57 protein-coding genes, 1 pseudogene and 1 riboswitch (2 of these 59 running past the window's edge) are annotated in these 55,463 nt (G+C 68.3%); of the genes and pseudogenes, 34 read left to right on the top strand and 24 right to left on the bottom strand.

Going from position 1 to position 55,463, the window contains the following annotated elements; all coding sequences use genetic code 11:
* The 3 genes from typA to OM977_RS14345 all read left to right on the top strand — a co-directional run.
* On the top strand, positions 1-24 hold the end of the coding sequence (gene typA / locus OM977_RS14355; protein WP_264354597.1) for a translational GTPase TypA. Its footprint begins 1,905 nt before the window's first position; 24 of the gene's 1,929 nt are visible here — the last part of the coding sequence; its start codon lies off the left edge, out of view; the stop codon is at positions 22-24.
* Between the two features lie 100 nt (positions 25-124).
* Positions 125-436 carry a hypothetical protein gene (locus tag OM977_RS14350; RefSeq protein ID WP_264354596.1) on the top strand — a complete coding sequence of 104 codons (312 nt, stop codon included), beginning with the start codon at positions 125-127 and terminating at the stop codon, positions 434-436.
* Between the two features lie 488 nt (positions 437-924).
* A complete protein-coding gene (locus tag OM977_RS14345; protein ID WP_264354595.1) occupies positions 925-1,734 on the top strand; it encodes a type IV toxin-antitoxin system AbiEi family antitoxin domain-containing protein in 810 nt (269 codons plus the stop codon).
* A 452-nt stretch (positions 1,735-2,186) separates the two neighbouring features.
* Here the strand turns inward: OM977_RS14345 and OM977_RS14340 are convergent, their stop codons facing one another.
* Positions 2,187-2,429, bottom strand: coding sequence for a putative acetyltransferase (locus OM977_RS14340; RefSeq protein ID WP_264354594.1), 243 nt, complete (start codon positions 2,427-2,429; stop codon positions 2,187-2,189).
* Between the two features lie 166 nt (positions 2,430-2,595).
* Here OM977_RS14340 and fdxA point away from each other — a divergent pair, with 166 nt between their 5' ends.
* From fdxA to OM977_RS14325, 3 genes are all read left to right on the top strand, one after another.
* Positions 2,596-2,922, top strand: coding sequence for a ferredoxin (fdxA, locus tag OM977_RS14335; RefSeq protein ID WP_264354593.1), 327 nt, complete (start codon positions 2,596-2,598; stop codon positions 2,920-2,922).
* Between the two features lie 12 nt (positions 2,923-2,934).
* Positions 2,935-4,083 (top strand): succinyldiaminopimelate transaminase, encoded by a 1,149-nt coding sequence (dapC, locus tag OM977_RS14330; protein ID WP_270103038.1) that lies wholly within the window; start codon positions 2,935-2,937, stop codon positions 4,081-4,083.
* Positions 4,084-4,311: 228 nt separating this feature from the next.
* A complete protein-coding gene (locus OM977_RS14325; protein WP_264354592.1) occupies positions 4,312-5,595 on the top strand; it encodes a citrate synthase in 1,284 nt (427 codons plus the stop codon).
* A gap of 84 nt (positions 5,596-5,679) precedes the next feature.
* On the opposite strand, the gene galE is transcribed toward OM977_RS14325, so the two are convergent.
* Entirely contained in the window at positions 5,680-6,693 is a 1,014-nt protein-coding gene (galE, locus tag OM977_RS14320) for a UDP-glucose 4-epimerase GalE (RefSeq protein ID WP_264354591.1), read from the bottom strand.
* A gap of 102 nt (positions 6,694-6,795) precedes the next feature.
* Between galE and OM977_RS14315 the strand changes: the two genes are divergently transcribed.
* Both OM977_RS14315 and OM977_RS14310 read left to right on the top strand, forming a co-directional pair.
* A complete protein-coding gene (locus OM977_RS14315) occupies positions 6,796-7,449 on the top strand; it encodes a TetR/AcrR family transcriptional regulator (RefSeq protein WP_264354590.1) in 654 nt (217 codons plus the stop codon).
* A gap of 58 nt (positions 7,450-7,507) precedes the next feature.
* Positions 7,508-8,119: a hypothetical protein gene (locus tag OM977_RS14310; protein WP_264354589.1), complete on the top strand. Its 612-nt coding sequence runs from the start codon at positions 7,508-7,510 to the stop codon at positions 8,117-8,119.
* A 24-nt stretch (positions 8,120-8,143) separates the two neighbouring features.
* Here OM977_RS14310 and OM977_RS14305 read toward each other — a convergent pair whose 3' ends face one another.
* Both OM977_RS14305 and dapD read right to left on the bottom strand, forming a co-directional pair.
* A complete protein-coding gene (locus OM977_RS14305; RefSeq protein ID WP_442960656.1) occupies positions 8,144-8,995 on the bottom strand; it encodes a hypothetical protein in 852 nt (283 codons plus the stop codon).
* A gap of 81 nt (positions 8,996-9,076) precedes the next feature.
* A complete protein-coding gene (dapD, locus tag OM977_RS14300) occupies positions 9,077-10,087 on the bottom strand; it encodes a 2,3,4,5-tetrahydropyridine-2,6-dicarboxylate N-succinyltransferase (protein ID WP_264354588.1) in 1,011 nt (336 codons plus the stop codon).
* A 132-nt stretch (positions 10,088-10,219) separates the two neighbouring features.
* Between dapD and dapE the strand changes: the two genes are divergently transcribed.
* Positions 10,220-11,371, top strand: coding sequence for a succinyl-diaminopimelate desuccinylase (gene dapE, locus OM977_RS14295; protein ID WP_264354587.1), 1,152 nt, complete (start codon positions 10,220-10,222; stop codon positions 11,369-11,371).
* A 70-nt stretch (positions 11,372-11,441) separates the two neighbouring features.
* Here dapE and OM977_RS14290 read toward each other — a convergent pair whose 3' ends face one another.
* The 4 genes from OM977_RS14290 to OM977_RS14275 all read right to left on the bottom strand — a co-directional run bounded on the left by OM977_RS14290 (position 11,442) and on the right by OM977_RS14275 (position 14,728).
* Positions 11,442-12,284, bottom strand: a complete 843-nt coding sequence (locus tag OM977_RS14290) for an amino acid ABC transporter permease (RefSeq protein WP_264354586.1) — start codon at positions 12,282-12,284, stop codon at positions 11,442-11,444.
* Positions 12,281-12,931: an amino acid ABC transporter permease gene (locus OM977_RS14285; protein WP_264354585.1), complete on the bottom strand. Its 651-nt coding sequence runs from the start codon at positions 12,929-12,931 to the stop codon at positions 12,281-12,283. The genes OM977_RS14290 and OM977_RS14285 overlap by 4 nt, the downstream gene beginning before the upstream one ends.
* Positions 12,932-13,022: 91 nt before the next feature.
* Positions 13,023-13,910 (bottom strand): glutamate ABC transporter substrate-binding protein, encoded by an 888-nt coding sequence (locus OM977_RS14280; protein ID WP_264354584.1) that lies wholly within the window; start codon positions 13,908-13,910, stop codon positions 13,023-13,025.
* Between the two features lie 62 nt (positions 13,911-13,972).
* Positions 13,973-14,728, bottom strand: coding sequence for an amino acid ABC transporter ATP-binding protein (locus OM977_RS14275; RefSeq protein WP_264354583.1), 756 nt, complete (start codon positions 14,726-14,728; stop codon positions 13,973-13,975).
* 317 nt (positions 14,729-15,045) lie between these two features.
* On the opposite strand from OM977_RS14275, the gene OM977_RS14270 reads away from it, so the two are divergent.
* The 4 genes from OM977_RS14270 (at position 15,046) to OM977_RS14255 (ending at position 17,975) form a co-directional block, all read left to right on the top strand.
* A complete protein-coding gene (locus tag OM977_RS14270) occupies positions 15,046-15,798 on the top strand; it encodes a TIGR00730 family Rossman fold protein (protein ID WP_442960733.1) in 753 nt (250 codons plus the stop codon).
* A gap of 31 nt (positions 15,799-15,829) precedes the next feature.
* The gene (locus tag OM977_RS14265; protein ID WP_264354581.1) at positions 15,830-16,180 is read left to right on the top strand and encodes a DivIVA domain-containing protein; all 351 of its coding nucleotides are present in this window, start codon (positions 15,830-15,832) and stop codon (positions 16,178-16,180) included.
* A gap of 113 nt (positions 16,181-16,293) precedes the next feature.
* Positions 16,294-17,574, top strand: coding sequence for a hypothetical protein (locus OM977_RS14260; protein ID WP_264357431.1), 1,281 nt, complete (start codon positions 16,294-16,296; stop codon positions 17,572-17,574).
* Between the two features lie 233 nt (positions 17,575-17,807).
* Positions 17,808-17,975 (top strand): DUF3117 domain-containing protein, encoded by a 168-nt coding sequence (locus tag OM977_RS14255; RefSeq protein WP_264354580.1) that lies wholly within the window; start codon positions 17,808-17,810, stop codon positions 17,973-17,975.
* Between the two features lie 118 nt (positions 17,976-18,093).
* Here the strand turns inward: OM977_RS14255 and OM977_RS14250 are convergent, their stop codons facing one another.
* Positions 18,094-18,726, bottom strand: a complete 633-nt coding sequence (locus OM977_RS14250) for an O-methyltransferase (RefSeq protein WP_264354579.1) — start codon at positions 18,724-18,726, stop codon at positions 18,094-18,096.
* A 279-nt stretch (positions 18,727-19,005) separates the two neighbouring features.
* On the opposite strand from OM977_RS14250, the gene sigE reads away from it, so the two are divergent.
* The 3 genes from sigE to OM977_RS14235 all read left to right on the top strand — a co-directional run bounded on the left by sigE (position 19,006) and on the right by OM977_RS14235 (position 21,332).
* The gene (sigE, locus tag OM977_RS14245; protein ID WP_264354578.1) at positions 19,006-19,629 is read left to right on the top strand and encodes an RNA polymerase sigma factor SigE; all 624 of its coding nucleotides are present in this window, start codon (positions 19,006-19,008) and stop codon (positions 19,627-19,629) included.
* Positions 19,630-19,637: 8 nt separating this feature from the next.
* Positions 19,638-20,852, top strand: a complete 1,215-nt coding sequence (locus OM977_RS14240; RefSeq protein WP_264354577.1) for a hypothetical protein — start codon at positions 19,638-19,640, stop codon at positions 20,850-20,852.
* Between the two features lie 81 nt (positions 20,853-20,933).
* The gene (locus tag OM977_RS14235) at positions 20,934-21,332 is read left to right on the top strand and encodes a Sec-independent protein translocase TatB (protein ID WP_264354576.1); all 399 of its coding nucleotides are present in this window, start codon (positions 20,934-20,936) and stop codon (positions 21,330-21,332) included.
* On the opposite strand, the gene OM977_RS14230 is transcribed toward OM977_RS14235, so the two are convergent.
* The 3 genes and pseudogenes from OM977_RS14230 to OM977_RS14220 all read right to left on the bottom strand — a co-directional run bounded on the left by OM977_RS14230 (position 21,329) and on the right by OM977_RS14220 (position 24,625).
* Positions 21,329-22,495 (bottom strand): Mrp/NBP35 family ATP-binding protein, encoded by a 1,167-nt coding sequence (locus tag OM977_RS14230; protein ID WP_264354575.1) that lies wholly within the window; start codon positions 22,493-22,495, stop codon positions 21,329-21,331. The two genes, OM977_RS14235 and OM977_RS14230, sit on opposite strands and share 4 nt — an antisense overlap.
* Before the next feature lie 149 nt (positions 22,496-22,644).
* Positions 22,645-23,403: pseudogene (locus OM977_RS14225) on the bottom strand (DUF1003 domain-containing protein); the annotation flags it as partial.
* Positions 23,342-24,625: a magnesium transporter MgtE N-terminal domain-containing protein gene (locus OM977_RS14220; protein ID WP_264354573.1), complete on the bottom strand. Its 1,284-nt coding sequence runs from the start codon at positions 24,623-24,625 to the stop codon at positions 23,342-23,344. The gene OM977_RS14220 and the pseudogene OM977_RS14225, both read right to left, overlap by 62 nt.
* A 77-nt stretch (positions 24,626-24,702) precedes the next feature.
* Here OM977_RS14220 and OM977_RS14215 point away from each other — a divergent pair, with 77 nt between their 5' ends.
* On the top strand, positions 24,703-25,629 hold the full coding sequence (locus tag OM977_RS14215; RefSeq protein WP_264354572.1) for a general stress protein: 927 nt from the start codon (positions 24,703-24,705) through the stop codon (positions 25,627-25,629).
* Between the two features lie 96 nt (positions 25,630-25,725).
* Here OM977_RS14215 and OM977_RS14210 read toward each other — a convergent pair whose 3' ends face one another.
* Complete coding sequence (locus tag OM977_RS14210; protein ID WP_264354571.1) at positions 25,726-27,309, bottom strand: aminopeptidase P family protein; 1,584 nt, start codon at positions 27,307-27,309, stop codon at positions 25,726-25,728.
* Between the two features lie 71 nt (positions 27,310-27,380).
* On the opposite strand from OM977_RS14210, the gene OM977_RS14205 reads away from it, so the two are divergent.
* Positions 27,381-28,226 (top strand): PHP domain-containing protein, encoded by an 846-nt coding sequence (locus OM977_RS14205; RefSeq protein WP_264354570.1) that lies wholly within the window; start codon positions 27,381-27,383, stop codon positions 28,224-28,226.
* Between the two features lie 59 nt (positions 28,227-28,285).
* On the opposite strand, the gene OM977_RS14200 is transcribed toward OM977_RS14205, so the two are convergent.
* The 3 genes from OM977_RS14200 to OM977_RS14190 all read right to left on the bottom strand — a co-directional run bounded on the left by OM977_RS14200 (position 28,286) and on the right by OM977_RS14190 (position 32,691).
* Complete coding sequence (locus OM977_RS14200; RefSeq protein ID WP_264354569.1) at positions 28,286-29,158, bottom strand: DNA-methyltransferase; 873 nt, start codon at positions 29,156-29,158, stop codon at positions 28,286-28,288.
* Positions 29,159-29,166: 8 nt separating this feature from the next.
* A complete protein-coding gene (locus OM977_RS14195; protein ID WP_264354568.1) occupies positions 29,167-30,891 on the bottom strand; it encodes a DEAD/DEAH box helicase in 1,725 nt (574 codons plus the stop codon).
* 318 nt (positions 30,892-31,209) lie between these two features.
* Entirely contained in the window at positions 31,210-32,691 is a 1,482-nt protein-coding gene (locus tag OM977_RS14190; protein ID WP_264354567.1) for an RNB domain-containing ribonuclease, read from the bottom strand.
* Positions 32,692-32,732: 41 nt separating this feature from the next.
* Here OM977_RS14190 and OM977_RS14185 point away from each other — a divergent pair, with 41 nt between their 5' ends.
* Positions 32,733-33,404: a ferritin-like domain-containing protein gene (locus OM977_RS14185; protein ID WP_264354566.1), complete on the top strand. Its 672-nt coding sequence runs from the start codon at positions 32,733-32,735 to the stop codon at positions 33,402-33,404.
* A gap of 25 nt (positions 33,405-33,429) precedes the next feature.
* Here the strand turns inward: OM977_RS14185 and thiE are convergent, their stop codons facing one another.
* Positions 33,430-34,125, bottom strand: a complete 696-nt coding sequence (thiE, locus tag OM977_RS14180) for a thiamine phosphate synthase (RefSeq protein WP_264354565.1) — start codon at positions 34,123-34,125, stop codon at positions 33,430-33,432.
* Positions 34,126-34,150: 25 nt separating this feature from the next.
* A riboswitch (TPP riboswitch) is annotated at positions 34,151-34,288 on the top strand.
* Here thiE and thiO point away from each other — a divergent pair.
* The 4 genes from thiO (at position 34,282) to OM977_RS14160 (ending at position 37,465) form a co-directional block, all read left to right on the top strand.
* Positions 34,282-35,619 (top strand): glycine oxidase ThiO, encoded by a 1,338-nt coding sequence (thiO, locus tag OM977_RS14175; protein WP_264354564.1) that lies wholly within the window; start codon positions 34,282-34,284, stop codon positions 35,617-35,619. It overlaps the preceding riboswitch by 7 nt.
* A complete protein-coding gene (thiS, locus tag OM977_RS14170; RefSeq protein WP_264354563.1) occupies positions 35,616-35,852 on the top strand; it encodes a sulfur carrier protein ThiS in 237 nt (78 codons plus the stop codon). Before thiO ends, thiS begins: the two co-directional genes overlap by 4 nt.
* A gap of 5 nt (positions 35,853-35,857) precedes the next feature.
* Complete coding sequence (locus OM977_RS14165; RefSeq protein WP_264354562.1) at positions 35,858-36,676, top strand: thiazole synthase; 819 nt, start codon at positions 35,858-35,860, stop codon at positions 36,674-36,676.
* Positions 36,677-36,724: 48 nt separating this feature from the next.
* Complete coding sequence (locus OM977_RS14160) at positions 36,725-37,465, top strand: 4a-hydroxytetrahydrobiopterin dehydratase (protein ID WP_264354561.1); 741 nt, start codon at positions 36,725-36,727, stop codon at positions 37,463-37,465.
* Here OM977_RS14160 and OM977_RS14155 read toward each other — a convergent pair.
* The 3 genes from OM977_RS14155 to OM977_RS14145 are packed head-to-tail and all read right to left on the bottom strand — an operon-like array spanning position 37,443 to position 38,693.
* Positions 37,443-37,745: a hypothetical protein gene (locus OM977_RS14155; protein WP_264354560.1), complete on the bottom strand. Its 303-nt coding sequence runs from the start codon at positions 37,743-37,745 to the stop codon at positions 37,443-37,445. The two genes, OM977_RS14160 and OM977_RS14155, sit on opposite strands and share 23 nt — an antisense overlap.
* Before the next feature lie 3 nt (positions 37,746-37,748).
* Positions 37,749-37,973 carry a DUF3107 domain-containing protein gene (locus OM977_RS14150; RefSeq protein WP_264354559.1) on the bottom strand — a complete coding sequence of 75 codons (225 nt, stop codon included), beginning with the start codon at positions 37,971-37,973 and terminating at the stop codon, positions 37,749-37,751.
* A gap of 51 nt (positions 37,974-38,024) precedes the next feature.
* Positions 38,025-38,693, bottom strand: coding sequence for a TetR/AcrR family transcriptional regulator (locus OM977_RS14145; RefSeq protein WP_264354558.1), 669 nt, complete (start codon positions 38,691-38,693; stop codon positions 38,025-38,027).
* Positions 38,694-38,882: 189 nt separating this feature from the next.
* On the opposite strand from OM977_RS14145, the gene moeB reads away from it, so the two are divergent.
* Positions 38,883-40,013 carry a molybdopterin-synthase adenylyltransferase MoeB gene (moeB, locus tag OM977_RS14140; protein ID WP_264354557.1) on the top strand — a complete coding sequence of 377 codons (1,131 nt, stop codon included), beginning with the start codon at positions 38,883-38,885 and terminating at the stop codon, positions 40,011-40,013.
* A gap of 22 nt (positions 40,014-40,035) precedes the next feature.
* Here the strand turns inward: moeB and OM977_RS14135 are convergent, their stop codons facing one another.
* Positions 40,036-41,382: a glutamyl-tRNA reductase gene (locus OM977_RS14135; protein WP_264354556.1), complete on the bottom strand. Its 1,347-nt coding sequence runs from the start codon at positions 41,380-41,382 to the stop codon at positions 40,036-40,038.
* A 158-nt stretch (positions 41,383-41,540) separates the two neighbouring features.
* Between OM977_RS14135 and hemE the strand changes: the two genes are divergently transcribed.
* The 10 genes from hemE to hemL all read left to right on the top strand — a co-directional run bounded on the left by hemE (position 41,541) and on the right by hemL (position 52,654).
* Positions 41,541-42,710, top strand: a complete 1,170-nt coding sequence (gene hemE / locus OM977_RS14130; protein ID WP_264354555.1) for a uroporphyrinogen decarboxylase — start codon at positions 41,541-41,543, stop codon at positions 42,708-42,710.
* A 4-nt stretch (positions 42,711-42,714) separates the two neighbouring features.
* Positions 42,715-44,184, top strand: a complete 1,470-nt coding sequence (gene hemG, locus OM977_RS14125) for a protoporphyrinogen oxidase (protein ID WP_264354554.1) — start codon at positions 42,715-42,717, stop codon at positions 44,182-44,184.
* A 110-nt stretch (positions 44,185-44,294) separates the two neighbouring features.
* Positions 44,295-45,089, top strand: a complete 795-nt coding sequence (locus OM977_RS14120) for a hypothetical protein (RefSeq protein ID WP_264354553.1) — start codon at positions 44,295-44,297, stop codon at positions 45,087-45,089.
* Between the two features lie 115 nt (positions 45,090-45,204).
* The gene (gene hemQ / locus OM977_RS14115) at positions 45,205-45,930 is read left to right on the top strand and encodes a hydrogen peroxide-dependent heme synthase (protein WP_264354552.1); all 726 of its coding nucleotides are present in this window, start codon (positions 45,205-45,207) and stop codon (positions 45,928-45,930) included.
* Positions 45,927-47,222, top strand: coding sequence for a ferrochelatase (locus OM977_RS14110; protein ID WP_264354551.1), 1,296 nt, complete (start codon positions 45,927-45,929; stop codon positions 47,220-47,222). Before hemQ ends, OM977_RS14110 begins: the two co-directional genes overlap by 4 nt.
* Positions 47,219-48,217 (top strand): hydroxymethylbilane synthase, encoded by a 999-nt coding sequence (hemC, locus tag OM977_RS14105; protein ID WP_264354550.1) that lies wholly within the window; start codon positions 47,219-47,221, stop codon positions 48,215-48,217. The genes OM977_RS14110 and hemC overlap by 4 nt, the downstream gene beginning before the upstream one ends.
* Positions 48,218-48,236: 19 nt before the next feature.
* The gene (locus tag OM977_RS14100; RefSeq protein ID WP_264354549.1) at positions 48,237-49,181 is read left to right on the top strand and encodes a uroporphyrinogen-III synthase; all 945 of its coding nucleotides are present in this window, start codon (positions 48,237-48,239) and stop codon (positions 49,179-49,181) included.
* Complete coding sequence (hemB, locus tag OM977_RS14095) at positions 49,178-50,158, top strand: porphobilinogen synthase (protein ID WP_264354548.1); 981 nt, start codon at positions 49,178-49,180, stop codon at positions 50,156-50,158. The genes OM977_RS14100 and hemB overlap by 4 nt, the downstream gene beginning before the upstream one ends.
* Positions 50,158-51,288 carry an LLM class flavin-dependent oxidoreductase gene (locus OM977_RS14090; protein ID WP_264354547.1) on the top strand — a complete coding sequence of 377 codons (1,131 nt, stop codon included), beginning with the start codon at positions 50,158-50,160 and terminating at the stop codon, positions 51,286-51,288. Before hemB ends, OM977_RS14090 begins: the two co-directional genes overlap by 1 nt.
* Before the next feature lie 34 nt (positions 51,289-51,322).
* Entirely contained in the window at positions 51,323-52,654 is a 1,332-nt protein-coding gene (gene hemL / locus OM977_RS14085) for a glutamate-1-semialdehyde 2,1-aminomutase (RefSeq protein ID WP_264354546.1), read from the top strand.
* A gap of 114 nt (positions 52,655-52,768) precedes the next feature.
* Here the strand turns inward: hemL and OM977_RS14080 are convergent, their stop codons facing one another.
* The 3 genes from OM977_RS14080 to OM977_RS14070 all read right to left on the bottom strand — a co-directional run.
* Complete coding sequence (locus OM977_RS14080; RefSeq protein WP_264354545.1) at positions 52,769-53,611, bottom strand: MetQ/NlpA family ABC transporter substrate-binding protein; 843 nt, start codon at positions 53,609-53,611, stop codon at positions 52,769-52,771.
* A gap of 156 nt (positions 53,612-53,767) precedes the next feature.
* Positions 53,768-54,439: a methionine ABC transporter permease gene (locus OM977_RS14075; protein WP_264354544.1), complete on the bottom strand. Its 672-nt coding sequence runs from the start codon at positions 54,437-54,439 to the stop codon at positions 53,768-53,770.
* Positions 54,436-55,463 carry the 3' portion of a methionine ABC transporter ATP-binding protein gene (locus OM977_RS14070; RefSeq protein WP_264354543.1) on the bottom strand. It continues 76 nt past the right edge of the window, so only the last 1,028 of its 1,104 coding nucleotides appear in the window; its start codon lies beyond the right edge, outside the window; the stop codon is at positions 54,436-54,438. Before OM977_RS14070 ends, OM977_RS14075 begins: the two co-directional genes overlap by 4 nt.

The following is a 55,463-nucleotide window of genomic DNA, read 5'->3' as shown; positions in this document are numbered from 1 at the left end:
AACCGGGCCCGCGCCAAGGCCTAGTCGCGGCTTCCTAGCCCCGGCAACGGATAACACGTGAATACGAGAGCTGCCGGTACGGCAGGCGGTCTGACCGCCGCCGTGCCGGCAGCTCTTTGTTGCCGTGGCAGGCACCGCCCTGCACCGGCAGGGTCTGGTGCTTGCCGGCGTAGACGTCCCCTGGGGTGCCGTTGCCGCGCTTGTGCTGCTCGGTTCGGCCCAGCTGTGGCTCGGGGCCGCTTTCCGTTCCGTCGTCCCGACGGCCGTCTGCGGCGTCCTTTGCTACGCCCTCACCGGCTGGTGGTCCACCGTGGAAAACGGCAAGCGACTGGTCATCGCGGACACCCCGGGCAACCTCTGGATATTCGGCACCGCGGCGGTCACTCTCGGCATGCTTGCCTGGTGCCGGAGGTACCGCCGCCCCGACCCGGCGTAGCGTCTCGCGCCTCGCGTCGGTGCTGCGGTCCCCGCGGGACATGCTCATTTTTCGCGGCGTCTCGGTGGGATATGCTCATTTTTCGCGGCGTCTCGGTGGGACATGCCCATTTTTCGCGGCCAGGCGTGGGCATAATGCCACTATGTCCAGTGCCCGCGCCGGCCACGGGACATGCTCTGTGCTGACGACCGGACGTGCCCGCTCCTGACCATGACACATGCTCATTTTTGTGCCATTCGGTGGGACTTGCTCATTCTTCGCGGCGTCTCGGTGGGACATGCTCATTTTTCGCGGCCACGGGTCGACAAAATGCCACTATGTCCATTGCCCACGCCGGCCACGGGACCTGCTCTGTGCCAACAACCGGACGTGCCGGCTTCTGACCAAGGGACATGCTCATTTTTGTGCCGTTCGGTGGGGCATGCGCTTGTGCACATAGCCGAATAGGCCACTTTGCCAAGCGGCGTCCGCGGCACCAACATGTCCACATGGTCAAGATCATCGAAGTGCTTTCTAACTACGACGGCGTTGCACGCGCCAAACACCTCGCTGCTGCCGGAGTCTCCGACTTCCAGCTCAAGGCTGCCTTGGCCAGCGGAGCCGTTTCCCGGGTAGCCCGGGGCGTTTACGCCGTCCCCGGCGCCGACGAGCAGCTCATCTCCATCCGCTCGTTGCCCGCCGAGCCGGCATGCGTCACAAAGGCGCAGCATCAAGGTCTGTGGGTGCTGGAACCGCCGCAACACCCGCATGTCGCGCTGACCCACAGCCGCAACTACCCCGGCTTCGTCTGCCACCGGTCCGCCGTGCCGCCCACGCTGCTGGACACTGTGGTCCAAAGCCTGCGCTGCCTGCCGGAACTCGACGGCCTCGTCATTGCGGAATCCGCCGTCGTCTTGAAGGGCGTGCCGATGTCGGCGCTGCGGCAACGGTTATCGGGCCGCAACGATGCGCGGGAACGGCAGATCGTCGCCGGCATCGTCCCGCAGTCCCAATCCGTCATCGAATGTATGGCAAGGTACCTGCTCCGCAAGGCCGGGTTCCACGTTGAGTCACAGGTCAACGTTCCCGGCTTGGGCCATCTGGATTTGATGGTGGACGGCAGGCTCGGCATCGAAACTGACGGGGCCGGATTCCATATGGACAGGGCGAGCTTCGAAGAAGACCGGAGGCGGTGGAACATGACAACCCGGCGCGGCATCCCGACCCTGGTCGTAAGCTATCCCTTGCTCCGCAACCGGCCCGATGAGTTCATCGAAATGGTCCGCGCCGCGCTGAACAAGCTTCCCTCCGCAGCCTAGGGCTAAACGCGCTCTCCAACTTTCCTGGGCTGGACACTTCCGCAGTATGCACGATTTGGACACTGGCGGCATGCCCGATGTTCACGACAAAGAATGGACATGTCCCGCGCTGCCGCCCTTCACCAATGAGCATGTCCCGTGGTCCCACCCACCAGTGGACATAGTGCCAATATGTCCATTGGTGCACGCCGGGGGAGGGCATGTCCGCTGGTCGCGCCAGGGTGGTGCACGCCGGGGGAGGGCATGTCCGCTGGTCGCGCCAGGGTGGTGCACGCCAGGGGAGGGCCTGCCCACTGGTCGCGCCAGGGGGGTCACGCCGGGGGAGGGCATGTCCACTGGTCGGGCCAGGACTGGTCAGCCCAGGGGAGGGCATGTCCACTGGTCAGGTCACACCTCCACAGGCCAGGGCACGTCAGGCCGCGCGAAGCCGCGCCAGAACGGGGCCTGGAGAATCAGGGCTGCCTTGGGCCGCGGCGTGGCGGTGCGGGCGGGACTTCCTTCGCGGCCACCACGAGGGCCAGCGGAATGTCCACGTCCAGGCGCCGGGTGCGGACGGTGCACACACCCTCGCCGAGTCCCACCAGCTCGCCCAGCGCGTCGGTCAGGCCGCCCTCGATCCGGTACCTGACAACGACGCGGGTGCCAAGCGGGGCACCGGAAAGGAATTGCTGCGGCGGGGGCATGGGCGAACTCACTACTTCATACTAGGACCAGTTCACGCACCCGCCCGGGCCTCTGTGACGCCCGGCTAGGTTCGCGGGAACCCGCTGGGAGATAATAGGCTCAGAAGTCAGCAGCCGGCGCTCAGGCCGGGAGCAACATCCGGCCGGTCGCCGGACCCAACGTGGAGAGGCCAGGGACGTGACGTACGTAATCGCGCAGCCGTGTGTAGATGTCAAGGACAAGGCATGTATTGAAGAATGCCCCGTCGATTGCATCTACGAAGGTGAGCGTTCGCTGTACATCCACCCGGACGAATGCGTGGACTGCGGTGCTTGCGAGCCGGTCTGCCCCGTGGAGGCTATCTACTACGAGGACGACACCCCGGAGGAGTGGGCCGACTACTACAAGGCCAACGTCGAGTTCTTCGACGACCTGGGTTCCCCGGGCGGGGCCGCCAAGATCGGCAACACCCACACGGACCACCCCATGATCGCCGCACTGCCGCTGCAGAACCAAGAGAGCTAGGGCGGCGCTTCGGTGACATCCGCGCTGCGCAGTTTCGGCCTCAGCCTGCCCGACTACCCGTGGGAGGCGATGGCACCGTACCACGCCAGGGCAGCCGAACACCCCGGGGGAGTTGCCAACCTCTCCATCGGAACCCCGGTTGATCCGACGCCGGAGGTCGTGCAGGAAGCCCTCCGGGCCGCGGCCAACGCGCCCGGCTACCCGACGGTCCACGGCACCCCGGCACTCCGGGAGGCCATCGCGGCCTGGTTCGAGCGGCGCCGCGGCGTGCCCGGCCTGGACCCGCAAAACGTCATGCCCACCGTGGGCTCCAAGGAACTCGTGGCCTGGTTGCCGTTCCTGCTGGGACTGAAACCGGGCGACGTCGTCGTCCGGCCCACGGTCGCGTACCCCACCTATGACATCGGGGCGACTTTCGCCGGTGCGGAGCACATCGCCGCGGACGACCTGGACGAACTCGACGCCGCGACCCGGGCCCGCGTGCGCCTGGTCTGGGTCAATTCCCCGGGCAACCCCACCGGCAGCGTGCGGGACACCGCATCTCTCCAGCGCATCGTGGCGCAGGCCCGCGATCTCGGGGCCGTGGTCGCATCCGACGAATGCTACGCCGAACTCGGCTGGGGTGAATGGGATATCCAGCGCGGCGGCTCCCCGGTGCCCAGCATCCTCGATCCCAAGGTTGCCGACGGTTCCCATGAAGGCCTGCTCGCGGTCTACTCCCTGAGCAAGCAGTCCAACCTCGCCGGATACCGTGCCGCGTTCGTGGCCGGCGACCCCGAAATCATGGCGAACCTGGTCAACAGCCGCAAACACGCCGGCATGATTGTGCCCTATCCGGTCCAGGAGGCCATGCGCGTGGCCCTCGGCGACGACGCCCACGTCCAGGCCCAGAAGGACCTGTACCGCGGCCGCCGTGACCGGATCGTGCCAGCCCTGCAGGGTTTCGGACTGGCGATCCAGGAATCCCGGGCCGGGCTCTACCTGTGGGCCACCGCGGGGGAGGACACCTGGCGCACGGTGAGCCGTCTCGCGGACCGGGGGATCGTCGTCGGCCCCGGCGTCTTCTACGGCGACGCCGGCAACGGGTTCATCCGGGTGGCGCTGACGGCTACGGATGAACGGATCGATGCCGCCGCCGCACGGCTGGCCACGGGACCGTAACAATGCTGTGACACGTGCCACAACTAACGCACTTTCGGCCGTTCCGGGACGCCCCGGATTAGTGCCGACCGCGAACTGAAGGTACTTTTTAACTGACTATCAATGGTGGCTTTCCACAAGAAGGCAGCGCGGCCGTTGGAATCCGTCTCCGAACGGGCTCCGTGGGCGGCTTCACCAGAAGTTGGACCAGCTTTCTACAGAGGCCCCGACGCCTCATGAGGAGACTCCATGACTGAGACCACCAGCGCAACCCTGCGCCACGCCGGAGGCGAGCTCGAACTCCCGCGCATCAAGGTTGTAGAAGGAAACGAAGGCTACGACGTTTCCAAGCTGCTGAAGCAGACCGGCGCCGTTGCCTTCGACCCCGGCTTCATGAACACCGCGGCCACGACGTCCGCCATCACGTACATCGACGGTGACGCGGGCATCCTGCGCTACCGCGGGTACCCGATCGAGCAGCTTGCCCAGCACTCCAGTTTCCTGGAGGTTTCCTACCTGCTGATCTACGGCAACCTGCCGACCCCCACGGAGCTGGAAGCGTTCGACCAGCGGATCCGCCACCACACCCTGCTGCACGAAGAGCTCAAGGGCTTCTTCAGCGGTTTCCCGCGGGACGCCCACCCGATGCCGGTGCTGTCCTCGGCCGTGTCGGCTCTGTCGACCTTCTACCAGGACTCGCTGGATCCGTTCAACGCCGAGCAGGTCGAGGTCTCGACCTACCGGCTGCTGGCCAAGATGCCGGTCATCGCCGCCTACGCCCTGAAGAAGAGCGTCGGCCAGCCCATGCTGTACCCGGACAACTCCCACAACCTCGTGGAGAACTTCCTGCGGCTGAGCTTCGGACTCCCGGCCGAGCAGTACGAGGTGGACCCGGTCGTCGCGAAGGCGCTGGACCTGCTGCTCATCCTGCACGCGGACCACGAGCAGAACTGCTCCACGTCCACGGTCCGGCTGGTGGGTTCCTCCAACGCCAACCTCTTCGCCTCCGTGTCCGCGGGCATCAACGCCCTCTTCGGTCCCGCCCACGGCGGCGCCAACGAGGCTGTGCTGAAGATGCTGCGCCAGATCCAGGCCGACGGCACCAAGCCCGAGGATTACATGGAGAAGGTCAAGAACAAGGAAGACGGCGTCCGCCTCATGGGCTTCGGACACCGCGTCTACAAGAACTACGATCCGCGCGCCAAGATCGTCAAGGCCACGGCGCACGAGATCCTCAGCAAGCTCGGCGGCAATGACGAACTGCTGGACATCGCCATGCGGCTGGAGGAGAAGGCACTGAATGATGACTACTTCATCCAGCGCAAGCTCTACCCCAACGTGGACTTCTACACCGGCCTGATCTACAAGGCCATGGGCTTCCCGGAGAAGATGTTCACCGTGCTGTTCGCGATCGGCCGCCTGCCGGGCTGGATCGCCCAGTGGCGCGAAATGATCAGCGACCCCAACACCAAGATCGGCCGCCCGCGGCAGCTTTACATCGGTGAGCCGGAGCGCAACTACCCCTCGGTGTAGTGCACTGATCCACAGCAGTACGACGCCGGCCGCGCACCTCAGTTGAGGAGCGCGGCCGGCGTCGTACTGCCCACGGTGGAAAGGTCAGGCGTTGTAGCCCTGGGGGTTGTTTTTCTGCCAGCGCCAGTGGTCCTCGCACATCTGGTCCACCGTCTTGGTGGTGGACCAGCCCAGGTCGGCCAGGGCGGAGGAGGCGTCGGCCCAGAAGGCGGGCAGGTCGCCGGCGCGGCGGGCGGCGATCTCGTAGGGGATTGGTTTGCCTGCGGCCTTCTCAAAGGAGCGCAGGACCTCCAGCACGGAGGAGCCGTGGCCGGAGCCGAGGTTCCAGCGGCGCACGCCGGGCCGGCCGGTGATGTGGTTCAGGGCCGCGACGTGGCCCTCGGCGAGGTCGACGACGTGGATGTAGTCGCGCTGGCAGGTCCCGTCCGGGGTGTCGTAGTCCCCGCCGAAGACCATCAGCTTCTCGCGGCGGCCGACGGCGACCTGGGCGATGAAGGGGACGAGGTTGTTGGGGATGCCCTGCGGGTCCTCGCCGATCCGGCCGGAGGGGTGCGCGCCGACCGGGTTGAAATAGCGCAGCAGGGCGATGTGCCAGCGCTCGTCCGCGGCGCCGAGGTCGGCGAGGATGTCCTCGATCTGTTCCTTGGTCCGGCCGTAGGGGTTGTTCGCGCCGATCTCCATCTTCTCCAGGTACGGGCTGGGGTTGTGCTCACCGTAGACGGTGGCGGAGGAGCTGAAGACGATCGAGCGGACGTCGTGCCGGTCCATTACGCGGAGGAGGTTCAGGGTTCCGGTGAGGTTGTTGTGGTAGTACCGCAGGGGTTCCCGGACGGACTCGCCGACCGCCTTGAGGCCGGCGAAGTGGATCACGGCGTCGATCGCGTGCTCGGCAAAGACGGCGTCGACGGCGGCCTCGTCCACCAGGTCCACGCGGTGGAACACGGCCGCCGTGCCGCTCAGCTCCGCGACCCGGCGCAGGGCTTCCTCGCTGGAGTTCACCAGGTTGTCAACGACCACTACCTCATGGCCGGCTTCCTGCAGGGACAGCACAGTGTGCGAACCGATGTAGCCGGTGCCGCCAGTAACCAGAATTCTCATGCGTTCTAGGCTATCCCACCACAAGCCCGCCCCGCGGAGGCAAGCCCGGTCGTGACGGTGCGCCCCGCCGCCGTGCGGGCACATCCGTGCTAAAAAAGACTAATGCCCAAATTTGTCGACGCCGCTTTGCGGCGCCAGGAAGTGGTCGAAGCGGTCTTCCGCATCATTGCAGCAGACGGACTCGAACGGGCGTCACTCCGGGAAGTCGCCGACGAGGCGGAACTCGCCGTCGGCTCGGTCCGGCACTACTTCAACAGCAGCGATGAACTGCTCGCCCACTCCTTCGGCGTTGTCGTGGACCGGGTGGTGGAACGTCTGACGGCAGCCGACGAACGGCTGGACAAGGTGCCGCCGGGCACCGCGGACCATCATGAAGCCGTGTTAACCCTGCTGGGCGAGCTCCTGCCGCTGGATGAGGAGCGGGCCGTCGACGCGTGCGTCTGGATGGCTTTCAAGAATGCCGCCAGGACGAGGCCGTTCCTGGCCGCGGAGGCCGACCGCAGCCACCGGGCCGTGGCCGCGATCATGGGCCGGCTCGTGATGGAGCTTTCTCCCGGTGCCGGCATCGGTGCCGAACAGCCCGACGCCTCCGCCCCGGACCAGCAGAGGCTCGTCACCGAAGCCGAGAGGCTGCTGGCGACCCTGGACGGGCTCACCATGCACGCGCTCCTGCAACCCGAATGGATGACGGCGCAGATGTGCAGGGACGTGCTGGAAGCCCATCTGGCGGGCCTCGTCGGCCCTTTGCGCCATTAACCTGCGTTAGCTTGAGGAATACACTGGGATAGTACGTCTTGCCAAGGGAGGCAATTGGATGCAGGACACCGGCGGACCTGGCTGGCGGATCACCATGGACACTTCGGGTCCTATGCTCATTGCCCTGTATATTCGTGACGCAGCCGGTCTCGACGGCATCGGGCACCCCGCCCTCTGCCACGTGGCACCAAAGATCCGCCCCTCGGACCACGCCCACCTCATTGCCGAAGTCGGCGGCTCCAGCGCCCTGCGGACCGAGTGGGAGGCGTGGTGGGAGCAGCTGCTCAAGGCGCACCCCGATATGTCCCCCGAACTGGGGCCGCCTGGGTTCCGTGCCTTCAGTAATTCCCCGGCCCTGCGGCGGGTGCTGCAGGCGCACTTCGGGGCCGCGTTGTCCTGGGCCAGGGAACGCCGCAGTGAGTATGTCGCGCTCGAGGCGCAGCGGGAAGCCGGCGGCAGCGTGCAGGTGCTGACCGACATGGTGGACGACCGGCTGCTGGAGGTCGGCCGCGCCGCAAATCCCTTCGACCTGACCATCATCGAGCTTCCGCTGGCCGAGCAGAGGGCGTGGTACCTGGAGCCGGACAAGATCTTCATGAGCCGCGACCTGCTGTCCGATCAGGACCTGTTTCGCAGCTACGTCCAGCCCGTCGTCGACCTGCTGGCCTGAGGTCGCCCCGGCACCAGCGGCCGGCTACTTCTGCGGAGCCTCCGCGACGGTGATCCCGACCTGCCCCGCGGGCGCGTCCGAGGCCTGCCATCCATCGTGGGCCGTCCGGGTCCAGCTCCGTCCGTCTGTACTGACCTCCGTGATGGAGAGCGCCTTGGCGTTGGAGACTGCCCAGTGCGCCACCGCCCAGGCCAGCGGTCCCTCGGCCTCGATCCGCAGGGAACGTCCCCCGGCGGAGGCCGGCACATCGCCGAAGGAGTCGGACAGGCGTTCCTGTACCGCGGCCGGGTCACCGGCGGCTGCGGGTGCACGCAACGTGCAGTCCAGGCCGCCGGCGGTCTGCCCGGTCAACGCGGACGCGAAGGCGCGGGCCATCACCTCGTGCTGGGCGTACGCTCCGGGAAACGCGGAGCGCTGCACCCGCTGCGCGGCGTCGGTAATCTCCAGCGACTGGTAGCCGGAGACTTTCACGAGGGCGTTGTAGAAGGCGTTGCTGGCGTACACGGGATCCATCACCTGCTCCGTGGTGCCCCACCCCTGCGAGGGGCGCTGCTGGAACAGCCCCCTGGAGTCCGGGCCGGCCTGGTCCCCGTGGCCGATGTTCCGCAGCTTGGATTCCTGCATGGCCGTGGCCAGCGCGATGCTGGCGGCCCGGGCCGGGAGCCCCCGGCGGACGGCGACGGCGGAGATCAGCGCGGCGTTCGCAGCCTGGTCGGTGGCCAGCTCGGCACTTCCCGATCCCACCGCCGTGCAGCGTTCACTGACCAAGGTTTCGGACCGCTGCAGGAACGCCACCGCCGTGTAGATCGCGCCGGCGACCATGGCAAGGGTCAGCAGCAGCACAACCCGACGCCGCCAACTGCCTCTGCGTGCCACGAAACTACTCCCTTGGACCCCTGCCGGGCCGGTCACTTCTTCTGCGGGCTCTTCGAACGCCTTGCGTCCTCCGGCTCTACCCTAGTTCGCGTGCAGGGCCTCGTTGAGGGCGACGGTCTGGCCCTTGCGGGGGAGGACCTCCACTTCGCCGGTGGAGGAGTTGCGGCGGAACAGCAGGTTGGGGACGCCTGAGAGTTCGACCGCCTTGACGATCCGGCTGGTATCCTCGCCGTCGGCGTCCTTGGACCCGACGAGCCGGACCCGGGTACCGGCAGTGACATACAGCCCGGCCTCGACGACGGAGTCGTCGCCGATGCTGATGCCCACGCCGGAGTTGGCGCCCAGCAGGACACGCTCGCCCAGGGAGATCTTTTCCTTGCCGCCGCCGGAGAGGGTTCCCATGATCGAGGCGCCGCCGCCGACGTCGGACCCGTCACCGGTGACCACACCGGCCGAGATGCGGCCTTCAACCATGGAGGTGCCCAGGGTTCCGGCGTTGAAGTTCACAAAACCCTCGTGCATGACCGTGGTCCCCTCGGCCAGGTGGGCACCGAGCCGGACCCGGTCCGCGTCGGCAATCCGGACGCCGGAGGGAATGACGTAGTCGACCATCCGCGGGAATTTGTCCACGCCGTACACCGTCACGGCACCGCGCTTGCGCAGGCGGGCACGGGTCAACTCGAAGTCCTCCACGGCGGCCGGGCCGAAGTTGGTCCACACCACGTTGGGGAGTTTGCCGAAGATGCCGTCAAGATTAATGCTGTTCGGCTGGACGAGCCGGTGGGAAAGCAGGTGAAGGCGCAAATAGGCGTCTGCCGTGTCCGCCGGAGCCGCGTCGAGGTGGATCTGCACGAAGACAAGCTGCTGCTCGGTGCCGCGGTCCGGATCGCTGCCGTTGGCCGCGATGTCGCTCAGGCTCTGGTCCGCGTTGGCGACGTCGCGGAGTCGCTCCGCCGCGACGCCAAGGGCCGGCGCCGGAAACCACACATCCAGCACGGTGGCTTCACCGTTGCGGGTGGAAACGGTGGCGACACCGTAGCCATAGGCGGAACGGACGTCGGCGGGCACAGCAGAAGAAGCGGTCTCAGTCATGTCCCAAGTCTATAGAGGGCGCCCGCGGTCGCTGAAACTCAAGACGCGCCGGTGACTGGGACCGGCAGCCAGGGGGCAGGCCGAACCTGACCACTACGGGCCGGCGTGGAGGGCAGCGGATAAAGTGGAACGGTGACTGCCCAGGAATCCACTGCCCCCGCCGCCCGCCCCCACACCCCCGTCCGCCTTGACCTCCGTCAGGACGTCGCGCTGCTCACCGCGGCATTGCTGGACATCGACAGCGTGTCCGGCAACGAAACGGTGCTGGCGGACGCCGTGGAGCATGCCCTCCGTGCCCTTCCGCAGCTGGAGCTGGTGCGGGACGGCGACTCCATCATCGCCCGGACCAACCTCGGCCGCGCCGAGCGCGTGATCCTGGCCGGGCACCTTGACACCGTTCCGCTGCCGACCACCGAGGGGTCCCTCGGCACCGTGCCGTCCTACTGGCCCTCGGGCGCCCCCGGCGAGGGCGTCCTCTACGGCCGGGGCGCCACCGACATGAAGGGCGGCGTCGCGGTGCAGCTTGCCCTCGCCGCGAGCCTGTTCGACGGCGGCGCGGAACCCGCCAGGGACGTCACCTTCGTCTTCTACGACCACGAGGAAGTCGAGGCAGTCAAGAGCGGACTCGGCCGGCTGGTCCGGAACCACGGCGGCCTGCTGGGCGGGGACTTTGCAATCCTGCTTGAGCCCACCGATGGAACGGTGGAGGGCGGCTGCAACGGCACCAGCCGCTTCGAGGCGAGCACCCGCGGGGAAGCGGCCCACTCCGCCCGCGCCTGGATGGGCAGCAACGCGATCCACGCCGCCGCACCGATCCTGGCCCGGTTGGCCGCCTACGAGCCGCGGACCATCAACGTGGACGGGCTCGACTACCGGGAAAGCCTCAACGCGGTGAAGATCAACGGCGGAACCGCGGGCAACGTCATTCCGGACCGCTGCGTCGTCGAAATCAACTACCGGTTCGCCCCGGACAAAACCCCGGATGACGCGGAAAAGCATGTGCGGGAACTGCTCGAAGGGTTCGACGTCGTCCGCACCGACAGCGCCGCCGGTGCGCGTCCGGGTTTGAAGCACCCCGCCGCCGCGTCCTTTGTGGCCGCCGTGGGGGCCGAACCCAAGCCGAAATACGGCTGGACCGACGTCGCCCGCTTCAGCGAACTGGGCATCCCCGCGGTGAACTTCGGCCCCGGGGACCCGCTGCTGGCCCACAAGGACAATGAGCACGTGGAGGCGGACGCCGTACGCGAATGCCTGCGCGCGCTGCGGAGCTGGCTGTCGGCCTAGCCGGCCAAAAAGAATGGCCCGGATCCTGGTGGATCCGGGCCATTCCCCGTTCAGGGCTGCGTCGCCGAGGTCAGGGTTTCGCTGCGGCGGCTTCCACCGCAGGTTCGGCCTTGGCCACGCCGCCGGCGGCCTTCTTGGATCCCCGGCGCTCGATCCACACGGCAATGCGGGAAACGCAGAGGTTAATCGCAATGTAGATGGCGGCCGCCACGAAGAAGATCGGGAACAAATACTGGGTGCCCAGGAAGTCGGCCATGACCTGCACCGCCCGGAGCAGCTCACCGTAGGCAACGATGTAGCCGAGCGAGGTGTCCTTCAGGAGGACCACGAGCTGGGCCACCAGGGAGGGCATCATCCGGCGGACAGCCTGGGGAAGTTCGATGATCATGCGGGACTGAAAGCTGGTCAGGCCGATCGTCAGGCCCGCTTCGCGCTGGCCCTTGGGCAGCGACTGGATGCCCGCGCGGATGATTTCGGCGAACACGGCGGCGTTGTACAGGACCAGGCCGGCCACTACGGCGAGGAACTGGTTGGTGCCGAAGACCAGCAGGACGAAGAGCATCATCAGGACAACCGGCATGCCGCGCAGGAACTCCAGCACGACCCGAATGGGAATGCGGATGGCGGGCACATCGGAGATCCGCAGGAGGCAGAGCAGCAGGCCCAGGGGGAAGGCGATGACGGCCGCGACGGCGGCGGCACTGAGGGTGGCGCCGATGCCGTTGCCGATCAGGGACCAGACATCCGCGCGGGTGAAGATGGCCCAGCGGCGTCCTTCGAAGATGCCTTGCTGGGCCAGCGTGCTGATGATCCACGCCAGCAGGCCTGCGATGAGCAGGGAGCCAACCACGGACCCGATCAGGGAAACCCGGCGGGCCTTGGGACCCGGGACGTCGTAGAGGACTGAGCTCATCGGGCGATCGCCACCTTTCGTTCGACTGTGCTGGCCAGGATGCCGAGCGGGACGGTGATCAGCAGGTAGAAGAAGGCAACGCCCAGCAGGACTGCCATGACCTGGTCGCCGTTGGCGTTGGCGAGCTGCCGGCCGTAGCCGAACAGCTCAAGGACGAAGAAGGCGCCGGCAACCGAGGAGTTCTTGACGAGGGCAATCAGGATGTTGATCAGGGGCGGAATGACGGTCCGAAGGGCCTGCGGGAGGATGATCAGCGACAGTACCTGGCTGAACTTCATCCCGATGCTGCGGGCGGCTTCGGCCTGGCCCACCGGGACGCTGTTGACGCCGGAACGGACGGCTTCGGCGATGAAGGCTGCGGTGTACGCGCTCAATGCGATGATGGCTGCAACCTCGAACTGCTCGAACTTCACCCCGAGGCGGGGCAGCACGATCGCCGCAAAGAAGAAGGCAATGGTAAGCGGCGTGTTCCTCAGGATTTCGACGTAGGTCATGCTGAAGCCGCGGAGGGCTGCAACGGGAGAGACCCTGGCGGCGGCGAGCAATGTCCCCAGCATCAGGGCGATCACTCCGGACACGGCAGACAGGAAAAGGGTTCGGAGAAAGCCGTTCCAGTAGAGTGGCAGGCTTTCGATGACGGCGTCCATAGGATCCTTCGGCTGGGTGTCGTGGACTGGAGCGTAAAGGGGAGCGGCGGTTGCCGGAGCCGCGCGGACTCCGGCAACCGCCTTGCGTTACTTAGTAGCGGTTGATGGCAGGGAGTTCCGGGGCGGTCTTGATGACAGCGCCGGCGGTAGCTTCCCAGGCCTTCTTGTAGGACCCGTCCTTGGCGAATTCTTCGAGCTGGTCGTTGATCCAGTTACGGAACGCGGTGTCGTCCTTCTTCAGGCCGATGCCGTAGGGCTCCTTGGTGAAGGTTTCGTCCGAAGCCAGCTTGAAGGCGTCCGGTTCCTTGTCGACAAATCCGGCCAGGATCACGTTGTCCGTGGTGATGGCCTCAACCTGCTTGTTGCGGAGCGGTTCGAGGCAGGCCGAGTAGGTGGCGGCCGGAACGAGCTCTGCTCCGTACTTCTCCACGATCGTGGCGGCCGGGGTGGAGCCGGTGACGGAGCAGACCTTCTTTCCCTTGACGTCCTCGGGCTTGGTGATCGCGGTGTTGTCCTTGTTGACCATCAGTGCCTGGCCTGCCTCGTAGTACGGGCCGGCGAAGCTGACAACCTGCTTGCGCTTGTCGTTGATGGTGTACGTGGCGATGACCAGGTCAACCTTGCCCTGCTCAATGAACGGTTCGCGGTTGGCCGAAACGGTCTCGGACCATTCGATCTTGTCGGCGGCAATTCCGAGCTTGGCGGCGATGAGCTTGCCCATCTCGACGTCGAAGCCAACCGGCTTTCCGTCCAGGCCCACCTGGCCGAACAGCGGCTGGTCGTACTTGGTGCCGATCTTGATGGTTCCTGCGGAGGAGAGTTTCGCCATGGTGCTTCCAGCAGCGAACGTCGGCTTCTCGGCAACGGTGGGGTTGCTGGTGGTGCCGGTACCGCTGCCGCCACATGCGCTGAGGGTCAGCGCCAGGGCTGCGGATGCTGCTACCAGGAGGGATTTCCTCCGGGTCAAAAATGCCTTCATGACATTCCTTTCATTGGGCGGCCGCCTGTGACGGCCTGGGTGCGAACTCTGAGGGTGTCAGGTCAGTGAGTCAGGAGCTTGGACAGGAAATCCTTGGCCCGGCTGCTCTGGGGGTTGGTGAAGAACTCCTCGGGCTTCGCGTCCTCGACGATCTGGCCGTCGGCCATGAAGACCACCCGGTCCGCGGCCTTCCGGGCAAAGCCCATCTCGTGGGTGACCACGATCATGGTCATGCCCTCCTTGGCCAGTTGGATCATGACGTCCAGGACCTCGTTGATCATTTCCGGGTCCAGCGCGGACGTGGGCTCATCGAAGAGCATGACCTTCGGTTTCATGGCAAGGGCGCGGGCAATGGCGACACGCTGCTGCTGGCCGCCGGACAGCTGGGCGGGCAGCTTGGGGGCCTGATGGCCCACGCCGACCCGCTCCAGCAGTGCCATGGCTTCCTTGTCCGCCTCGGTCTTCGACATTCCCTTGACCTTGATGGGCCCGAGAGTGACGTTCTCAAGGATGGTCTTGTGCGCGAAGAGGTTGAAAGACTGGAAGACCATACCGACGTCGGCCCGCAACTTGGCCAGCTCCTTGCCTTCTTCGGGCAGCACCTTGCCGTCGATCTGGATCACGCCGTCGTCGATGGTCTCGAGCCGGTTGATGGCTCGGCAGAGCGTCGATTTCCCGGACCCGGACGGCCCGATGACGACAACAACCTCGCCCTTGCGGACGTGCAGGTTGATGTCCTTCAGGACGTGCAACTGGCCGTAGTGCTTGTTCACGGCATTCAGGGAGACGAGCGCGTCGCCGGGCACTTGAGTAGTCATAAGAAGAATCTAGCGAACATCACAGCATTATGACCGCAATCACTCCTAGTTCGTGCAGATCGTGATTCAAGAGATACCTGCAGGTCAGAGTCCCCGCGCCGGGCCCCTTTCCGGGACTGCGCGGTCCGCCGGGCCGGCCGGCACTACAGGGGAACGCAAGGAATTCCGGCTAACCTGTGGGCATGAGTACCGATCCGAAGCAGAGCCCAGGCCAAGACCCCAGCGGAAAGCGCCCGCCCGAAAGGCGTGACGCGCCGGCCAACGGCATCCGACACAAAGGCCCGCTGGAGCTGCGGCGCAAGCAGGCCAAGGTCACGATGTCCGATCAGACTCTGCTCGACACCAAGGGCCCCGGGCAGTTCGTGCACACCGACCCGTGGCGCGTGCTGCGGATTCAGAGTGAATTCGTCGAGGGGTTCGGCGCCCTGGCGGACCTTGGCTCCGCCGTCAGCGTCTTCGGTTCGGCCCGGACCGTCCCGGGCAGCGCGTATTACGAGCTTGGCGTCGAGGTGGGCCGGAAGCTGGCGGAAGCGGGCCTTGCCGTGATCACCGGCGGCGGACCGGGATCCATGGAGGCCGCGAACAAGGGTGCCGTGCAGGGGAACGGTGTGTCGGTGGGCCTCGGCATCGAGCTGCCCTTTGAACAGGGCATGAACCAGTGGGTTGACCTGGGCATCAACTTCCGTTATTTCTTTGCCCGCAAAACTATGTTCGTGAAGTACGCCCAGGGCTTCATTGTGCTGCCGGGCGGCCTGGGGACCCTCGACGAGCTCTTCGAGGCCATGGTCCTGGTCCAGACCCGCAAGGTGACCTCGTTCCCGATCGTGCTCGTCGGTACCGCGTTCTGGAGCCCGTTGGTGGAGTGGATCGAGAGCACCCTGGTCGCCGAGGGCATGGTGTCGGAGGAGGATCTTGACCTGATCCACGTCGTGGATGATCCGGCGCTCGCGGTGGAGCTGGTGGTGGAAGGGGCGGCGCGGCACCGTAACCCGAACGGCGGCGGTCCGGTCAACGGCAACGGTGAGAACAACAGCGGGCGCGCACGCGGGCCCGAGCGGCCGGCTGAATAGCCGGGCGCCCGGCTTCTGGCACGATGGAGTGGTGAGCTTTTTCCTGATTTTCCTGGCGATCATGCTGATCGGCGTCGCGGTCCTGCTGGGCACCGGCGTCGCGTCGAAGGTCTTCCGCCGCGGCGGGGCAGACGTGCGGCCGTTCGACGACGGCTTCGACGAGCCGGTGGCGTCCCTGCCCCCGGTGCTCCTCCCGGAGGACCCTGAGCCGTCCGACGTCGACCATCTCCGATTCGCTGTCGGGCTGCGGGGCTACCGGATGGACCAAGTGGACCAGGTGCTGGACGAACTGCGGGACCAGCTTGCGGCCAAGGACAGGAAGATCGCGGACCTCGGGGCGGAAGCGGAACGCTTGCGCCACGCCGCAGGGCAGGGCCGGTGAACGACCCGGGGAACCTGCCGGTCAACGCTCCGGCGGACCCGGAACAGCCCTCCGCGGCGGCCGCTCCGGAGGCCCGCACTCCAGCGGCCGGATCGGCGGTCCGGGCCTCCCACATCCCGGCGTCAGACATCCGGGCCCGCCTGGCTTCCGCCGGCGGACACGTCTCCCGGTGGCCGTGGTGGATCCAGGTGGCCGGGCTGTACCTGGCCGCCCGGCTGGTAAGTGCCTGGATCTTCATGGCCGCCGCCCTGCACCAGGGCGTCAATCCTTGGTTCCCCGCCAGGCCCGACTACTGGTCGTTCGTCAATATCTGGGACGCCCGCTGGTACGGGGAAGTCCTGCAGAACGGCTATCCGGAGGTCCTGCCGACGGACGGAACGGGGGCGGTGCAGGAAAACGCCTGGGCGTTTTACGCCCTGTTTCCCACGCTGGGCAGGGTCCTGGCCGGCGTGACCGGGATGCAGCCCGCCTTTGCCCTGACGCTGATTGCGTCTGTCTGCGGCCTCGGCGCGGCGCTGGTGGTCTACAGCCTGTTCAGCCTCAAAGCCACCCACGGCACGGCACTGTGGGGGACGGTGTTCTTCTCCACGTTTCCCGTCTCGGAGGTCCTGCAGGTGCCCTACGCCGAGTCGCTGAATCTCCTGCTGCTCGCCACGGCGCTGCTGCTCGTGGTGCAGCGCCGGTACCTGGCGGCGATGCCCGTCGTCGTGCTGATGTGCCTCTCCCGCCCCACCGGGGTGCCGTTCGCGGCGATGGCGGGGCTGCTGCTGCTCTACCGCCTCTGGCAACGCCGCGCTGCTGGAGGTCAGCCTGCAAGCGATGCGGAGGACGGCCGCGGCTCCCGGTTTCCCGCCACACTGTGGACCACGGCTCCGCACACCAATTCCGAACTCTGGTCTTTGGCCGGACTGACCGCGGTCAGCGGGATCGGGGCCCTGCTGTGGCCCGCGATTGCCTGGGCCGTCACGGGCGACCTGCAGGCCTACACCAAGACCGAAACCGTATGGCGGGGTCATGACCTCGTGCCCTTCAAACCGTGGTTCGACACCGGCATCATGCTCTTCGGACCCACGCTTGGAGTCCTGGCGCCCTTCGTTTTCGTTACGCTCTTCGTCGTGTTCATGATGTCCCGGCCCGTGGCCGCTTTGGGGACCGAGTTGCGGCTGTGGTGCTGCTGCTACATGGGTTACCTGCTGGTCTTTCTGCACCCCCAGACCAGCACCTTCCGGATGCTGCTGCCGCTCTTTCCGCTGGCCCTCAGCGCCGCGCTGGTCTCACGGTCCCGTGCCTACCGCGGCACGGTGGTCCTGATGTTCCTGCTGCTTCAGATTGTCTGGATCGTCTGGCTGTGGGCCTGGGCCCCGCTGCCCGGCGGCGGTGACTATCCGCCGTGACGCATAGCACCTTTTCTGCCGTGCCGGTCCGGTTCCGCATGGCGGGAAGAAAAGTCCAACGATTAGCTACAGGCGCGCAGTTACGCGATAATGGATGCTAAGCAAGGGCAAGAAGCAAACTGAGTTTATGGCCATGATGGCTTCCATCACGGCCGCCGGGCGGCTTGATTGACTAAGCGGACGCAGCCCGGCCGGGCTGGTAAGTCACTGGACTAATGGAGGGGATATTCCTTATGGCGGCTATGAAACCACGCACCGGCGACGGCCCGATGGAAGTGACCAAAGAGGGACGGAGCCTGATCATGCGGGTCCCGCTCGAAGGTGGGGGGCGGCTCGTCGTTGAGCTGAATTCCGCCGAAGCAACAAACCTGAAGGACTGCCTCGTCGGCGCTACCGAGTAGCTTCCGCAGACAGCTCCACAGCAGAATTCAAGAGGGCGGGACGCGCAGTCGGTTGACTGCAGGTCCCGCCCTCTTGCTGTCTGCTCGGCCGCGGCGGAAAAGGCCGCGGCGGGCCGGGCTACTTCTTGACGGCGATCAGGAGGCCGTCGCCGGTGGGCAACATGGCCGACTCGAGCCGGTCGTCGTCGCGGATCGTCTTGCCCACCTGCCGGAGCACCGCGGTGGTGGCGTCGCGCGCCGCGGGGTTGGCGACGCGGTCCTTGTCCAGGGCATCGTTGAGCACCAGCAGGCCGCCACGTTTGAGCAGCCGGATGGCCTGTTCGACGTAGCCCGGGTAGTTCGGCTTGTCCGCGTCGATGAACACCAGGTCGTAGGCGCTGTCGGTCAGCCGGGGAAGGACGTCGCCGGCCCGGCCGGAAATCGTCCGGGTCCGGTTCGCCGGGCTGCCGGCCTCCTGGAAGGCTTCGCGGGCCGCCTTCAGGTGCTCGACGTCGACGTCGATGGTGGTCAGAACGGCGTGCGGGCCCAGGCCGCGGAGGATGCACACACCCGAGACGCCGGCGCCGGTTCCGATCTCCACCGCGGTCTGCGCCTTCGACGCGGCGGCCAGCACCGTCAGGACCGCGCCTACACCGGGACCGATGGGCGTGACGCCGAGTTCGAAGGACCGTTCGCGCGCGTGAATCAGGACCTCATCCTCGGCAGGCAGATCTTCTGCATAGGACCAGCTCGTGGATTTATCGGCGCTCATGGATGTTCGCTTTCTGGGCGGCAGGGGGAGTGTTCTCTACAGCCTACTGTGTCGGGCCGGGCGCGGCCGGGAGGCGCCTCCGCCGTGGCCGGGACGTCGGCCCAAAGCGCCGTTTCCGCCGTGGGCGGAAGAGCTCCCGACGTCAGGAAATTCCCAGCTTGCTTTGAAATGATGGGTATCCGCTCATCCGCGTGGTGATCGGCGCCGAATGAAGGGTGCAGGAGCTTGCACCGCAAGCACCATCCACGGCGTAAGTGCCATCCACGAGGGGAGCGGACGATGTCGAGTCAGACAGTAGTCCCTGCAGCTGATGAGTCCAGGCCCGCCACGGACAGCGAGTGGGTCCGGCCGACGTGGGAGGAAGTGGTGACTAACCACTCCGCCAAGGTCTACCGGCTTGCGTACCGGCTCACCGGCAACAAGTACGATGCCGAGGACCTCACCCAGGAGGTGTTCGTCCGGGTCTTCCGCTCGCTCGAAAACTTCAAGCCCGGGACCCTGGACGGGTGGCTGCACCGGATTACCACGAACCTCTTCCTGGACCAGGCCCGCCGCAAGAGCCGGATCCGCTTCGACGCGCTGGCCGAGGACGCCGAGTCCCGGCTGCCCGGCCGCGAACCAGGCCCGGAGCAAAGCTTTGAATTCAACAACCTGGATCTCGACGTGCAGGCCGCCCTCGAGGAACTGCCCCCGGACTTCCGGGCCGCCGTCGTGCTGTGCGACCTGGAAGGGCTCTCCTACGACGAGGTGGCCGTTGCCCTGGGCGTCAAGCTCGGAACGGTGCGCTCCCGGATTCACCGTGGCCGCACCATGCTCCGGGAAAAGCTTGCCCACCGCGACCCACGCCCGAAGCAGGCTCTCGCGCCGCGGCTCAAGATGCCCCGCATCGCCGGCCTCCTCTGAACAGGTCGATGAAGCTGCTGAACCGACTGCTACGGGGTTTGCCGTGCAGCTACCCCGGGCGGACCGGCCGCCGGGGCCGCAGCAACGGCGCCGGCCTGGCCGCCGGGGCCGACGCCTGGCACCGGAAGCACCGCGAGGCGTGCGAGGAGTGCCGGCTGCGGGAGCGCAGGGAGCGGCAGTACCTGGAACGTCTGCGCGGTGCCGCCGTCCCCGCTGCCAGTGATGACCTGACCGCCCGGCTGCTGGCCCGAACCGAGGAACTGGCACGCGAGGCCCGGCCCGCCGCTGGGCAACCCGGCGGGGACCCGCCGTCCTTGCGGCCCGGAACGCTTCCGGGCAGCACGCAGCAGTGGGCGGCCGGCAGCGGCGGGCGTCCGCGGACGCGGGTTGCGGCCCTGGCAGCCGGGAGCGCCGCCGCCGCCGTGGCCCTGATGACCGGGTCCGCATACCTGATGGGCGGAAGCCCGGCCCCGCTGGCCGCCGGCGACGTCTCGTCCGCGTTCCTGCAGAAGGACTTGCGCCTCTCCGCGGTGGGCGGGACGCCCGACGCCGGGACCGCCTCCGGCTGGGGCCTGACCGATGAACCGGACGTCACGCCGGCCGGAGCGCTCACCGCTGGGCAGCTCACGGCCCTGCGGGCCCAGGGCTGGATTTGTCCGGAGCTCCGCGAGCTGGGCTTCCACCTCGTCTGGGCACGCGGCGGTGTGGTGGCCGGTGATGCCATGGTGGAACTGCGGCTTACCGACGGACGGCACTTCACCACGGTGCTCGAGCAGCACGCCCGCCCGCCCGCCCAGCACGGCCGATCAGGGCTCCGGCAAACCGCCGCTGCGCCGCCAGTTAATGTGCTCACCGGCCACCCTGCGGCTGCGGACGGTTTCACCGCCGCCGGCGCGGCGGGCTTGTCCCTGCCGCCAGGGAGTCCGACTGAACCGCCACCGGTGGAGGGCAGCGGCCGGCTCTGGGTCAATGCGGCGGCGCCGTTCCGTGCCATCTACCAAGGGTCGGCCGGCACCTTCACGTACGTCTCGGATCAGGCCGCCGACGAGGCCGGCAAGGGACTGGCCGTCCTGGTCCGGACCTCCGCCGCGCAGCGGGCGGAACCACAGGCGGCCGACGGAACAGCCCCGGACGAAACCGCCCGGAACGAAGCCTCCCCGGACGGCATCAGGGCGCGGATCGAGCGGGGCCTGGGCAGGATCCTGGAACTGCTGGCCCCATGACGGGCGGACCGACCGGCTGCCGGAGTGCTGTTGGCGTCCCCGAATCGTCGCCGCTCCGATGGAGAGGGTAATCTTCCTAAAGTGCTTGGAATCAACGGACCGGAGTTTCTACTTCTGCTGATCATCGGACTTCTGGTGATCGGTCCCAGCCGGCTGCCTGAATACACCCAGAAACTTGCCAATATCGTCAAGGAAGTCCGGCGGATGGCCTCCGGCGCGCGGGAGCAGATCAAGGAAGAAGTCGGCATCGACATCGATGATGTCGACTGGAAGAAGTACGATCCGCGGCAGTACGATCCGCGCCGGATTATTCGGGAAGCCCTGCTCGACGACGATACGAAGCCTGTGAGCGCCGGAGCGCCGGCTGCGGTTTCAGCGGTCACTGGCGCCGCGGTGTCCGCCCCGGAGCACCGTCCGGTCCGTGTGGTCGAGCGCTTGCCCGAAGGGGAGCCTGCACCTTTCGACGCTGAGGCCACCTAGCGCGGCTGCAGCCCGAGGGACATCCCCTTGAGCCCGCGGGGAACCGAGGCGAGCCTGCCTGCGATCTCCAGCAGGGCCGCGGCTGCAGGCGTCTCCGGACGCCCGAGCACCAGCGGAACGCCCGCGTCGCCGCCCTCGCGCAGCAGGATGTCCAGTGGAATCTGACCCAGCAGCGGTACGTCCGTTCCCACCGTGGCGGATAGCCGCTCGGCGAGCACCGCTCCTCCGCCGCTGCCGAACAGTTCCATCCGGCCGCCGTCGGGCATCTCCAGATAGGACATGTTCTCCACCACGCCGGCCACTGATTGGCCGGTCTGGGTGGCGATGGCGCCGGCCCGTTCCGCCACGTCAGCGGCAGCGGCCTGCGGAGTGGTCACGACGAGGATCTGGGCCTTGGGCAGCAGTTGGGCCACGGAGATTGCGATGTCGCCGGTGCCCGGCGGCAGATCCAGGAACAGCGCGTCGAGGTCCCCGAAGTAGACGTCCGTGAGGAACTGCTCGAGGGCGCGATGCAACATCGGTCCCCGCCAGGCGACCGGTTGGTTCCCGGTGACAAACATGCCGATGGAGATCACCTTGACCCCATAGGCAACCGGCGGCAGGATCATGTCATCCACCCGGGTGGGGGACTGGGTGATGCCCATCAGCGCCGGAACGGAGAAGCCGTACACGTCCGCGTCGACGATTCCGACGCGCAGTCCCTGGGCTGCCAGAGCGCACGCCAGGTTGACCGTCACGGACGATTTCCCGACTCCGCCCTTGCCGCTCGCCACGGCGTAGACCTTGGTGAGGGAACCGGGCTGGTTGAAGGGGATGCCGCGCTGGCCTCCCGGCCCGCGCAACTGCTCCTTCAGCGCGTCGCGCTGCTGCTGTGTCATGACCTTCAGCTCGACCTCGACGGCGGAGACCCCCGGCACCGCGGAGAGCGCTGCTTCGCAGTCAGCGGTGATGGTACCTCGCAGCGGGCAACCTGCAATGGTCAGGAGCACGGCAATCCGCACCCGGCCGCCGTCGGAAATTTGCACGGAGTCCACCATGCCCAGTTCGGTGATGGGGCGGCGCAGTTCCGGGTCGATCACGGTGGCGAGGGCGGCATGCACGGACCTGTCCAGCGGCGAGCCCGGGGAGTAGTCGAGCGGGGTGCTGCCCGGCGTGGTGCTCATGGGGTGGATGCTCAGCTCTCGGGGAAGGTGCGGGGGGCGGGCGGGGCGGCGTTGTCCGGAGTGGTCCCGGGCCGCGCCTCGAACCGGGAGTCGACCGGGGTGTCCAGGCTGCCGGGACTGTCCGGGCTGCCGGCACTGTCCGGGCCGCCGGGGCTGTCCGGGCCGTCCGGCGCGGCGGTGCGCTTGCGGGCGTCGTGGACCCGGGGGATTTGCTGCGTCCGGGGGCTGCGCTGCTTGTCGCGCCGTTCCTTCAGCTTCTCCTTAACTTTGTCGCGCGGGGTTTCATGCGCCCCGGCCGACGGGTCATGGGTGCGCAGTTCCTCCTGTGCCTCCAGCATGTCCTCCAGCAGGCTGCGCAACTCCGTCCGGACGTAGTCGCGGGTGGCAACTTCGCGCAGCGCGATCCTGAGCGAGGCAAGTTCCCGGGTCAGGTACTCGGTGTCCGAGAGGTTGCGTTCCGCGCGCTGCCGGTCCTGCTGGAGTGACACGCGGTCGCGGTCATCCTGGCGGTTCTGCGCCAGCAGCAGCAGCGGAGCGGCGTAGGAGGCCTGCAGCGAAAGCATCAGGGTCAGCAGGGTGAAGCCGAGGTCGCGGGAGTCGAACTGCCAAGCCAAGGGAGCCCAGGTGTTCCAGACCAGCCAGACGACGACGAACACCGTCATGTACACCAGGAACTGCGGCGTGCCCATGAACCGGGCAAAACCCTCGGTGGTTTGGCCGAAGGCGTCCGGGTTCGGCGAGAACTTGGGCAGGATCCGCTGCCGCCCGCTCAGGGGCGTGTCGAGACTGCCCTTGCCGGTGGCCTTGCTGCCCGGGCGGTTGCCGGGGCCCCGCGGTGTGCCGATTTCAGCCAATGCGGCCTCCCAGTTTCCTGATCGGGGCGTCGTCGTCGTGGGCGCGCCAGTCATCGGGCAACAGGTGATCCAGCACGTCATCAACCGTGACCGCCCCGACAAGCCGTCCGTCGCTGTTGACCACGGGAAGCGAGTTGAGGTTGTAGGTGGCCAAGGTGCGGGCCACCTCACTGATGTGGGCCTGGTCCGAGACCGGTTCCAGGGTCTTGTCCACCAGGTTGCCCAGCGGTTCGGGCGGGGGGAAGCGCAGCAGTTGCTGGATATGCACGACGCCGAGGAAACGTCCGGTCGGCGTCTCCAGCGGGGGGCGCGCGATGAAGATCGAGGACGCCAGCGCGGGGGAGAGTTCCTCACGCCGGACGTGGGCGAGGGCTTCCGCCACGGTTGCCTCCGGCGGCAGGATGACCGGCACGGGGGTCATCAGGCCACCGGCGGTGTCCTCGTCATATTCGAGCAGGCGGCGGACGTCTTCCGCGCCTTCGGGTTCCATCAGCTGGAGCAGCTCTTCGGCCTGGGCGCTGGGGAGCTCGGCGAGGAGGTCGGCGGCGTCGTCCGGGTCCATTTCCTCCAGCACGTCGGCGGCGCGGTTGACGTCGAGGGCGGAGAGGATCTCCACCTGGTCCCCTTCCGGCATCTCCTGCAGGACGTCGGCCAGGCGTTCGTCCTGCAGCTCGCTGGCGACCTCGAAGCGGCGCTTGTCGCTCATCTCCTGGAGGGCCTCGGCGAAGTCGGCAGGCTTCAGGTCCTCATGCGTGGCGACGAACTGCGTGGCCGCCTGCGGCTCGGTCCGGGCGCCCTGCTGTGCGTCAGCCCAGTCGATGATCATGGTCTCGTTGCGCCGCAGCCTGCTCAGCGGCGAGAGGGAGTGGCCGCGGCGGACGAAGAGCTTGCTGACAAACCAGTCGCCGGAACGGTGCCGGTCCATCGCGATGTCCTCGATCGTGGCGTCCCCGCTGCCGTCGGCGAGGGTCACGCGGCGGTCGAACATTTCGGCGACCACGAGCGTCTCCGCGCCGCGCTGTTCAAAGCGGCGGAGGTTCACAAGTCCGGTGCAGATGATCTGGGTCTGGTCGATCGAGGTGATCCGGGTCATCGGAACAAATACGCGCTTCTTGCCGGGGACCTCCACGACGATGCCGACGACGTGCGGGGCGCCCCGGTTGCCGCGAGAGAGCACGACGACGTCACGCAGCCGGCCCAGACGGTCGCCAAGCGGGTCAAAGACGTCGAGTCCGAGGAGGCGCGCAACAAACACCCGCGTAAGATTTGTGCTCACTTGTACAGGCTACCGAGTCTGCTCTCTTTTAGCTGAATTTACAGGCGCACCCCAGCCGGATAGGTAAGAATGGGGATATGTCAAACATTTTTGGTGCTCCCAGGGCTGGCGCCCCCACCGGCCCGGACGAGGCCCGCACTGTCCCCAAGGGCGACACTGTCGGTTCCTACACTTCCTACCTGGATGCCCAAAAGGCGGTGGACTACCTGGCGGACCAGCAGTTCCCGGTGCAGATGGTCTCGATTGTGGGCAATGACCTCAAGATGGTGGAACGGGTCACCGGCCGGCTCAGCTACCCGCGCGTGGCCCTCTCCGGGGCGCTGAGCGGCATGTGGTTCGGCCTCTTCGTCGGCGTCATGCTGTCCTTCTTCTCCCCGACCGGGGGCTACTTCTCGATCATCACGTCGGTGCTGATGGGCGCCGCGTTCTTCATGCTCTTCGGCATCGTTACCTACGCGATGCAGCGCGGAAAGCGCGACTTTACGTCAACCAGCCAGGTCGTGGCGACCAGCTATGACGTCGTCGTGTCCTTCGAGGCCGCCAACGAGGCGCGCCGGCTGCTCCACCAGCTGCCGATGACCCAGCGTGAGGCCGCCGCGCCGGCCGGCTACGCGCAGCAGGACTACCAGCACCAGCCGTACCAGCAGGCCGGCCAGCAGGCCCCCCAGCAACCGGGACCCCAGCAGCAGGGCCAGGCCCAGCCGGCCCAGCCGGGCCAAGGGCCGCAGGGGCAGGGGCCGCAGCGCCCCGCAGGCTGGAACGATCCGTATGGCCAGCGCAGCGCGGACGCCGGCACGGGCGGAGCGCACCCGGCTGAACCCGCCCGGCAGCCCGAGGCCGGCCAGGCTGTCCCGGGCCAGCCCGCCGAGCCGGCTCCCCAGGGCGAGGCGGAGCCGGCACGCCCGGCGGCGGTCCGCTACCCGGACCTGCCCGATGGCCGGCCGCAGTACGGCGTGCGGGTCACCCCCAAGCATGAACCCGGCCAGGACGGTTCCAAGCCGTAGCCGCCGGCCGCCTCCCGGCAGGCAGAGAGCCCCGTCCCGGATATTTCCGGGACGGGGCTCTCTGCGCTCCCGTGGTCGCGCGAACGGCGGCGAAGGCTACGGCTGCTGGCCTTCGGCTTCCTGGTAGATCCCGGCCATCCAGGACTCGACGTCGCCGGCCTTGCGCGGCAGGGCGGCGCTGAGGTTGACGGGCCCGGCGGGGGTCATCAGGACGTCGTCCTCGATGCGGACGCCGATGCCGCGGTATTCCTCGGGAATGCCCAGATCCTCGTTCTTGAAGTAGAGGCCGGGCTCAATCGTGAACACCATGCCGGGCGTGAGAACACCGTCCAGGTACAGTTCACGCTTCGCCTGGGCGCAGTCGTGCACGTCCAGCCCCAGATGGTGGCTGGTGCCGTGGGGCATCCAGCGCCGGTGCTGCTGGCCGTCGGGGCTGATGGCTTCCTCCACGGACACCGGCAGCAGGCCCCATTCGGCGAGCCGCTCCGCCAGCACGGCGGAGGCCGCGCTGTGGATGTCACGGAACTTCGCGCCGGGCTGCGCGGCGGCAAAGCCTGCGTCGGCGGCGTCGAGCACGGCCTCATAGACCTTCCGCTGGATCGCGGAGAAGGTGCCGTTGGCAGGCAGCGTGCGGGTGATGTCCGCGGTGTAGAGCGATTCGGCCTCGACGCCGGCGTCCAGCAGCAGCAATTCGCCGGCCGTGACCTTGCCGGTGTTCCGGGTCCAGTGCAGCACCGTGGCGTTGTTGCCGGAGGCGGCGATCGTGTCGTAACCGAGCTCGTTGCCTTCCTCCCGGGCGCGGGCGAAGAACACGCCTTCGACGACGCGTTCGCCGCGCTGGTGGGTCAGCGCCCGCGGCAGGGCCTTGACCACGTCCGTGAAGCCCTCCACCGTGGCGGCCACGGCGAGCTTGAGCTGCCCGACTTCCCACTCGTCCTTGAGCAGGCGAAGCTCGGAGAGCGCTTCGGTGAGCTTCTCGTCCAGGCCATCGAAGACGCCGAGGTCCAGGTTCTCCGGATCCTTGGCCGTGTTGTACCGGGCCGTATCCACGAGGGCGTCGATGTTTTCGTCCACCTTGCGCACCAGCCGCACCGAAATGCCGCCGATTTCCGGGGCGCCGACGTTCTTGGTGATGGCGAGTTCCAGTTCGCTGAGGTCAGCGGTCGCCAGGCCGAGACGGGCCTTGAACTCGGCCAGCGTCGGGCGGGTACCGATCCAGAATTCGCCGGAGCGGGAATCGGCGTAGAACTGTTCCGTGTCGCGGCCGGCGAGCGGGCGGAAGTAGAGCGTTGCGTGGTGGTGGCCGCCGTCGTCGCCCTTGCCTTCCCCCGCGGGTTCCAGGACGAGGACCGCGTCCGGCTCATGGTCCAGGCCCAGCCCGGTCAGGTGCGCGAAGGCGGAATGCGGGCGGAAGCGGTAGTCGCAGTCGTTCGAGCGGACCTTCAACGGACCGGCGGGGAGGACCAGGCGTTCACCCTTGAACAGCTCCGAGATGGCCCGGCGGCGGTCCGCCGCATGGCCGGCTACGGCGTCCCTTTCGGGAGTCTGCTGCGGGGACGGAGCCCAGTTGCTGGCCATGAAAGCCTTGAAAGCGTCGGAAGTGGGCCGCTGCGAGCGGTTGTTCACGCGCTCTTCGAGGGGCTGGGAAGCGGAGACAGGGGTGTTATCGGCATCGTTCACCGTCCCATAGTCTCACCAGCGGCGCGGCTTAGGCCAACAGGCTCCCGGGACCCATCTACTAGGCTGGTGGGGTGAGGATAGACCTGCATGCGCACTCGAATGTTTCCGACGGCACCCAGGCCCCGGCCGACGTGATGGCGTCCGCCGCCGAGGCCGGGATCGACGTGGTGGCCCTGACGGACCACGACTCCACTGACGGCTGGGCGGAGGCCGCGCTGGCCGCGCGGGACAACGGCGTCGCGCTGGTTCCCGGGATGGAGATTTCCTGCCGGACCTCCGAGGGCATCAGCGTCCACCTGCTCAGCTATCTGCACGACCCGGAGCACCCCGGGCTGCTGGAGGAAATCACCAAGGCCAAGGATGCGCGCTATACGCGGGCCGAGCGGATGGTCAGCCTGCTTGCCGAGGACTACCCGCTGACGTGGGACGACGTCATCCACCACGTCGCGCCCGGGGCCACCCTGGGGCGGCCGCACATCGCCGACGCGCTCGTGGCCGCCGGGGTCGTCGAGGACAGGACCGAGGCCTTCAGTTCGATCCTTACTTCGCGCTCGCGCTACTACGTGCAGCATTACGCGCCCGATCCCGCACTCGCCGTCGAACTGGTCCGCGCCGCCGGCGGGGTCCCGGTGTTTGCCCATCCGGTGGCGTCCGCCCGCGGACGGATCGTGGGGGACCGGACCTACCACGAGATGATTGACGCTGGCCTGGCCGGGCTGGAGATCTACCACCGGGACAATCCCGAAGAGGGCAGGGAGTTCCTGCGCAAGTTGGCGCAGAGGCACGGCCTGCTGGTGACCGGGTCCTCCGACTACCACGGTGCCGGGAAGCCGAACCTGCTGGGCGAGAACGTGACCTCGCCGGAGGTCTTCGCGCGGATCGAGGAACTGGGCACCGGATCCGCGGTGGTTCGCTGAAGCTCCCCTCCCCAAACAGGTGGCGGCAGGGGCCGGCCAGAAAGGCCCCCTGCTGCGAGCTAGTTGGGCGGGAAGGCGGCGAACTCAGCGTGGGCGGAGAGGCGCTTGGCCATGACATCGATGGCCGGCTGGTTCTGGTCCACGCAGACGAACCTGCGGTCCAGCTTCGCGGCGACGGCCCCGAGCGTCCCGGAGCCGGCGAAGAAGTCGAGGCACCAGTCGCCGGGCCGGCTTGATGCGGCCACCACACGCCGGATCAGGCCCTCGGGCTTCTGGGTCGGATACCCGGTCTTCTCCTTGCCGGTCGGCGACACGATCGTGTGCCACCAGACGTCGGTAGGCAGCTTGCCGAGTTCCCGTTTTGCCGGGGTCACCAGGCCAGGGGCCATGTAGGGCTCCCGGTCCACCTCGGCGCTGTCGAAGTGGTACCGTGCCGGGTTCTTCACATACACGAGGATGTTGTCGTGCTTCGTGGGCCAGCGGTACTTGGCCCGGGCGCCGTAGTCGTAGGCCCAGATGATCTCGTTCAGGAAGCACTCGCGGCCGAAGATCGCGTCGAGCATGACCTTGGCGTAGTGGACTTCCCGGTAGTCGAGGTGCAGGTACAGGGTCCCGTCGTCCGCGAGCAGCCGCCAGGCCTCGACCAGCCGCGGTTCCAGGAACGTCCAGTAGTCGCTGAACGCGTCGTCGTAGCTGTGCAGCGCGCCCTTGATCGTGTCGTAGGACCGGCCCTTGAAGCCGACCCTGTCGCCCTCGCCGCCGGCGTTGAGGACCATCCTGGTCTCCTGGCGCCGCTGCACCCGGCCGGTGTTGAAGGGCGGGTCCACGTAAATGAGTGTGAAGGCGCCGTCCGGCAGCGTTGGCAGGTACTCCGCGTTGTCCGCGTGTACCACCAGGTTGCTGCCGTCCGGCGCCCAGACGGTGTCAGTCATGAAGGGGTTTAGGCCTCGGCGTTGCTGGGGCGGGCGCTGGCCTGCTGCCCTTCACCGGCGACCACTTCGCCGTTGCGGCGGCGGGTCCGGCGGCGGGCGCGGGTGGCGCGGTCGACTTCGGTCGGGACGCTGGCCACCTTGGCCGGTGCCTCCGCCGCCGGCCGGGTGCTGGTTTCGGCTTCGGCGGGACGACGACGGCGCTCGCCGGACCGTCCGCCGGATTCCCCGCCGCTGCGGCGGGCGTCGCGGCCGCTTTCCTTGCCAGCGCCGCGGCCGCCGTCACGGCCGCCGCTTTGTCCCGCGCGGGCGCTGTCGCGGCTGCCGTCACGGCCGCTGGGGCGCGCGTTCTTCTTGCCGGTCTCGCCCAGATCCTCGAGGACCTCGGCGTCGACACCGGCCAGCACCCGCTTGTTGCGGGGCAGGCGGCCCTTGGTGCCCTCGGGGATGTCCAGCTCCTCGAAGAGGTGCGCGGAGGAGGAATAGGTCTCCACCGGCTCCGGGACACTGAGGCCCAGGGCCTTGTTGATCAGTCCCCACCGCGGCATGTCATCCCAGTCCACGAAGGTCACGGCGGTGCCCTTGTTCCCGGCCCGGCCGGTGCGGCCGACGCGGTGCAGGTAGATCTTTTCGTCCTCGACGCACTGGTAGTTGATGACGTGGGTGACGTCGTCGACGTCAATGCCGCGGGCGGCGACGTCGGTGGCCACAAGGACGTCCACCTTGTTGTTGCGGAAGGCGCGCAGCGCCTGCTCGCGGGCGCCCTGGCCGAGGTCACCGTGGATGGCGGCGGCCGCGAAGCCGCGGTCCACCAGCTCCTCGGCAACCTTCGCCGCGGTGCGCTTGGTCTTGGTGAAGATGATGGTGCGGCCGCGTCCGCGGGCCTGCAGGATGCGGGCGACGACCTCGATCTTGTCCATGCTGTGGGCACGGTAGATCAGCTGGCGGATGTCGCGCTTGGTCAGGCCCTCGTCGTCCGGGTCGGCGGCGCGGATGTGGGTCGGCTTCGTCATGTAGCGCCGGGCCATGGCAACGACCGGGCCGGGCATGGTGGCCGAGAAGAGCAGCGTCTGCCGGACCGCGGGGGTGCCGGCGATGAGCGTCTCGACGTCCGGGAGGAAGCCAAGGTCCAGCATCTCGTCGGCCTCGTCAAGGATGACCATCTTGACGTTCTTGAGCACGAGGTGCTTTTGCTTGTAAAGGTCGATCAGGCGGCCGGGGGTGCCGACGACGACCTCGACGCCCTTCTGCAGTGCCTCGACCTGCGGCTCGTAGGCGCGGCCGCCGTAGATGGTGGTGATCCGGGCATTGCGCTTGCGGGCCGCGTTCTGCAGGTCGTTGGCGACCTGGACGGCGAGTTCACGCGTCGGCACGATCACGAGGGCCTGCGGTGCACCCGGGGCGGGCAGCTTGTCGAACCCCTCGTCGTCGGGGCCGATCACGCGCTGCAGGGCCGGGATGCCGAAGCCGAGGGTCTTGCCGGTGCCGGTCTTGGCCTGGCCGATGATGTCGTGGCCGCTCAGGGCCACGGGCAGCGTCATTGCCTGGATGGGGAAGGGGTGCGTAATGCCGGCGTCGGCGAGGGACTCCACGATGTCGGCGCGGACGTTGTAGTCGGCGAAGGTCTTTTCGGCGATCTCGTGCGGCATTTCGTCCGAGATGATGGTTTCTTCTGGCTCGAGCGTTTCCGTTCCGGATTCGTCGATCAGAAGCTGGTGCGTATGCAATTCACTCACTAGGGGAGTTTCCTTATTCATTTTGGGCTGCGCTGCTTGCTCAACGGGGCCGGCCGGAGGCCGTTCCGGAGCACGCTCAGGCGCGCAGGCAATTCCAGTGGAAGCCGATCGCGGGCTATCTAAATGCTGGCACTGGGGACCAGCGGGTCTATCTCAAGATCGCGTAGGGGCGGGCTTGTTGAATTCGAAAATCAAGGAAATCAACGACCGGGCATCCATATCTACCTTCCCAGTCTAGCTGCACGCAGCCCGGAACCTCGACTGGACGCCCACGGGCCGGCCCGCGCGGCCGGAAATCCCGGGGATGACGCGGGGGTGTCAGCCCGCCAGTTCCAGCCGGATCTCCCCGCTGGCGATATCGGCCGAGAGCACCCGGACCCGGATCTGGGTGCCCGCTTCCAGCTCGCCCGGGCACCGTGCAGTGACGGCAGGTTCCGCAATCTGCACCATCCCGGACGGCCCGTTGCCATTGCCGTTGCCGTTCCCGTTCTTCCCGTTGCCGTTCCTGGCCGGTTTGGAACCGGAGATGACGACGGCGTCGAACTCCTCGCCGATGTGGTTGCTCAGCAGCGCAGCCTCCACGGTATCGAGGGAGAGCCGCTCCAGCCTGGCGGCGAGCTGGTCCGAGGTCCCCATGATGGCGGGCAGCGAAGGCAGGGCCTCGCGGGCCCACGCCGGAACCTCCGTGCCGTTGCTGAGCGCCTCGCAGATCACCAGCACGAAGCGGTCGATCAGCCGGCGCAGGGGTGCGGTGGAGTGGGCATACGCCGCGCCGATGGCGGACTGGGTAGCGGCCTCCGGAACGCTTCCGTCGAAGGGCGTGTAGCCGGCGCCGCGGAACAGCATGCCGGCCGAGTGCACGATCGCCAGCTGCGGCGGATCTGTCGGGTCCAGGGTGCGCAGGTATTCGCCATAGCTCATCTCCCCGTCCCAGGGCTTGCCGAGGGCTCGGGTCTGGCGGTGAAAGTGCGCCAGCGAGTTCTCGTCCGGGGCGGGCATGGTGCGCAGGATGCCGACCTTGCCTGCGAGCATGATCCCGGCAGCGGCCATCCCGGTCATGAGCGAAATCTGGGCATTCCAGTCCTCCACCGGCAGCGGCGGGGCGGCGACGATCCGGTAGCCGCCGTCGGGCAGCTGTTCGATCTCCTGTTCCGGCATGTTCAGGCTGGCGCCGCCGCGGAGCCGCTCCAGCTCCACGCGCTTGATTCCGACTTCCTTGAGCAGCTGCAGCACGGGCCCCGCGGTACCGGCGTCGAGCTGCGCCTGGACACCCGGATAGCTGAGTTTGGCCCGGCTGCGGACCCGGGCCCGGCGCACCAGCACCGAGGAGACCTCGGCGTCGGCGTCGAGCTCGAATTCCCAGACGAAAGCGGCGCAAAGCTGACCGGCGAGCAGGCTGCCGGCCTCCTCACTGATGACCTCCGGATGCAGCGGAATCCGGCCGTCCGGGGTGTAGAAGGTCTGGCCGCGTCGGCGGGTTTCGGCGTCGAGCACTCCGCCGGGGGACACGAAGGAGGGGACGTCCGCGATGGCGTAATGCAGTTGGTAGCCCGTGCCGGCGCGGGAAATGTGGAGAGCCTGGTCAAGGTCCGTGGAGGACTCCGGATCGATGGTCACGAAGTCGATATGGGTGAAATCAAGCTCCGGCAGTTCGTGCCCGGCCACGGCTTCCTTGGCTTCGCGCAGGACGTCCTCCGGGAACGGTCCGGGCAGCTCCAGCGTGGTGCGCAGCGCGTGCAGCGCCAGGGCAAGTTGGTTCTCCTGCCGGTGGATGCTGGGGGTCAGGCGATGATGGGACACGAAAATCAGGTTAGCCCGAATTGCGCCATTAGTCTTGGATCATGAGCACATCGCCGGCTGATCCTGCCCGTTACAACAGCTTTCTGATGGATCTGCTCGGCGTGATGGCCTACGGGGAGCTGTCAGCCTTCGAACGGCTCTCCTCCGATGCCCGTTATTCGCCCTCGCTGCACGATCGCGCCGTGCTGGGCAGGATCGCCGTGATCGAGTTCCAGCACTATGAACTGGTGAGCGCCCGGCTTGATGAAATGGGCCTGGACCCGGAGGTGGCCATGCTGCCCTTCCAGCCTTCCGTGGACCACTTCCACGAGCGCACCCGCCCGGCCGACTGGTTCGAGTCCCTCATGAAGGCGTACGTGATCGACACGGTCTCCGCGGATTTTTACCGCGCGGTGGCTCTGCACGTGGACGCCTCCACCCGCCTCCTGGTGGAACGGATCCAGGCCGATGAAGCGGCCACCGCGGTGCTGCGGGACCGGCTCAAGACGGCCCTTGCCGACGACCCGCGGCTGGCTTCCCGGCTGGCGCTGTGGGCGAGGCGGCTGCTGGGGGAGGCCCTGACGCAGGCCCGGCGGGTCAGCTTCGAGCACGCGTTCCTCGGCGGTCTGATCGGTGCGGACGAGGAGCGGTCCCGGGAAATGGTCCGGGAACTGACGGTGCAACTCGCCGCCAATCACTCGCAGCGGATGACGCAGCTGGGGCTGGCCGGCTAGCTTGCCGGGGCGGCCGCCGCTGCCGTCAGGCTTCCGCGGCGTCGAGGGCGGCCAGCAGGTCGCGGGCGGCGCCGGCGGGATCCTCAGCCTCGGTGATGGCCCGGACCACCACGATCCGGCGGGCACCGGCTTCCACCACCTGCTCCACGTTCCCCAGGTCGATGCCGCCGATCGCGAACCAGGGCACCACACCGTCCACCCTGCCGACGTCGGCAGCCTCGGCCCGGCGGATCGCTTCGGCGGCATACCGCACCAGCTCCAGCCCGACGGCGGCTCGGCCCGGCTTGGTGGGCGTGGCCCAGACGGGTCCCACGCAGAAGTAGTCGAGGCCGCTGCGGCCAGGCGATGCGAGGATCGCCGCGTCCACCTGGTCCGGGCTGTGCGTGGACAGCCCCACCACGGCATCCTTGCCGAGGAAGTGCCTGGCGGCCGCGAGCGGGATGTCCTTCTGGCCGACATGGAACACGGGCGCGCCCGACAGTGCGGCCAGATCCGCACGGTCGTTGACCGCCCAGAGCCGTCCGTGCCGGTGGGCCGACTGGTGCAGGATCTCGAGCAGCTCGAGTTCCTCGGCCGCCTCGAGGGACTTATCGCGCAGCTGGATGATGTCGACGCCGCCGGCAAAGGCGGCATCCACGAAGGCCTCAAAGTCGCCGCGGTCCCTGCGGGCATCGGTGCACAGGTACAGGCGGGCGGTGGTGTGGACGTCATCGCGGCTCATACCCCAAGCCTAGTTCCTCTAAACTGGGCCATACCGCGGGAGCCCGCTGCAAGGTCATGCGCCACTTGGCGTTTTCGGCCCTGCAGGGCTGAGAGGGCATCAGAGCCGACCGCTTGACCTGATCCGGTTAGTACCGGCGTAGGGAAGGAATCCGCCATGGGCACTCCAGCCGGTTTGAGGGATGCGCCCGCCGCGGCGCCGCATGACGGTCCCGCCGGGCAATATTACGACGTGGCCGTGATCGGCGGCGGCGTCGTCGGGCACGGTATCGCGTGGGAGGTGCGTCGCTCGGGCCGGACCGTGGCCCTGATCGACGACGCCCCCGGCACCGGCGCCAGCTGGGCTGCGGCCGGCATGCTGGCCCCGGTGAGTGAACTCCACTACCAGGAGGAGGACCTGCTGGAGCTGATGCTCGAGTCCTCCCGGTTGTGGCCCGACTTCGCGGCGCGGCTCCAGCCCGCAGCCGCGGAACCCACTGACAGCGGCGGTAACGGAGCAGCCACCGGGACCGGTTACCTCACGACGCCGACCCTCGCGGTGGGCGCCGATGCGGCCGACCGCCGGGCGCTCGCGGACCTCCGGAACGTGCAGCAGGCCTGCGGACTCTCGGTGGAGCCCCTTACCGTCCGCGAGGCCCGCCGACGCGAGCCACTGCTGAGCCCGGGCATTTCCTGCGCCTTCGACATTCCCGCCGACCACCAGGTGGACCCCCGGCTCCTGCTTGCCCGGATCGCGGCGCTGCTGGCAGCGGACAGCGGGAGCCATGCCGTGCAGCGCCGCGCCGCAGGGCTGCTCTGGCAGGACGGACGTGTCGCCGGCGTCAGGCTGGCCGGCGGAGCGCAAGTCCGCGCGGGGGAGACCATCGTGGCCAACGGTCTTGGCGCCGCCGGGCTCGGCGGGCTCCCGCCCGGACTTAGCCTGCCGCTGCGGCCGGTCCACGGCGACATCCTCCGGCTCCGGGTACCGGCCCGGCTGCGGCCGCTGCTGGGCTCCACCGTGCGGGGCCTGGTCCGCGGCGTGCCGGTCTACATCGTCCCGCGCCGGGACGGCACCGTGGTGATAGGAGCCACCCAGCGCGAAGACGCCCTCGCGGAACCGGCGGAATCCGGGGTGGGCGCGGTCTCCGCCGGAGGCGTGTACCAGCTGCTGCGGGATGCCCAGCAGCTGCTGCCCGCCGTCGCCGAACTGGAACTGCTGGAGGCCACCGCCCGGGCCCGGCCCGCGACGCCGGACAACGCCCCGCTGCTGGGCCGCGTTGCCGACCGGGCTGCCGGCCGCCCGGGCGACGTCGCGGGAATCATCGTCGCTACCGGATTCTTCCGGCACGGCATCCTTCTGACTCCCGTGGCCGCGCAGATCTGCCGGCAGCTGCTGGAGGGCACGGCGGACCCCCGCTGGAGCCGGTTCCGGCCGGACAGGTTCTCCGCCGGCGCTCCCGACCCAAGTCCCCAGCACCCAAGCCCCCACCCAGAGCGCAGCGAGGAAGCACTATGAAGATCAGACTCAACGGCACGGAGCACGCAGTCCCCGACGGCGCCTCCGTCAGCACCCTTGTCAGCCAGATCACCGGGCGGACGCTCGCCCCGAACGGGCAGGCAACCGACGGGCGGAAGCTCGGCGTCGCCGTAGCCCGCAACGCATGCGTGGTGCCCCGCAGCCAATGGCACGGCACGGCGCTCGCCGACGGGGACGACGTCGAGCTGGTTACGGCAGTACAGGGAGGTTGAGCAACATGGAAGCAACTACACGCGCCGCAACCCCGCCGGCATCGCCGGCAACCGGGGACGCGTTCGTCGTCGACGGCGTACGGCTGGGTTCCCGGCTGATCATGGGGACCGGCGGGGCGCCCAGCCTCGACGGCCTCGGGGCAGCCCTCGTGGCGTCCGGCACGGAGCTGACCACCGTGGCCATGCGCCGCTACTCTCCGGCGGAGGCCGGCTCCTTGTTCCAGTTGCTGGTGGATCACAACATCCGGGTACTGCCGAACACCGCGGGCTGCTTCACCGCCCGGGACGCCGTGCTGACCGCCGAACTGGCCCGCGAGGCCCTCGAAACGGACTGGGTGAAGCTGGAAGTCATCGCCGACGAGCACACCCTGCTGCCGGATGCCGTGGAACTCGTGGACGCCACCGAACAGCTCGTGGGACGCGGCTTCAAAGTGTTCGCGTACAGCAACGATGACCCGGTGCTGGCCCTGCGCCTGGAAAACCTTGGCGCCGTGGCCGTGATGCCCCTGGGCTCACCCATCGGCACCGGGCTGGGCATCCTCAACCCGCACAACATTGAACTGATCGTCTCGCGGGCCTCCGTGCCGGTGGTCCTGGACGCCGGCATCGGCACCGCCTCTGACGCGGCACTGGCCATGGAACTCGGCTGCGATGCCGTGCTGCTCGCCACCGCGGTGACCAGGGCACAGAATCCGGCGCAGATGGGTGAGGCCTTCAAGCATGCTGTCATCGCCGGTAGGCTGGCGAAAAGGGCCGGCAGGATCCCGCGCCGCGAGCACGCGCTGGCATCCTCGGCCATGGAAGGCCGGGCCGAGTTCCTGTAGGTCCGGCACAGCGCTGGAAAAACAGGTCCGGCCAGCAAAGGAGCCGTCATGGGAGCCACGGACAACGTCCTCAACCAGGACCAGGTCGACGCCGCCCTGGCCAGTCTTCCCGACTTCCGGTACCGCCTGGGCGGGCTGGTCACGGTCTACAAGGCGCCGACGTCGGCCGCGGCACTCGAGCTGATTGCGGGCCTGGGACGCCAGGCCGAAGAACAGGACCACCACCCGGACCTCGACTGGCGCTACAACCGGGTCTTTCTCCGGTATAGCTCGCACGACGCCGGCGGCCAGGTCACCCGCAAGGACGTTGAGGCCGCGGCGGCGGCCAGCGCGGCGGCCGCCGCATTGGGCGCCACCGCAGAGCCGGGGCTGTACCGCACCGTGGAGGTGGCCATCGATTCCGAGGATCCGGCGGCTGTCTCCGAGCTCTGGCGGCTGGCCCTGGGTTACCGCAAGGGCGGTAGCGGCGACCTCCGCGACCCGTACGGTCGCGGTCCGACCCTCTGGTTTCGGGAGACATCCACGCCGAACCCCAATCGCCTCCACCTCGATATCCACCGCAGCAGGGCCGAGTCGGGGCCGGTGCTGGAGAAGACGGCAGCCGCCGGGGCCTTAATGAACCGTGACCACGCACCCGCCTGGGTGGTGGTCACGGATGCGCAGGGGAACCGGCTGTGCCTCTGCACCGAAGAAGGCCACGGACCGGAGCTGCCGGAGGGCCTGAACGAGGCCAGGACGGCCCGCCGCGCCCGCCGGCGCAGTACACCTAGAGGCGCAGGATGGCGGTGAGGCGGGCAGTGTCGTGCTGTGTGCGGCGCCGGCCCAGGTACAGTGCCACGGCCACGGCGGCTGCCGTACCGATCACCATGGGCAGGACCCACGGAATCCAGGTCAGGCCGGGCTGGTAGCCCAGTCCCGCCGCCGTGAAAATAATCCAGCTCAGCATCCCCACGGCGGCCGCAACGCCTGCCGGCACGCTGATGCCGTACTTGGCGTGCCGCTTGTCGTTGGCCCAGACCACGAAGCCTGCGGCCACGGTCACCATCGCAACCACAATCAAGGACAGCATGAGCTAGAGGGCGCCGAAACCGACGCGGCGTACTTCTTCGGCGCCGATTTCGACGTAGCCGAGGACGTTGGCGGGGATGATGATCTGGCGGCCCTTCTCATCCGTAAGGCGGAGCTCGGTGCCCTTCGAGATGGAATCCGCGACTACCTTGGCCAGGGTGTCAGCATCCTGCGCCGATTCCAGGACAATTTCGCGGCCGATGTTCTGAATGCCGATCTTTACTTCCACTGCAAGGCCTCCCAGCCAATCAAAGTTCTAAACGTGTTCTCTATTTGTAGTCTAGGACTCCTTGGGGAAACGGGAGATTCCGCGCCAAGCTAAACGATAGATCAGGTCGCTGGCCACATCGAGGTCAAGATTCCCGTCAGTTTCCAGCCAGTACCGGGCGCTGACCTGCGCCATCCCGGCGAGTCCGCGCCCCAGCAGCTGTGCTTTGAGCTCCGGAAGCTTGGTGTCCTCGGCGATGACGCGCGCGACGGCGTCGGCGAAAGTCTTGTTGAACGACTCCAGCCGGGCGCTCACGTCCGGATCATTGATCAGGTCGGATTCGAAGACGAGACGGTGGGCCTGGTCATCGTGGGCAATGAAGCGGAAATAGGCGCGCATGACGGCCTGGACCCGCTCGTCGTTGTCCGTGGTGGAGTTCAACGCACCCAGCAGCAGCTCGATGAGCTTGCTCAGGTGGCTGTCCAGCAGCGCCAGGTACAACTCACGCTTGGACGGAAAGTGCTGGTAAAGCACCGGCTTACTCACCCGGGCGGTTTCTGCGATTTCGTCCATCGCGGCACCGTGGTATCCGTTGGCAACAAAGACCTCCTGGGCGGCGGCCAGCAACTGCGCCCGGCGTTCGTCGCGGGGAAGACGTGCCGACCGCGGCCCGCCGCTCCGGACCTGCCCGGACCCCGCCCTGCCGGCGGGGTCATGTCCAACCGGTGCCTGATGAACCACTGTCGGCCTACTTTCCTTCGCTGTTAGGTCCACTTTACGCGTGGGTAATATGACCTGGCGGTATCTTCGGGCATAGATTGAACTATGGCCTCCAAGTTCACCGCAACCGCCGCACCTGCAACGCCGGAACCAGTGCGGTATCCGCTGCCCGCTTCAGTGCCTGGCCCGCTCGTGGAGCCGGCCGAGGGTATGAGTGCTGACGAGGTGGAACGCTACTCCCGGCACTTGATCATTCCCGAGATCGGCTCGATCGGCCAGCGCCGGCTCAAGAACGCCAAAGTACTGGTGATCGGTGCAGGCGGCCTCGGCTCACCGGCGCTGTTGTACCTCGCCGCTGCAGGGGTGGGCACCCTGGGCATCATCGACGACGACGTCGTGGACCTGAGCAACCTCCAGCGCCAGGTGATCCATGGCGTCGCGGACGTCGGCCGGCCCAAGATCGAGTCCGCCCGGGACGCGATCGCCGCGCTGAATCCGCTTGTCGACGTCCGGCTGCACAACGTCCGGCTCGACGCTTCCAACGCCCTGGACCTGTTCGCCGGCTACGACCTGATCCTCGACGGCGCCGACAACTTCGCCACGCGCTACCTTGTCAACGACGCAGCGGCCATCCTCGGCAAGCCCTATGTCTGGGGTTCGATCTTCCGCTTCGACGGGCAGGTCAGCGTCTTCTGGGAGAAGCACGGACCGACGTACCGTGATCTGTACCCGGAGGCACCGCCGGCCGGTTCCGTTCCGTCCTGCGGGGAGGGCGGGGTGTTCGGCATGCTCTGCGCAGCCGTCGGCTCGCTCATGGTGACCGAAGCGGTCAAGCTGATCACCGGCGTCGGACGCTCCCTGCTGGGACGCGTGGCGCTCTTCGATGCCCTCGGCGGAAGCTGGCGCGAAATCAACGTTTCCCGGGACCCCGAGACGGAACGCGTCACGGAACTCACCGATTATGAGGCGTTTTGCGGCATCACCCCGTCCGCCGACGCGGGTACCGAACGCACCGTCACCGCCACCCAGCTCGCCACCATGCTGGCATCCCGCAAGGCCGGTCTCAAGGACTTCCAACTCGTCGATGTGCGTGAAACCGGCGAGTATGAGATCGTCCGGATCGACGGCGCAGTGCTGATCCCGCAGGGCAGGATCCTGGCCGGGGAAGCGTGGGGGGAGCTGCCGCAGGACGTCGACATCGTGTTCCACTGCAAAGGCGGAACCCGCTCCGCCGCAGTCCTGGCCGCGGCACGCGCTGCCGGCTACGAACGGGTGAGCCATCTCGACGGCGGCATCCTGGCCTGGGTGCGGGACGTGGAGCCCGAGAAGCCGGTGTACTGAACTTCCCTCGCTGAGGCGGAAATTAAGCTGTTTCCCGCTCGGCCGCCGTCGGAATTGTTCCGGCCGGCCCGCCGTGGTCGACCGGGCACCCGCCGTCTGCCGCCCGGTCGGCAGGCTGTTCGACCGTGATGCCGTACAGGGCCTCGAGGGCTGCGACGTAGTTCTCCTGCTGGCCGTTGGCGGCGAGCTCGCGGGCGCGGACCGTCGGCACGTGCAGCAGCTGCTTGACCATGCGGCGCAAGGCAAACTCGACTTCTTCGGCCGCGGCGGTGCAGCCATGCCGGGCCCGGACCTTTTCCATTTCCGCGTCCAAAACGTTCATGGTGTGCCGGCGCAGCGCGACAATCGCCGAGTCCACGGACCGGGCTTCACGTTCCTGCTCAAAAGCGCTGGCAGCCCCCGCGACGATGCTGCTCGCCTGCTCCAGCGACTCGGACTGTTCCTGCGGGGCGGCAAGGCGCACGGACTCGAGCGTGAGGAGCTCCACGCCGTCGAGCTCGCCGACGGCGGGATCGAAGTCGTGCGTGAGGGCGAGGTCGATGGCGATCAGCGGCTGCGGCGAGTCGGACCGGACCCGGGCCAGTTCCGAGGCCTCGACCCGGGTGTCGGATCCGCTGCAGCCGATCAGAACGTCGGCGGCCGCGACGGCGGCCGGCAGGCTCGCCGCATCCAAGGCCGTGCCCCCGCGGGTGGCGACGAAGCCGGCCGCGCGGCCCGAGGAGGAGTAGACGGAGACGTCCGTGCAGCCGCGTTCGCGGAGCAGTGACATAGTCGCCCCGGCGTAGGCGCCGGTGCCGAAGACGACGGCCTTCTTGGTGGACCAGTCCGGGTTCTCGGATAGTTCGGTGGCGAGGTCCAGGGCCACGGAGACGATCGAGAGTCCGCGGGATCCGAGGGCGGTTTGTGCCCCGACGTCCTTGGCGGTCTTGGACGCGGCCTGGAACAGCCGGACAAGGCCGGAGCTGGCCGTGCCCTCGTGCTGGGCGGTGATCAGGGCCCGTCGGACCTGGCCTGCGATTTCGCGCTCCCCGACGACGGCAGAGTCCAGACCGGAGCTGACCGAGAACAAATGCCGGCTGACTTCGGAGCCGGTCCGGGTGCTGAAGGACCGGGCGACGAGCTGTTCGTGGAGCCCCGTGGTGCCGCTGATCTGGGCGATGAGGGCGGCGCGGGCGGCCTCGACGTCGTCGGGGCGCGGAGCCTCGCCGTAGATTTCGAAGCGGTTGCAGGTGGCAAGGACAACGGCACCCGCCACGGCCGGCGATCCGGCGAGGGCGGATGTAGCCAGCTCTGAGGCGCCGGTGCTCAGTTGAGCAACGGTCTCGAGGTCGATGTCGGCGTGGGTCGCCACCAATGAGAAAAGAACCACAGCAGAACAATCATAGCTTTGACGTCACCGCGCCGACCAACAATGCGGCGTGGGACCGCGCACGCTGCCCTGTGATTCCCGCCACGGGGGCACCCACAACGGCCCGGCTGACAGGCTGTCGTTATCTTTTGGAGCCGATTTTGGGCACAATCAAAGTCATGACTCCTAGCCCTGCGGCCACAGACGGCACGTCCCAGATGAGCACGTCGCACCTCCATTCCTCAACCGCCGGGTCAACCGCCGGTTTGAAAGCAGACGGCCGTCCCGGCCTCCCCGACGATCACCCCCTGGTGGACGGCCGCACCGCGGATTCCCCGCTGATCACCGCATACCGCGGCGGCAAACCATCCCGCCGTCCGGTCTGGTTCATGCGGCAGGCCGGCCGCTCGCTGCCCGAATACCTTAAGGTCCGCGAAGGCGTGGCCATGCTGGACTCCTGCCTGCGCCCGGAGCTTGCCTCCGAGATCACCCTGCAGCCGGTCCGCCGTCACGATGTTGATGCGGCCATCTTCTTCTCGGACATCGTGATCCCGCTGAAGCTGGCCGGCGTCGGAGTGGATATTGTTCCCGGCGTGGGACCGGTCCTGGACAAGCCGGTGCGCACCGCAGCGGACGTCGCCGCCTTGCCGCAGCTGACCTGGGAGGCCCTCGAGCCCATCCGCGAAGCCGTCCGGCTCACGGTGGCCGAGCTGGGCAGCACCCCGCTGATCGGCTTCGCCGGTGCCCCGTTCACGCTCGCGGCCTACATGGTCGAAGGCAAGCCCTCCCGCGACCACCTCGGCCCGCGCACCATGATGCACGCCGATCCCGAGACCTGGACCGCGCTGGCCAACTGGGCCGCCGATGCCTCCGGAATGTTCCTGCGGGCCCAGCTCGAGGCCGGCGCCTCGGCCGGTCAGCTCTTCGATTCCTGGGCCGGTTCGCTGGGGCTCGCGGACTACACGCGCTTCGTCGCCCCGGCCTCGTCGCGTGCCCTGGACCACGTCCGGCACCTCGGCGCCCCGCTGATCCACTTCGGCACCGGAACCTCGGAACTGCTCGTGGCCATGCGCGACGTCGGCGTTGACGTGGTGGGCGTGGACTACCGGCTGCCGCTGGATGAGGCGAACCGCCGCCTGGGCGGAACCGTGCCGCTGCAGGGGAACATCGACCCGGCCCTGCTGTCCGCACCCTGGGAGGTGCTGGAAGCCCATGTCCGGGCGGTCATTGCGGCCGGCGCCTCGGCTCCGGGCCATGTGCTGAATCTGGGTCACGGGGTTCCGCCAGAGACGGATCCGACGGTGCTGACGCGCGTCGTCGAACTGATTCACTCGATTTCCCCGGAATAGCGGCATGGGCGCAGCTGAGCGCAGCCCCGGCCGGACCGCCGTGGTGGTGGGCGGGGGGATCTCCGGCCTGCTGGCCGCCCGGGAACTGGCCCGCGCCGGTGTCAGCACCACCGTGCTGGAGGCTTCCAGGGAGTGGGGCGGCTGCGTCGGCAGCCATGTCGTCGGCGGCCTGACCCTGGACAGCGGCGCCGAGTCCTTCGCCACCCGCTCCTCAGCTGTGGCCGACCTCGCCGCCGAGCTGGGTCTCGCGGCCGAGATCGTGGCTCCGAACCCAGGGGGCGCCTGGGTCCAGCTGCCTGACGGTCCCCGCGAACTGCCCCGGACCGGAGTGCTCGGTATCCCGGCCAACCCCTGGGATCCCGAGGTCCGGCGTTCGCTCGGCACGCTGGGCTCACTCCGTGCCTCCCTGGATGCCCTCCTTCCGGCCTCGATTGGCACCGGCCGCGGGGACACAAGTGTCTCGGCCTTGGTCCGCGCCCGGATGGGGCGCCGGGTCCTCGAGCGTCTCGTGGCGCCGGTTGTCGGCGGGGTCCACTCCGCCGACCCGGCCGTGCTCGACGTGGATATGGTGGCGCCGGGACTGCGCGCCGGAATCCGGCAACATGGCTCCCTCGCCGCCGCCGTCGCCGCCCAGCGCAGGGGCGCCCCCGGCGCGCCCGGGAGCGGGGCCGGAGACCGCGCCCCGGGCCCCGCCCTACAGAAAGCCGGCTCGGCCGTGGCGGGCCTCCGGGGTGGAATGCACACGCTGATCTCCGCGCTCCTGGCCGATCTGCGGGACCGCGGCGTGACGCTGCTGAGCAGTAAGCGGGCCGATACTGTCGAGCGGACTGCCGGTGGCTGGCGCGTCCGGTCCGGAGACCGCGACTACGACGCCGGGCTGCTGGTCGTCGCGGTCGAAGGTCCGGCCGCCGTCGGGCTGCTTTCCGGGGCCCTGCCGGAGGTCGCCAGCCGCCGGCCCGCCGCCGGACCGGACGTCAGCCTGGTCACCCTCGTGGTGGACCTGCCGGAGCTCGACTCCGCCCCGCGCGGCACCGGGATCCTGGTGGCGCCGCAAAGTCCGGGCATCGCGGCCAAGGCCCTCACCCATGCCACCGCAAAGTGGCGCTGGCTGGCTGAGCAAGCCGCCCCCGGCACCCATGTCCTCCGCCTCTCCTACGGGCGCGGCCCGCGGCCCGCCAACGGATCCGCTCCGGAGCCCCGGACCGACGCCGAACTGTTCGACGCCGCCTTGCAGGACGCCTCGGCCCTGCTCGCCGTTCCGGTCCAGGCCGGCTCCGTGCAGGCCTGGGACGTGGTGCGCTGGTCCGGTGCCCTGCCGTTCGCGTCCCTCGGGCACAAGCGCCGCGTCGCCGAAGTCCGGGAGATCTGCGCCGCGGACGGGACCCTCGCCGTCGTGGGCGGCTGGCTGTCCGGCAACGGGCTCGCCGCGATCGTCGCCGACACACCCAAAGTGCTGCGTACCCTGCTGGCGTGACCGCCGTTGCCGGGTCCGCATTCCTCGCCCCTTTGCCGCTGCGCTGAGCATGCCCACCGGCCGGCAGTCAAAATTCCCCCGGGACCTGATCCCCGTTAGGGTCGATGACCATGGTTATTCACAGGTCCAACGATTCAAGGACGCAGGCAGGCCGCCATCGGGGACTCCGGCACGGCCTGGCAGCTGCCGCGCTCGGGGCGGTGCTGGCCGGCTCAGCAGGAGTTCCTGCCTCGCACGCCGCAACCGGAGTCCTGGCCGCCGCAGCAACGACAGCGGGCGCAGCAACGGCGGGGGGATCGCTGTCGCGCGGCCTCGACGGCCTGCTCGGTAACCTGCTCGGTTCCCCGCAACCGACGGCGTCGCAACAGCCCACCTCGTCCGGGCGGCCGGAGTCCTCAGCGGAGCCGACGCCGACGAAGCCGGCGTCACCCTCGCAGCAGCCCGGGCAGGACGACGATGACGACGACGGTGAGGCGGCCGCGCCGGACCGGACGGCAACGCCTTCCCCGACGCAGTCCGGCACCGCTCAGCCGGAGGCGCCCCAGGGCGGCCCGCCGGCCGAAAGCCAGCCCTCCGCTCCGCAGCCCGCCGCCCCGGCCGCCGGCCGGAGCGCCGCCGGGGATCCGGCTCCCGCCACGCCCCCACCCGGGGCCGGTACCCTTGACCCGGACGGCCCGGACGCAGTCCCAACGTCGGAACCCGGCCTGGACGCTGCGGTGCAGCCGGAGCCCGGTCCGGCGCGGACGGAAGTACCGGCCGGGACTGACGGCCGTTCCGGCAGCACTTCGCTCAAGGCCACCTCCGCGGAGGAAACCGGCCTTTCCCCGTTGCTCGGCTGGGGAATCGGCCTTGTCGGGCTGTCCGGAATCGCCGGCGTCGTCGCCACCAGGCTGCGCAGGACCTGAGCGAAACGCTGCCGGAACCCCTGCCTCCGGACTGAAGTGTGAAATCCAGCACTTCTACGCCCTGTAGAAGTGCTCTGTTTCGACTTAGCCAAGGGGAAGGGGCAGACTGGTATCTATGAGCCACACTTCTGCCGAATCTGTCACTAAAACCGGATCAGTCACCGAATCAGCAAACGAAGAATCCACCGAGCAGTTCTTCACGCTTTGGACGGTCTTCAAGCGGTCCGCCGAGGTCCCGCGCAGCGACGACGCTGCCGAGGAGTTCGACGCGCTGACTGCCCGGCTGGCCGATGCGGGAGTGGTCCACCGCGGCAGTTACGACGTCTCTGCCATGCGGGCGGACGCCGACATCATGGTGTGGCTGCACGGGCCCCAGCCGGAGGCCCTGCAGCGGGCGATCCGGGATATCCGGCGCAGCAAGCTCTTCGCGGGCACCGAGATCGCGTGGTCCGCAATGGGCGTGCACCGCGAGGCCGAGTTCGCCAAGAACCACACGCCCGCCTACTCCCGCGGCGTGGCACCGGCAGAATGGCTCTGCGTCTACCCCTTCGTCCGCTCCTACGAGTGGTACCTCCTGCCCGACGCCGAGCGCGGCGCCATGCTCCGCGACCACGGCATGCTGGGCCGCGAATTCCCCCAGGTCATCTCCAACACCGTCTCCTCCTTCGCCCTGGGAGACTGGGAATGGATCCTCGGCCTGGAAGCCCCCGAACTCGTGGACCTCGTGGACCTGATGCGCCACCTCCGCGCCACCGAGGCCCGCCACCACGTCCGCGAGGAAATCCCCTTCTACACCGGCCGCCGGGTCACCGCCGCCGAGATCGCCGAGGTCCTTGCATGAGCCCGCTCGAACCCCAGGGATCCGGTGCCCAGGAGACCGCCGTCAATCCGGTCACCGAGGCCGGCCGGATGGCCCCCAAGGAGTACGACGCCGTGCTCCTCGCTTCCTTCGGCGGGCCCGAAGGCCAGGACGACGTTCTCCCGTTCCTCCGCAACGTCACACGCGGGCGCGGCATCCCGGACGAGCGGCTCGAGGCGGTCTCGCACCACTACCGCGCCAACGGCGGTATCAGCCCGATCAACCAGCAAAACCGCGAGCTGAAAGCCGGCATCGAGGCCGAGCTCGCCTCCCGCGGCATTGAACTGCCAGTGTTCTGGGGCAACCGCAACTGGGACCCGTACATCCCGCAGACGCTTCAGGACATCTACGACGCCGGGCACCGCAAGGTCCTGATGATCACCACGAGTGCCTACTCCTGCTACTCCAGCTGCCGCCAATACCGCGAGGACATCGGCATGGCGCTGACCGAGACCGGCCTCGACGGGAAACTCGAAGTGGACAAGGTGCGGCAGTACTTCGATCACCCCGGTTTCGTGGAGCCCTTCGTCGAGGGCACCGCGGCCGGCCTCGCCCACGTCCAGGCCCAGCTCGGGGCGGCCGGCACCCCGGTGCACATCCTGTTCGCGACGCACTCCATCCCGACCCGCGATGCCGAAGCCGCCGGACGCTCCGAGGAGGAGCCACGCCACTTTGCAGAGGACTCCGCCTATGCCGCCCAGCACCTGGCCTCCGGCGCCGAGGTCATCCGCCGGGTGGAAACCAAGACGGGCCTGACCGCCCCGTGGTCCCTCGTCTACCAGTCCCGCTCCGGCGCACCGCACGTGCCATGGCTGGAACCGGACATCAACGATGCCATCGAGGAACTTGCCGGCCAGGGCGTCAAGGGCGTCGTGATCGTGCCGCTCGGCTTCGTCAGCGACCATATGGAAGTTGTCTGGGACCTTGACACTGAGGCGCTGGATACCTGCGCCAAGCTGGGGCTGGCCGCCACCCGCGTGCCCACCCCGGGAACGCACCGGAAGTTCGTCGGCGGACTCGTGGACCTGATTTGCGAACGGACCGCCGCGAACAACATCGCCGACCGGCCGCACCTAACCGCGCTCGGACCCTGGTACGACGTGTGCCGGCCCGGCTGCTGCGCCAACTTCCGCGGCGAGAAGCCCACCATCGCCGGAGCCGACACCACCGTCGGTACCGGCCACGATTCCTACCCGGAAGCCTCCGCTGCCGGCAGTTCCGCTCCCGCGGCTGCGTCCACGGCCGCGACGTCAGCCGGCCGGGGGACCCCATGACCGTCCGGATCGGCACCCGCGCCAGCAAGCTCGCCCTCACCCAGACGCAGCAGACCGCGGACCAGCTTGCCGCCGTCGGCGGGTTCCCGGTGGAGCTCGTCCACATCAAGACCGAGGGCGATGTCCTCACCGGCTCGCTGTCCCAGCTGGGCGGCACCGGCGTCTTCGTCGCCGCACTGCGCGAGGCCCTGCTGCAGGACAAATGCGATGTCGCCGTGCACTCGCTCAAGGACCTGCCCACCGGCCCCGCCCTCGGCCTGAGCCTCGCGGCGACGCCGAAACGCGTCGATGTCCGGGACGTACTCTGTGCCCGTGACGGCCTCAAGCTCGCCGACCTGCCCGCCGGGGCCACCGTCGGCACCGGATCCCCGCGTCGGGCCGCCCAGTTGCGCGCCGCGCGTCCGGATCTCGACATCCGGGACATCCGCGGCAACGTGGACACGCGGCTGGGCCGGGTCCCCGGGCTGCCGGGCAACAGCACCGACACCGTCGTGGACGGCAAATCCTGCGATCTCGACGCCGTCGTCCTCGCCGCCGCCGGACTGCACCGGATCGGCCGGCTGGACACCGTCAGCGAATACCTTGAGACCGACATCATGCTGCCGGCCGCCGGGCAAGGATCCCTGGCGATCGAATGCCGCGCCGCCGACGCCCCCCGCAAGGCCGGATCCACTGAAGGCTCCCAGGGCGTGCTGGCGCAGGCCCTCGCCGCCCTCGACGACCCGGACACCCGGCTCGCCGTCACGGCAGAACGCGCGTTGCTGGCCCGGCTGGAGGCCGGATGTGCCGCGCCGGTGGGCGCCTACGCCTACCGCAAGGGCAGCATGCTGCACCTTGAAGCCGTCGTCTGTGCCGTCGACGGCACGGCCAGCGTGCGGGACAGGAAGGCCACCGACGGACTCACCGAGATCGGGGCGACGCTGCTGGGGATTGAGCTGGCGGAGGTCCTGCTCGCCCGGGGAGCCGCCGACATCGCGGACCTCGCCGCATCCTGAACCGCGGGGTCAACGGTTCATGGGAGCGTACAGCGGCCGCAAGGACACGGGCGGGCCACCGGCGATGAGGGTGCCCGAGGGCGCCCGGGTCCTTGTGGCCCGCACCCCTGACAGGGCCGGGGAACTCGTCTCGGCCCTGCGCCAGGTCGGCGCCGATCCGCTGCTGCTGCCGCTGATCGACTTCGAACTTGCCCGCGACCAGCATTCCTTGGACGTCGCCTTCGATGCCCTCGGGGCCGGCGCCTACACCTGGCTCGTGGTCAGCAGCGTGACCGCCGTCCAGGCGCTCGAGGCCAAGGCGGCCGAGCGCGGCGTGGAGCTGGGCAGCTGGCTGCCCGGCAGCGTCCAGGTGGCCACGATCGGACCGGCCACCAGGCGGGTGCTCGAGGCGCGGGGAATCGCCGTCGACCTCGCCCCGACCGGCCGCCAGTCCGGCGCCGGCCTGCTCGAAATCTGGCCGGAGGGCCAGGGCTCTGTGCTGCTGCCACAGGCTGATATCGCCGACGCCCGGCTCCGGCGTGGTCTTGCCGCCCGGGGCGCGTTCGTCCAGGCGGTCACCGCCTACCACACCGTGGACTACCCGGCCGATCCCGGCCGCCGCCTGCCCGCCTGCCCTCCCGTCCCGGGCGCAACCGGCACCGGCCCGGCCGCCACCGTGCTCACCGCCACCGAAGCCCGAGCCGAAATCGCCGCCAGCCGCCTGCAGGCCGTCGTCGCCGCCTCGCCCAGCGCGGCCCGCCGCATCCACGCCGACCTCGCACCGCTGGGAGCGTGCCGTTTCGTCGCGATCGGGCGTTCGACGGCGGCCGAGGCGGACTCGCTCGGACTTACTGTCGCCGCCGTCGCCGAGGAGCCGACAGCGTCGGGCCTGGTGGCCGCCGTCGTCGAGTCCCTCGCAACGTTGCCAGCTCCTTCAACATCGCATCCGACAGCCGCAGAGCCCACCGCAAAGGACCCAGCATGAGCTTTCCGACCCACCGTCCCCGCCGCCTCCGCACAACGCCCGCCATGCGCCGGCTCACCGCCGAACACCGCCTCTCGGCCGCGGAGCTGGTGCTGCCGGCCTTTATCCGCGAGGGCCTGGCGGAGCCGAACCCCATCGCCTCGATGCCGGGCGTGCAGCAGCACACCACGGATTCGCTCAAGCGTGCCGCCGCCGACGCCGTGCGGCTGGGCGTCGGCGGCATCATGCTGTTCGGCGTCCCCGAAGTCCGGGACGCTACCGGCACGGCCTCGCTCGACCCCGACGGAGTACTCAACAAGGCCATCCGGGACGTCCGGGCCGAGGTCGGCGACGAGCTCGTGGTCATGAGCGATGTCTGCCTTGACGAATTCACGGACCACGGCCACTGCGGTGTCCTCGACGCCAACGGCTATGTGGACAACGACGCCACCCTCGAAATCTACGGGCAGATGGCGGTGGCGCAGGCGGAGGCCGGAGCCCACGTCCTGGGCCCCTCCGGCATGATGGACGGCCAGGTCGCCGTCATCCGGCAGGCCTTGGAGGACGCCGGTCACGCCAACACCGCAATCGTGGCCTACGCCGCCAAATACGCCTCGGCGTTCTACGGCCCTTTCCGCGAAGCCGTCGACTCGCAGCTGAAGGGTGACCGCCGCACCTACCAGATGGAGGCCGCCAACCGCCGCGAAGCCATCGTCGAAGTGGAACTGGACCTCGCCGAGGGGGCCGACATGGTCATGGTGAAACCAGCCATGAGCTACCTCGACATTCTGGCCGACGTCGCCGCCATGAGCCCCGTGCCGGTCGCTGCCTACCAGATCTCGGGCGAGTACGCGATGATCGAAGCCGCGGCGGCCAACGGCTGGATCGACCGGCGCGCCGCGATCACCGAGTCCGTCCTGGGCATCAGGCGGGCCGGCGCCAACATGGTGCTGACGTACTGGGCCAGCGAACTCGCCGGCTGGCTGAAGGAGTCCTGATGAGTGCTGCATCCGTGCCGGACCCGGAGTTCATGGCAAACCCCACCGCGCCGGTGGGACCCGGGCGCATCCTGCTGGGCCTGAACAGCTTCGGCGACGTCGGTGTGTTCCCGGACGGGCACCCCATCCCGCACGCCCAGGTGCTGCGCCAGCTCCTGGAACAGGCCGAGCTCGCCGATGAGGTCGGGCTGCACGCCTTCGCCGTGGGAGAGCACCACCGCCGGGACTTTGCCGTCTCCGCGCCGGAGGTGTTCCTCGCCGCCGCGGCGTCACGAACCCGGAATATCCGGCTCGGTTCGGCCGTGACGGTGCTCAGCTCGGATGACCCCATCCGGGTCTTCCAGCGCTTCGCCACCGTGGATGCCATCGCCAACGGCCGCGCGGAGGTCATGCTGGGCCGCGGCTCCTTCATCGAATCCTTCCCCCTGTTCGGGCTAGACCTGGCGGACTACGAGGTCCTGTTCGAGGAAAAGCTTGAGCTTTTCGACAAGGTCCGGGCACAGAATCCCGTGCACTGGGAAGGCCGCACCCGGCCCGCCATCAGCGGGCTGAGCGTCTACCCGCCGCTGGAACACCACCTGCTGCCGGCCTGGATCGGCGTCGGCGGAACCCCGGAGTCGGTGCTGCGCTGCGCCGAGTACGGCTACCCGATTATCTTCGCCATCATCGGCGGACAACCCCGGGCGTTCGCGCCGCTGGCCAACCTCTACCGCGAAGCGATGGCCAAATACGGCCACCCGATGCAGCAGATGGCCACCCATTCACCCGGCCACGTTGCCGCCACCGATGAGGAGTCGAGGGAGGAGTTCTTCCCGCACTGGCTCGCGCAGCGTAACCGGATCGGTTCCGAGCGCGGCTGGGGACCGGGCAACCGGAGCGAATTCGACGCGATGTGCACGCCGGAGGGTGCCCTGTACGTGGGGTCGCCGGAGACCGTCGCCGCGAAGATCGTGCTGCTCAAGAAGAACCTCGGCGTGGACCGCTTCGACCTGAAATACAGCAACGGCACGCTGCCGCATGCCGCCATGATGCGGTCCATTGAACTTTTCGGCACGGAAGTGGCGCCCCGTGTGGCCGACGTGCTGGCCGGGGCCGCCCCGGGCACCGCAGCAGCCGGCGCAGGCAGCTGAAAAAACAGTGAAAGCACCTGAAAGAATAGGAACCATGACTTCCAGCAGCCCTCGCAACGAGGAACTCTTCGACCGTGCCCGCCAGTTGATGCCCGGCGGCGTGAACTCGCCCGTGCGCGCCTTCGGCTCCGTCGGCGGGACGCCGCGGTTCATGGTCTCCGCCAAAGGCCCCTATTTGACCGACGCGGACGGGGCCGAATACGTCGACCTTGTCTGCTCCTGGGGTCCGGCGCTGCTGGGTCACGCCCACCCGGCGGTCCTCGCGGCGGTCCACGCCGCCGTCGACCGCGGGCTGTCCTTCGGCGCCTCGACGCCCGATGAGGCCAACCTCGCCGCGATCGTTCAGGAACGCGTTCCTGCCGCGGAGCGGGTCCGGATGGTGTCCACCGGAACCGAAGCGACCATGACCGCCGTGCGGCTGGCACGCGGCTTCACCGGCCGGGACCTCATCATCAAGTTTGCCGGCTGCTACCACGGCCACCTCGACGGGCTCCTCGCCGCGGCCGGCTCCGGTGTCGCCACCCTGGCGCTGCCGGGCTCTGCCGGCGTCACCGCCGCGACGGCCGCCGAAACCCTCGTGCTGCCCTACAACGACCTCGGCGCCGTCGAAGCCGCCTTCGCCACGCACGGCCCGAACATTGCCGCCGTGATCACCGAGGCCGCGCCCGCCAACATGGGCGTCGTCACGCCCGGCGAGGGCTTCAACGCAGGGCTGGCCCGGATCACGCGCGAGCACGGGGCCCTGCTGATCCTCGACGAGGTCCTGACCGGCTTCCGCACCGGCTACTCCGGCTACTGGGGACTCACCGGGGGCGCCGCCGGCGCGGACCAGCCCTGGACGCCGGACCTGCTGACCTTCGGCAAGGTCATCGGCGGCGGGATGCCGACCGCGGCCCTCGGCGGACGCGCGGAGGTCATGGACTACCTCGCCCCCGTGGGCCCGGTCTACCAGGCCGGCACGCTGTCCGGGAACCCGGTGGCCATGGCCGCCGGCGTCGCGACACTGACCCACGCGACCCCGGAGGTCTACTCCTTCGTGGACGCAAGGTCACTGGAGCTCTCCGCAGCGCTGTCCTCGGCGCTGGACACGGCCGGCGTGGACCACTCGATCCAGCGTGCCGGGAACCTGTTCTCGGTGGCCTTCGGCACCTCCGCCCGCGGCGTCCGCAACTACGCTGACGCCCAGGGCCAGGAGTCCTTCCGGTATGCGCCGTTCTTCCATTCCATGCTGGACTCCGGCGTCTACCTCCCGCCGTCCGTTTTCGAGGCGTGGTTCCTCTCCGCAGCGCACGACGACGCCGCGATGAACCGGATCTTCGACGCCCTGCCCGCCGCGGCAAAGGCCGCCGCGGCAGCGGAGGCGTAACGGCCGGACCGCTCCGGCGGCGTCGTCGTCCTCGTCGTCGTCGTCGTCCTTAAACTCCTAGGGCACCCGCCGCGGCGGGTGCCCTAGGAGTTTAACGGTTCAAGACCACCGGGCCTAGAAGGCGACGGTCACGTCTCCGTTGGGCCATTCCTTCTCGATGAAGGCCTTGACCTCGGGGGAGTGCAGGAGCTCGTCGAGTTTCTTGATCCGGACGTCATCCTTGGAATCCTCGCGCCAGGCCAGGAAGTTGGCGTAGGGGTTGTTCTCCACTGACTCCACGGCCAGGGCGTTCTGGGTGCTCAGGCCGGCCTTGAGGATGAAGTTGCCGTTGATCAGGGCCAGGTCCACGGAGGGGTCCTTGAGGTCGTTGATCAGCAGTTCGGGCTGGTTCTCCGAGAACTTCAGCTTCTTGGGGTTCTGCTCATCGCTGAGGGTCAGCACGGAAGTGTCGTCCTTGATGTCCTTCACCAGGCCGGCGACCTGGAGGACCTTGAGGGCACGGACCTGGTTGGACGGGTCATTCGTGATGGCCACCTTGGCGCCGTCCTGGATGTCCTTGATGTCCTTGACCTTTTCCGAGAATGCGGCGTACGGCTCGATGTGGATGCCCTCGCCGTGGCCGAACTTGTAGCCCTTGGTCTTCACCTGGTCCTCGTACCACGGCAGGTGCTGGTAGTAGTTGGTGTCCAGTGAGCCGTCGCTTAGTGCCGTGTTCGGCGTCTGGTAATCCTCGATCTCCTTGATGTCCAGCTTGAGGCCGGCCTTCGGGGCGAGGTCTTGGTTAATGAACTCCAGGATCTTCGCCTGCGGGACGGGGCTGGCGCCGACGGAGAGGGTGACCGGGTTGGCAGGGTCAAGGGTCTTGACCTCGGCGCTGGGGGTGGACGAGCCACCGCAAGCCGTCAATGTCAGGGCAGTGACAATGCCGGTGGCCAGGAGGGTAAGTGACTTACGCATCGGATGCGTTCCTTTCGAAGTAGCTGGAATCACGACGTCGACGCCGTGATCCGTGCAGATGCAGAGGGCGGCTACCCGCTGCAGGGTGATGGTTTGGAGGACGGCGGTCCGGCCGGGCCGGACCGGGCCGCGGTGTGCAGTCGCTGGAGCCGGACGTCAGCGGTGATCGAGGCTGCGGGATATCCGCTCGCCCACCAGTTGGATGACCTGAACCAGGACGATGATCAGCACGATGGTGACGAGCATGACCGTGACGTCGAAGCGCTGGAAGCCGTAGTTGTACGCCAGCTTGCCGAGGCCTCCGCCTCCGACCAGGCCGGCCATGGCGGAATAGCCGACGAGCGTGACCACCGTGGTGGTGGTGGCCGCGACGAGGGCGGGCAGGGATTCACGCAGCATCACCTTGCTGATGACCTGCATGTTCGTGGAGCCCATCACCTGGGCCGCGTCAATCTTGCCGTGGTGCACATCGCGCAGGCAGGTTTCCACGAGCCGGGCGAAGAACGGAATGGTGCCGATCGACAGGGACACCGACGCGGCCACCGGACCGAGGCTGGTGCCCGTCAGGGCCCGGGCCAGCGGAATGAGGGCGACCATCAGAATGGCGAACGGGATGGACCGGGTGATGTTGACGATCACATCGCTCAGGACGCGGTTGGTCACCGGCATCGGCCGCAGCCCGCCCGGGGCGGAGACGTGCAGGAAAACGCCCAGCGGAAGGCCGACCAGGACCGTGAAGAACGCGGAGATACCGACCATTTGGAGGGTCTCGACGATGGCCTCCGGCAGTGCCTTGACCAGGACGGGGTTGCTGAAAATGTCGTTCATGAGAGGCCTCCCTGTTCCCCGCGGAGGAGGACAGAATTCGGGAGAGGAGCGCCGGAATCCGGCAGGTCGGTCTCGGAGTCCGGGAATGCGGGCTCCGCGGCGGCGGCCGGCGCGGCGCGCTTGGCCGCGATGCCGCGGTCGTGGAGGTAGCGCAGCACGGCGTCGACGTCGGCGTTCTCGGCCAGCTGCACGCGAAGGTGGCCGAACTGCTGGCCGCCCAAAGTCTCGACGCTGCCGGCCAGGACGTTGATGTCGATGTCGAAGTGCCGCGCAACGCCCGTCAGCACCGGCTCCTTGGCGCTGTCGCCGGAGAACAGGATCTCCAAGGCGGGGCCGCCCTGCAGCGCGCCGGGCAGTGGCTCCGACGCCGGGAGCGGCAGCAGGGCGCGGGCAAGCATGCTGTCCAGGTCGCCGGCCACGTCGCGCAGGGCGCCGTGTTCAATGATCCGGCCCCGGGACAGCAGGGACACGGACTCGCAGACGCGCTTCACGACGTTCATTTCGTGCGTGATAATCAGCACGGTGAGTTGCAGACGGCGGGTCAGCTCCTGGATCAGGTCCAGGATCTCATCCGTCGTGGCGGGGTCCAGTGCGGACGTGGGCTCGTCGCAGAGCAGCACGTCGGGGTCCGAGGCAAGGGCGCGGGCGATGCCAACACGCTGGCGCTGACCCCCGGACAGCTGCGACGGGTAGGCGTCCTCGAAGCCCTCCAGCCCCACGAGCTTCAGGAGTTCGGCGACCCTGCTCCGGATCTGGTCCTTCGGGGTTTTCACGAGTTCGAGCGGGTGGGCCACGTTGCCGGCCGCGGTCCGGGAGTCCATCAGGTTGGCGTGCTGGAACACCATGCCGATGCGGCGGCGGGCAGCGCGGATCTCCGAGTCCCGGACCGAGCTGAGTTCGGTCCCGTCAATGCTGACGGAGCCGGACGTCGGGCGGTCCAGCAGGGTCAGGCAGCGGACAAGGGTCGACTTGCCCGCGCCGGAGTGGCCGATGATGCCGTGGATGGACCCCTTCGGCACCGAAA

The sequence above is a fragment of the Pseudarthrobacter sp. MM222 genome (assembly GCF_947090775.1).
Taxonomy (GTDB): domain Bacteria; phylum Actinomycetota; class Actinomycetes; order Actinomycetales; family Micrococcaceae; genus Arthrobacter.
Note: the sequence above shows the minus strand (reverse complement) of the source record. Positions and strands in the feature narration are given on the sequence as shown.

Coding starts and splice junctions, on each gene's coding strand:
- OM977_RS14345 (WP_264354595.1), top strand. CDS start 925: ATGGTCAAGATCATCGAAGTGCTTTCTAACTACGACGGCGTTGCACGC.
- OM977_RS14325 (WP_264354592.1), top strand. CDS start 4,312: ATGACTGAGACCACCAGCGCAACCCTGCGCCACGCCGGAGGCGAGCTC.
- galE (WP_264354591.1), bottom strand. CDS start 6,693: ATGAGAATTCTGGTTACTGGCGGCACCGGCTACATCGGTTCGCACACT.
- OM977_RS14315 (WP_264354590.1), top strand. CDS start 6,796: ATGCCCAAATTTGTCGACGCCGCTTTGCGGCGCCAGGAAGTGGTCGAA.
- OM977_RS14310 (WP_264354589.1), top strand. CDS start 7,508: ATGCAGGACACCGGCGGACCTGGCTGGCGGATCACCATGGACACTTCG.
- dapD (WP_264354588.1), bottom strand. CDS start 10,087: ATGACTGAGACCGCTTCTTCTGCTGTGCCCGCCGACGTCCGTTCCGCC.
- OM977_RS14290 (WP_264354586.1), bottom strand. CDS start 12,284: ATGAGCTCAGTCCTCTACGACGTCCCGGGTCCCAAGGCCCGCCGGGTT.
- OM977_RS14285 (WP_264354585.1), bottom strand. CDS start 12,931: ATGGACGCCGTCATCGAAAGCCTGCCACTCTACTGGAACGGCTTTCTC.
- OM977_RS14280 (WP_264354584.1), bottom strand. CDS start 13,910: ATGAAGGCATTTTTGACCCGGAGGAAATCCCTCCTGGTAGCAGCATCC.
- OM977_RS14275 (WP_264354583.1), bottom strand. CDS start 14,728: ATGACTACTCAAGTGCCCGGCGACGCGCTCGTCTCCCTGAATGCCGTG.
- OM977_RS14270 (WP_442960733.1), top strand. CDS start 15,046: ATGTCCGATCAGACTCTGCTCGACACCAAGGGCCCCGGGCAGTTCGTG.
- OM977_RS14255 (WP_264354580.1), top strand. CDS start 17,808: ATGGCGGCTATGAAACCACGCACCGGCGACGGCCCGATGGAAGTGACC.
- OM977_RS14250 (WP_264354579.1), bottom strand. CDS start 18,726: ATGAGCGCCGATAAATCCACGAGCTGGTCCTATGCAGAAGATCTGCCT.
- sigE (WP_264354578.1), top strand. CDS start 19,006: ATGTCGAGTCAGACAGTAGTCCCTGCAGCTGATGAGTCCAGGCCCGCC.
- OM977_RS14240 (WP_264354577.1), top strand. CDS start 19,638: ATGAAGCTGCTGAACCGACTGCTACGGGGTTTGCCGTGCAGCTACCCC.
- OM977_RS14230 (WP_264354575.1), bottom strand. CDS start 22,495: ATGAGCACCACGCCGGGCAGCACCCCGCTCGACTACTCCCCGGGCTCG.
- OM977_RS14215 (WP_264354572.1), top strand. CDS start 24,703: ATGTCAAACATTTTTGGTGCTCCCAGGGCTGGCGCCCCCACCGGCCCG.
- OM977_RS14200 (WP_264354569.1), bottom strand. CDS start 29,158: ATGACTGACACCGTCTGGGCGCCGGACGGCAGCAACCTGGTGGTACAC.
- OM977_RS14185 (WP_264354566.1), top strand. CDS start 32,733: ATGAGCACATCGCCGGCTGATCCTGCCCGTTACAACAGCTTTCTGATG.
- thiE (WP_264354565.1), bottom strand. CDS start 34,125: ATGAGCCGCGATGACGTCCACACCACCGCCCGCCTGTACCTGTGCACC.
- thiO (WP_264354564.1), top strand. CDS start 34,282: ATGGGCACTCCAGCCGGTTTGAGGGATGCGCCCGCCGCGGCGCCGCAT.
- thiS (WP_264354563.1), top strand. CDS start 35,616: ATGAAGATCAGACTCAACGGCACGGAGCACGCAGTCCCCGACGGCGCC.
- OM977_RS14165 (WP_264354562.1), top strand. CDS start 35,858: ATGGAAGCAACTACACGCGCCGCAACCCCGCCGGCATCGCCGGCAACC.
- OM977_RS14160 (WP_264354561.1), top strand. CDS start 36,725: ATGGGAGCCACGGACAACGTCCTCAACCAGGACCAGGTCGACGCCGCC.
- OM977_RS14155 (WP_264354560.1), bottom strand. CDS start 37,745: ATGCTGTCCTTGATTGTGGTTGCGATGGTGACCGTGGCCGCAGGCTTC.
- moeB (WP_264354557.1), top strand. CDS start 38,883: ATGAGTGCTGACGAGGTGGAACGCTACTCCCGGCACTTGATCATTCCC.
- hemE (WP_264354555.1), top strand. CDS start 41,541: ATGACTCCTAGCCCTGCGGCCACAGACGGCACGTCCCAGATGAGCACG.
- hemG (WP_264354554.1), top strand. CDS start 42,715: ATGGGCGCAGCTGAGCGCAGCCCCGGCCGGACCGCCGTGGTGGTGGGC.
- OM977_RS14120 (WP_264354553.1), top strand. CDS start 44,295: ATGGTTATTCACAGGTCCAACGATTCAAGGACGCAGGCAGGCCGCCAT.
- hemQ (WP_264354552.1), top strand. CDS start 45,205: ATGAGCCACACTTCTGCCGAATCTGTCACTAAAACCGGATCAGTCACC.
- OM977_RS14110 (WP_264354551.1), top strand. CDS start 45,927: ATGAGCCCGCTCGAACCCCAGGGATCCGGTGCCCAGGAGACCGCCGTC.
- hemC (WP_264354550.1), top strand. CDS start 47,219: ATGACCGTCCGGATCGGCACCCGCGCCAGCAAGCTCGCCCTCACCCAG.
- OM977_RS14100 (WP_264354549.1), top strand. CDS start 48,237: ATGGGAGCGTACAGCGGCCGCAAGGACACGGGCGGGCCACCGGCGATG.
- hemB (WP_264354548.1), top strand. CDS start 49,178: ATGAGCTTTCCGACCCACCGTCCCCGCCGCCTCCGCACAACGCCCGCC.
- OM977_RS14090 (WP_264354547.1), top strand. CDS start 50,158: ATGAGTGCTGCATCCGTGCCGGACCCGGAGTTCATGGCAAACCCCACC.
- hemL (WP_264354546.1), top strand. CDS start 51,323: ATGACTTCCAGCAGCCCTCGCAACGAGGAACTCTTCGACCGTGCCCGC.
- OM977_RS14080 (WP_264354545.1), bottom strand. CDS start 53,611: ATGCGTAAGTCACTTACCCTCCTGGCCACCGGCATTGTCACTGCCCTG.
- OM977_RS14075 (WP_264354544.1), bottom strand. CDS start 54,439: ATGAACGACATTTTCAGCAACCCCGTCCTGGTCAAGGCACTGCCGGAG.